We start from the raw sequence: 57,671 nt of genomic DNA on the forward strand, positions 1-57,671 counted from the left end.
TTGATGGGTGGGGCCGCATTTGAGCGCGAGAATCACAATCTAACCTTATTCGTTAGGCAAATACTTAAATAGAATCTTCATCTTTAGGCAGCGTAATACCCATTGCCTGTGCCCGTTTTTTCCACATGCGTCGAGCATATTGTTGCATGTCAGCTGTCTTATCACTTTCATCCATTATCTCCAGCCCGAGCAGGGTTTCCAGGATATCTTCCATAGTAATTATGCCCTCCATGCCGCCGTATTCATCGATGATTACCATTATGTGCGCTCTCTGGTGTAGCACTTCGTCAAATGCATCAGATAATGAGGTTTTATCTGACAATGTATGCAGATTACGTCGATAAGACTCAAGTTTATTGTCAGTATTGTTTCGCGCCTGCGCCAATAATAAATCATCCTTGAGCACAAAGCCGGTGAACATTTCATCGTTTTCTGCATAAACGGGAATGCGTGAAAAACGCGAATCGTAGTGATTATCGAAATATTCATAAACTGTTAGCGATTCGGGTAATGAAAACACCACGGGACGGGGCGTCATCACGTCGGTGACGATTGTTTCGTGAAGCCTAAACATGTTTTTCAGGATTCGTGATTCCCGCTCTTCTAGTTGCCCTTCCTGCTCACCAAGTTCTGCCATGGCAGCAAACTCTTCGCGGTTGAAGCCTTCGATTTTCTTATTGCGTGAAATTCCGCGTGTCAATAATTCAGATAAAACTACAAATGGGTACAGCATCTTTATAAGGAATCTAAGTCCTTGTGCTGTAACGCCTGCCAAAGCACGCCAGTATGTTGCACCCAGTGTTTTCGGGATAATCTCCGAAAACACCAGAATCATCAGCGTCAGAATTGCAGAAAACAACCCTACCCAAGCGTTGCCAAACACCAGGACTGCTTGTGCACCGGCACCGACAGCACCTACGGTATGGGCAATAGTGTTTAGTGTGAGAATTGCTGCCAACGGCTTGTTGATATCCCCCTTTAACTCACGTAACAGCGACCCTGAAATTCTCCCTTCCTGCTCAAGCCCCCTGATATGGGCCGTAGTTACACGGAGTAGTACCGCCTCTGCAATGGAGCATAAAAACGAAAAGAGCAAGGCGACTGCCACATAAAGGATGAGAATGGTCATGTTGATAAGAGATTATATAGTATAAACATGGCCGGTCTATATAATGGGGTTGATTGCCTAACAGTATATTAGACGGAATCTCTAAATATGGCACTATGCGGATTCCGTATATTATCGAGAGCATTGATCTCATAGAGGGAGCCCAAAGCCACCCGGTAACCTCTTGATTTATTTCAACCCAAACAGTAACAAATTATGGAATCCTTCTCAAATAACCGTCCCGAACAAGGAGCTAAAGATAGGTCTAAAGAAGATAACGCACCATAAAGAACAGAATTATGAGGAGACAATACTTAACTACCCCTGAATTAAGTATTGAAAATCACAAGAGATGGGGCAGTTTTTACATGATGGCCGTTTTTTACAGTGTTGCTTGGCATGCTCCACTATCAAGGCGTGAAATTCATTTAACTGTTTTACCAGGCCTCCACCACCTTCCGTCCGAAAATCCCTCTCTACCAGATGGCGGATCATCTCGTATGGTTCATCACCCGAGATTGCTCCAGTACGCTGAAAGATTCTCCTGGTGTAGGCATCGACCACAAAAACCGGGCGCTCAAATGCATACAGGAGAATATCATCAGCAGTCTCTGGCCCTACTCCATTGATCTGCAACAACTCCTCACGAAGCTGCTCGCTATCCATCTCCCATAGATATTTTTCATTCTCAATGTACCAGGCGCAGTAACCATGTAGGCGCTTGGCCTTTTGATTAAAGTAACCGGATGGCCGAATCAGCTCAGCAAGTTTTGGTTGGGCCGTAGAGAGAATAGCCTCAGCAGACAACAGATTATTCGTGCGCAGGTTATCAATTGCGGTCTCAACACGTTCCCATGCAGTGTTTTGGGTGAGGATTGCCCCAACCATCACCTCGAACGGGGTCTCTGCTGGCCACCAGTTTTGGGGGCCGTAGTGGTTATAAAGCTCCCTGAATAGTTGTCTGGGGCTACTCTTTTGCCTCATCAACTCTGGCCACATTTCTCAATTCTGCAATCTCTTCCTGGGTGAGTTCACGACTCTTGCCTGCACGAACCTGTTTGCCCAGAAAGATGGGGCCATAGCGAACTCTCATAAGGCGGCTCACTGTTAACCCTACCGCCTCCCACATTCTTCTAACCTCGCGGTTGCGCCCCTCCTGCAACACCACATGGTACCAATGGTTTACCCCCTGGCCACCGGAGTCCACAATATCGGAAAATTTGGCTACACCATCCTCAAGCTCAACCCCCTTGATGAGCTGGTCCAGTTGCTCATCTGTTGCCCCCCCCAGGGTGCGGACTGCATATTCACGCTCCACCTCGGCAGATGGATGCATCAAGCGGTTGGCAAGATCACCGTCTGTAGTAAAAAGCAAGAGTCCAGAGGTGTTGTAGTCCAGTCTTCCGACCGAGATCCAGCGCGCGCCCCGTATTTTTGGCAGATGTTTGAATACGGTGTCACGCCCCTCCGGATCACTACGGGTGGTCATCTGTCTTGCGGGCTTATTGTATAGAATTACCCTGCTTCTATTGCGCATCCCGCTTTTGGGGAATGGATTAATCAGCTCCCCATCAAAACGAATCTCATCGCTGGCGGTTACTCTTACCCCCAATTCGGCAGGCTGACGATTGACCTTGACCCGCCCCTCTTTCATCCACCTCTCAACCTGACGACGAGAGCCTATACCGGCCCGCGCCATTACCTTCTGCAGGCGCTCTCCTGCCGGCTCATCAGGTTTCTGCTCTGTCACTATGTACTACTCTCGTTCACGACCAGTCTGAGATCAGCTCTTGAGGAATCATCACCGTCATCATCAAGCTCAGGCTCCTCCTGCTCCAGCTCAAATTCGCCATTCATGGCACCAAGCTCTTTCAGCTCCATCAGGGTTGGCAGCTCTTCCAGTGTTCTCAGCCCAAAGTAGTCGAGGAATTTTTTTGTTGTGCCATACATTGCAGGACGCCCCGGCACATCCTTGTGACCGAGCAGGCGAATCCACTCTCTCTCTTGCAGGGTCTTCATGATGTTGGTGCTGACTGCTACTCCGCGGATCTCTTCAATCTCTCCTCTGGTAATTGGTTGGCGATATGCAATCAATGACATGGTCTCAAGCAGTGCGCGTGAATAACGGGCCGGTTTCTCTTCCCAAAGACGGTTAATCCAGGTGGATAGATCCTGTCTGACCTGCATTCTCCAGCCACTGGCAACCTCAATAACCTCATAACCATGCCCTTCACTCTCACTCTGCAACTGCCTCAATACCTCGACAATCTCTTGTCGCTCGGGCTCTGCCCCCTCTTCAAAGAGCGATCGCAATACCTTTATGTTTAGTGGCTTGCCTGAGGCCATCAATGCGGCCTCGATAATGTTTTTCAGACTCATCTCCATTATTGCTCCTCTCCACTTTCCATCGATCTTTCATTTGGTGAGCTGATGTAGATTGGCCCGTAAGGCTCATTCTGTACAATACCAATCAGTGAATCCTTGATCAGCTCGAGGATGGCCATCAGTGTAATCACTACACCCGCGCGCCCCTCTTCAACCTGAAACAGGGAGCCAAACTCAACAAATTCCGCCCCCTCTTCAAGCAACACCAGAACACTGCTCATGCGCTCCCTAATAGAGAGTGGCTCACGCTGCACATGGTGGCTATTAAACAGCTCTGCCCGCTGCAGAACATCACTAAATGCGGTTAGTAGTGCCTGTATCTGCACCTCTGGCTGAGGACGTGCGCCACGAACAGGTGCCGCAATCTCTACTGAATTTATGTCTCTCTCCATTCGCGGCAGTTCGTTCAGCTCCTCCGCCGCTCTCTTCAGCTGCTCATACTCCTGGAGACGACGAATCAGTTCAGCGCGAGGATCATCTTCATCCTCAATCTCTTCATGACGAGGCAACAACATCCTTGATTTGATCTCAGCCAGCATGGCAGCCATAACCAGATACTCTGCTGCCATCTCCAGATTCAGGGCCCGCATCATCTCGACATACTCCATGTACTGACGAGTCACCTCGGCAATTGGAATATTCAGAATGTCCAGATTTTGGCGCTTGATAAGGTACAGAAGAAGATCAACCGGACCCTCAAACGCCTCCAGCACCACCTTGAGTGCCTCAGGTGGAATATAGAGATCTTTTGGGAGCTCCTGTAGCGCCTCTCCAGAGACCCTAATTCCTCTCAGCATCTTCTCGTACTCTGGATCAACAACTGTTGAACTCTCCTCCAGTGGCAACTCTTGATTCACTTTAGTATCCCCAATTAACTGCTAATAGACCAGACCCATCGCCTGACGAACCTCAACCATGGTTCGTCTTGCCTCCTCACGAGCCAGCTCACCACCCTCTTCAATAATGTTTCTCACCAAATTTGGCTCCTCGGTAAATTTCTGCGCACGCTCACGCATGGGCACCAGCTCCTTTAGTACTCCATCAACCACAGACTGCTTACAATCCAGGCATCCGATAGATGCGGTACGACATCCTTCAGCCAGATCTTTACGGTCACTCTCGCTTGTGTAGATATGATGAAAATCCCAGACCGGGCATTTTGCAGGATCACCAGGATCGGTAAGCCGAACCCGCGCAGGATCTGTTGGCATGGTGCGGATTTTCTTCTCGGCCTCTGCCGGATCCTCTCTGAGAGAGATGGTGTTGTTATAGGATTTTGACATCTTCTGCCCATCCAGCCCTGGCATCTTTGATGCTTTGGTCAGCAGAGCCTGTGGTTCCGGGAGAATAATCTTGCCTCCCCCCTCGAGATAACCAAAGAGACGCTCCCGATCACCAATTGTAATATTCTGTTGCGACTCCAGTAGTGCGCGTGCCGTCTCCAGTGCCTCATGGTCACCCTCTTCCTGAAAACTTCTGCGTAGTCGACCATAGAGTTTGGCGTTCTTCTTCCCCATCTTTTTGGCGGCACTCTCTGCCTTCTCCTCAAAACCTGGCTCTTTGCCATATAGATGGTTAAAGCGGCGCGCCACCTCGCGGGTCAACTCAACGTGGGCCACCTGATCTTCTCCAACCGGAACCTGCCCTGCACGATAGGCAAGGATATCTGCGCTCTGCAGTAACGGATAACCAAGAAAACCATAGGTAGAGAGATCTTTCTCCTTCAACTTTTCCTGCTGATCCTTGTAGGTTGGAACCCGTTCAAGCCAGCTTAACGGGGTTATCATCGAGAGCAGGGTATGAAGCTCGGCATGTTCCGGCACCTGTGACTGCACAAAGATTTTGGCAGATGTCGGATTTACTCCGGCAGCCAGCCAGTCAATAACCATCTCCCAGACGCTTTTATCAATCACTGATGGATCTTCGTAATGGGTAGTCAGTGCATGCCAGTCTGCCACAAAGAAAAAACACTCATACTCGTGCTGCAGGTGAACCCAGTTTTTAAGCACCCCATGGTAATGGCCGAGGTGCAGATTGCCAGTTGGGCGCATCCCCGAGACCACACGCTGAAATTGTGCCGGTATGGTAGAGCTATTGTTGGTAATTGAGTTCATAAATTAATAACCGGCCATCAAAATCCGGCCAATGAGAAGAGAATTCCACTTATGCCGTTTATCAACGGCCCCATAATCTGTCCAAGAATACCTGTTGCCAATAGTCCAATAAGAATGAAAAAACCATAAGGTTCTATTCTGCTGAACTTCCATGAGAGCCTGCCCGGCAGAAGACCGGTAACTACCCTTCCCCCATCCAGTGGCGGTAGTGGCAACAGATTAAGAACCATCAAGACCACATTAATTAATATGCCTGCTTGTCCCATATAGATAAGTGGCTCGGACACCAGCGGCAGTGAGTTGTGTATCCCAACCCCCACAACAATCGCGATAAGCCATAACAGTGCCATTACTCCATTGGAGAGTGGTCCCGCAATGGCAACCCATACCATGTCTATCTTGGGGTTACGCAGATTTTCTGTTGTAACCGGAACCGGTTTTGCCCATCCAAAAACAAACCCCGTCTGCAATACAACGAGTAACAGGGGCACCAACACTGTCCCCATTGGGTCAATATGCTTTACCGGATTAAGGGTCAGTCTCCCCATCATCATTGCTGTCTTGTCACCAAACTGCTTGGCTACCCAGCCATGTGCAACCTCATGGACCGTAATCGCAAAGAGAACCGGGAGCGCCCAGATTGCTATTGTCTGGATCATGGAAAATGAATTCATTGCGGTTGATTATCGCTCAAATGGTGACGGATCACCACAACCTGCCCGCACAACTTCAGGGATTCCATCAACCATATTTACTACAGTTGTTGGCTCCACACCACAACGCCCCCCATCGATAATAAGATCCAGTGCATGCCCCATCTGCTCATCTATATCATGAGGATCATTCAGGGGAAATTCTTCACCCGGCGGGATCAGTGTGGAGCTCATCAGAGGCTCGCCAAGATCTTCCATCAACGCATGTGCAACCCTGTTGTCAGGAACACGAAGCCCGATGGTCTTGCGCTTTGGGTGTTGCAAGCGGCGCGGCACCTCACGACTGGCCTTTAGGATCAATGTATAGGGGCCAGGCATAACATGCTTCATCAAGCGAAAGGAGGTGTTGTCAACCTTTGCATAGAGACTCAGGTCAGAGAGGTTTGGGCAGACCAGGGTAAAATTATGGTCACTCCCAACCTTACGTATTTTTCGTATCCTCTCCATAGCCTGCTTGTCACCAAGATGACACCCCAGGGCATAACTGGAATCTGTTGGATAGGCGATAACTCCTCCTCTACGAATTACCTCTACTGCCTGCCGGATTAACCTCGGCTGCGGATTTATTGGATGAATCTCCAGGATAGGTGCCATAGTTGGTAGTGCGTTATCTGTTTGCAGTTTGCGGAACTCTGGGGTGCCGGCCAAGCTCCCAACGTTCCCATATTGGTTCACATTTTTTTGGCAGTGACGGCAGACGACCAAGCTCAACCCAGCGATTGCCGGGGTCATGGAAATCAGACCCCCTGGATGCCGCAAGCCCCAATTGAACCGCATGCTGCCCCATGGTCTGAATCTCATTTCCATTGTGGCTACTGGATACCACCTCCAACCCCTCACCCCCACACTCAATAAATTCCCCCAACATGCTTCTAAGTTTCGTACGGGTCATTCCATAACGTGCGGGATGGGCCACAACTGCAACCCCACCAGCGTCATGAATCCACTGCAGTGCCTCCTCCATCGATGCCCACTTCCCACTCACATAACCAGGCCGACCTCTAAGTAGATATTTTTTAAAGGCATCCTGCATTGTTTCCACTGCCCCAACACCAACCAGAAAACGACCATAATGGGTACGTGTCAGCAGATCTCCCTGCTGATACTCCAAAGCACCACTATAGGCATCAACAAAACCTGCATTCTCCAGGCGACGTCCAATCTCCTCTCCGCGCCATTTTCTATAATCACGCAGATGGCTTAAACCTTTTACCAGACCAGCGCTATCAGGATCAACATCAAGACCTACAATGTGAACTGTCTGTCGCCCCCAGGTTACGGAGATCTCTACTCCTGCCAACAACTGGATCCCAACTCTCCTGGACTCCACAACTGCCGCACCATAACCGGCCACCTCATCGTGATCAGTAAGTGCCAGCACATCAACCCCCTTATCCCGGGCACGGCGCACCAGATCACTGGGGGTAAGTGTTCCATCAGAGACTGTAGAGTGGCTATGGAGATCGTAATTAAACATGGATTGGTATGGTATGATTAGGAACTTTACTAAAGATGCTATTTTACTCCTCCTGCAATGAAATTTCTGTTTGATCTCTTCCCTGTTATCCTCTTTTTTGTCGCCTACAAGATGTATGGCATCTTTGTTGCCACCGCAGTTGCGATCGCAGCATCCGCCATTCAGGTGTCCATTTTCTGGCTCAAACACCGCCGCTTCGAGAAGATGCATCTTGTAACTCTTGGACTGATTACAGTACTGGGGGGGGCAACACTTATCTTTCAGGATGCGGCCTTTATAAAATGGAAGGTCTCCGTTGTAAACTGGGTCTTCGGGCTCGCGTTCATTGCAAGCAGTTACATTGGAGAGAAACCGCTTGCTGAACGGATGATGGGTAGCAGTGTCACCCTTGCAGACAATATATGGCACAGACTCAACTGGAGCTGGGGAATATTCTTCATAATTGTAGGCTTCATCAATGTATACGTTGCCTTCTATTATGGCCTGGAGATGGATGAAAAAACCCGAGAGGAGATCTGGGTTAACTTCAAGCTGTTTGGGGTTATGGGGTTAACTTTTACCTTTGTGGTTGCGCAGGCCTTCTATATGACCAGACACATCCAGGAAGAGCCCGAGGAGATTCAAGCAGAGATACCAGAACGACAAATAGAGGATAGATAAATGCTATACGCCATCATCAGCCAGGATCGTGACGACAGCCTTGAGGATAGAGTGGCAACTCGTCCAGACCATCTTGCACGGCTGGAGAGGCTGCGCAGCGAGGGTCGTCTTGTTCTTGCCGGCCCCCATCCCGCCATAGATAGTGAAGACCCTGGCCCTGCCGGATTTACCGGAAGCCTGGTGGTTGCAGAATTCCCATCTCTTGAGTCTGCCCAACAGTGGGCAGATAGTGACCCCTATATTGCAGCCAATGTCTATCAGAGTGTGACGGTAAAACCCTTCAAAAAGGTGCTGCCTTGACTGCTGAGGAACGGATAAAAGCTATTCATGCTCTCCTGAGTGACCACATCTCCCCGACTTTTCTGGAGATTGAGGATAATTCTGATGAACACGCCGGACACAAAAGTGCCGGTGGTGCCGGTCACTACACTGTACATATAGCATCACCACTGTTTGCCGGAAAAAACATGCTCCAGCAACACAGACTGGTCTACAGTGCTGTTGAGCCCCTAATGGATAGTGAGATTCATGCCCTGAGCATTAAAATCAAATAAAGGAAAAAGAGATGCTAAAAACCAACCAATATTTTGATGGAGACGTGGTATCAATCGCATTTCAGACCGAAACTCTGCCGGCAACAGTGGGGGTAGGTTGAGACAGAAACTGCATACCTCTGCACCTACGGATAAGCTTGAAATTTTATAGAAACAATTAGGCTATACTCTTACGCGCTGTTCTTTTAATCCAACAAAGGAGTTTTCAATGTCTAAAAATGTAGGTGGTATTGATCGAATTTTGCGTATTGTAATTGGTGTTGCTCTAATCGCAGCAACTGCAGCTGGGATGTTGCCTGTCTGGGGGTATATTGGTGTTGTTCCTCTGGCTACCGGACTCTTGTCCTGGTGTCCTGCCTATACAGTTCTGGGGATAAAAACCTGCAAGTGTTGAAGCAGGTCTGAAGGAGAAGTAGTGTTTACCAACCCCTCTCTTGATCAGATTCATACCAGGCTGAGGGAGATCCACACCATAGCTGTGGTGGGGATCTCCTCTCAGCCAAACAGACCCAGCCATCGTGTCTCTGCAGCCATGCAGACATATGGGTTTCGTATTATTCCTGTACGCCCGGGAGGTGGAGAGATTCTTGGTGAAACTGTTTATGGTTCACTTGATGAGATTCAAGGCCCGATTGATCTGGTAGATGTATTTCGTGCACCAGAACATGTGCCCGCCATTGTTGACGATACTATCTCTCTGGAGATTCCTGCAATCTGGCTACAGGAGGGGGTGATTCATGCAGAGTCAGCTCAACGCGCCAGTGATGCGAATATTTTTACCGTTATGGACAGATGCATCTACAGGGATTACGTAGAACTGTTCAGGTGATGCTACGACCGCAATAGACTCTGCAGCCCCTCTTCATCCAAAACCTGAATACCAAGTGTCTCTGCCTTTACTTTTTTTGACCCTGGATCCTCACCACAGATCAGTGCAGTTGTCTTCTTTGAGACTGAACCCGTAACCTTTGCACCCATGGCCTGCAGTCTCTCTTTGGCCTCTGACCGTTTCATATTGCGCAGAGTACCTGTGATTACGTAACTCTCTCCAAGTAGTGGTTGTGGCAGTCTCTCCTGGGGGATGATTGTCTCCCAGACCACCCCTGATCGTAGCAGACTCTCAATAACCTTACGATTATGATCCTGTCGAAAAAAGGTAAATATGTTATGCGCAACAACAGGGCCAACATCATCCACCACCTGCAGATCATCAATGGTTGCCTGCATGATTGGCTCCAGATCACCAAAATGGATAGCAATGGAACGGGCGGTTGCCTCTCCCACTTCAGGTATGCCGAGAGCGAATAGAAGCCGTGGTAACGTGGTTTTTCTGCTCTTGCTCAGCGACCCTACAAGATTGTCTGCTGATTTATCTCCCATCCTCTGCAAAGATGAGAGCTGTTCCGAATTAATGCTGAAAAGATCTGCTGCAGTTGCAATGATCTTCTCATCTACCAGCTGATCTATAAGCTTTCCACCCAACCCCTCTATATCCAGGCCTTTGCGAGAGGCGAAATGCCATATGGCCTCCTTGCGTTGTGCTGGACAGAAGAGCCCTCCACTACAGCGAGCCACACTTTTATCCTCTTCACGCAGAACCTCAGAACCACATACAGGACAGCTGTTTGGCATCTTCCATATCTCAGTATAGTGCGGTCGTTTATCCGGTATGGTTCTAACCACTTCTGGGATTACATCTCCTGCACGACGAACCACCACTGTATCTCCAACTCTTACATCCTTGCGCTGCACCTCATCCTCGTTATGGAGGGTCGCGTTGGAGACTGTAACACCGCCAACATCCACCGGCGCAAGACGTGCCACCGGCGTCAAAGCTCCGGTACGACCAACCTGTAGATCTATCGATAGCAACTCTGTGGTTGCCTCTTCGGCAGGAAATTTCCATGCAATAGCCCAGCGCGGAGCTCGTGAGGTAGAGCCCAACTTCTGCTGCAGCTGAAATGAGTTCACTTTAAATACAACCCCATCGATCTCATAGGGAAGCACCTCTCTTCGTGACAGGAGATCCGCATAAACCTCTGCACAGCCATCCAACCCGCTCACCACCTGTGACTCTGTTGATATTGGTATCCCCCATGATGAAAGTTGCTCAATCAGCTGTTGATAGCTCTCTGCTTTTTCCCCTCCCTGTTGAATACCGATGCCATAACTTATGAAAGAGAGTGGTCGCTTTGCGGTTATTGATGAGTCAAGTTGACGCAGACTGCCGGCCGCGGCATTTCTGGGGTTTGCAAACAGTTTCTCTCCAGCAACACTCTGGGACTGGTTCAGTCGCTTGAAGTCATCTATGGAGATGAATACCTCACCTCTAACCTCAAGGCGATCGGGGAGATTATCACCATGCAACCTAAATGGAATTGTGGGTATGGTACGTATATTAGAGGTTACATCCTCACCTGTTTGGCCATCTCCTCGTGTTGCGCCACGAACCAGAACACCATCTATATAAAGAAGATTAAGTGCCAGCCCATCCAGTTTTGGCTCAATTACATACTCTATATGCTCTATTTCACCACGCTCTCTCACTCTCCTCTCAAAACCTTCCATCTCGGAATAGCTAAAGGCATTATCCAGTGAGGCCATTGGGGTCTCATGATCTACTGACTCAAAGGCTGAAAGTATCTCCCCCCCCACTCGTCTTGTGGGAGAGTCATCTCTCTTTAGCTCAGGATAATTCTGCTCCAGCCCCTGTAGCTCCCTAAAAAGAGCATCATATTCTGAATCCAGAATCTCCGGGGAGTCCAGGGTGTAGTAGCGGTGGTTATGGTAGTTAAGCTGATCACGCAACTCTTGAGCACGAGCTGCGGGCAGAGGAGACTGTCCACTCATCTCTATTTTGGCTGCTCAATGGCTGCCCTGCGACTCTCCAGCTCCTGGTTGTACTCAAATTCGTAAACTTGATCCCGCAAATTTTGCAGCGAGTGTGGAGTTAATGCCTTTCTCTCACTATCACAGACCTGCCCACCCAGACCTACAGCAATTTTATGTGATGTCTCAGCCATCTTTTCAAATGCCTGTTTACCAGAATATTTACTCGGCAACCGGAAGAAGAGTGCTATCCCCGTAGTTCTAAGATTCATAATCTGTTGTTGATCAAACACCCCAGGTGCCAATACGTTGCTTACGGTAAACAGTGGCGGCTCCTGCTGTCCCTGTGATCGCCCACGCTGCGAATCTGCAGAATAGACATGATAGAAACCATCCTTCCCCATCTCCAGTCCTGTTGCAGTAAATTCACGCAACAGATCTCCACCCTCAAAGTGATCCCCTTCCCTGGCCATGACTGTTAAGGTCACTGCCAAACCAACAGCATCAGATGAGTTATCAGGATCACTATCATCTACAGATCTCGCTACACCGTCACCAACACCATCTTCCAGATCAATATCATCAAGTTCCAGATCATGTTCGTCATCAAAGCTCCACTCCCCAAGATCAATTGGTTCATCGTGATTTTGCCCAGATTGACGCCGGGTATCTCCCTTTTCCAATATGGTTTTTATTTTGGTTAGTAGACCCATTATCGATTAACTTGCTGCCAGCACCTGAGCCTCTTCCATATCCACTGAAACCATTCTGGATACGCCAGGCTCATGCATAGTGACGCCTGATAGATGATCAGATATCTCCATGGTAGTCTTGTTGTGGGTAATAAAGATGAACTGCACTCGCTTGGACATGTGCTTGACCATGTTACAGAAACGTCCAACATTGGCCTCGTCCAGTGGGGCATCAACCTCATCAAGCATACAGAAAGGTGCCGGATTAAGTTCAAAGATAGAGAACACCAACGCCACTGCAGTCAGCGCTTTCTCTCCACCTGAAAGCAGATGGATAGTGCTGTTTCTCTTGCCTGGCGGCTGCGCCATGACAGTTACACCAGTATCCAGCAGGTCATCTCCCGTCATCTCCAGATGGGCACGTCCACCACCAAACAATCTGGGGAAGTTATTTTTCAGACCATCGTTAATTTTGTCAAAAGTATCCTTGAAGCGACTACGGGTCTCACGGTCAATTTTTCCAATGGCACTCTCCAAAGTCTCCAGTGCTGCAATAAGATCATCATTCTGCTGGTCGAGATACTCCTTGCGCTCTGACTCTGTCTGATACTCCTCAATGGCGGCAAGATTAATAGGGCCAAGGCGCTGGATTTTGCGTGCCATCTCGTCCACATCATCCTGCCACCTTTCTGCTGTTGCCTCTTCCGGCATCTCGCGAAGTAGTGGCGCCCTTTCGTAGCCACTCTCTTGCAGTTGCTCATCCATGGTCTGACAACGGACTCTTACCTCTTCTCCCTCTAGCAAGAGTTTCTCATGAGCTGAACGGAGATCCTGTACATCTTGCTCAGCCTCCACCCTTGTGCCATCAAGTTCACGTAAATGGTGCTCAATCTCTTCCAGCTGACGACGCGCATCAGCCAACTCATTTTCCACCAACAGCTGTTTTGCCAGATACTCTTCCAGCTCCACCTTAAGCTCCTTGATCGGAGCCTTCATTTCCTCTCTGGAACGTGCAAGATCCTGTCGCCTCTCCTCTCCCGAGGCCAGCTGCTCTTCCATACGTGCTAATCCACTACGGGTGGATTCCAGGCGAGTTCTGGATGACTCAACCTGCACGGTCAAACGGTGAAGCTGATCTCTCTTTTCACGTGCTCGATCTCTGGATCTGTCCATGGTCTCGCGCAACGCTCCCTTCCTTGACTCCATCTGCTCGCGCTGAGCATCACTCTCTTCCATTTCTGACAGTGCAATATCGAGGCGTAGCCCTAACTCATGAACACCTGTTTCTGCCTGCTTAATCTCCTCACGAGCCTGTAACAGCTCCTCATCAATTCTCTTGCTACGATGGTTTGCCTGTTCCTGACTGGCAAGCCTGCCGCTCAACTCAGATTTGCGGGAGGATATATCTGCGGCCTGTTGGTCAATAACAACCTGATATTGTTGCTGCTCCTGCTCCAGCTCCTTCTGCTCACTACGCCCATTTTGCAGAATCTGCTCCAATCTCTTCAGATCTGACTCAAGCTGTTGTTGCTGCTGTTTGAGTTCACGAATAGTCTGCTCTCTCTGCAGTAGACCATCCTTGTGATCATCCTCTCTGACTACCTGTGACCAGCCACGGCCAATCCACAACCCATCCCTGGTAACCAGGGACATTCCAGTATCCAGCTGCGATCTGAGTTGCAGGGCCTGCTGAATGGTATCTACTCCATATACACCCTGTAGCAGCATCTCAATTTCAGGGTTTGCCTCAACACAGTCAACTAGTGGAGTTGCACCAATAAGCTCTATTGGCACTGAGGGTTCAGGTAAACCGTTTTTTGTAATAAAGCGAACCTCACCTTTCTTGAGATGTGCTGCACTTTCCAGCAGATGACTATCATCACCAACCGGGATTGCCTCCAGATAAGAGCCAAGCGCCACCTCTACAGCCTTCTCCCAACCTGTGGTCACCTTGAGCATCTCTGCAAGGCGGAGGGTATCTTCTGCAATATCACTCTGATTTAACCATGACTGGACACTACTCTTGTCACGACCCAATGCGTCTTGTTGCAATGCCTCCAGCGAGGTCAGACGCCCCTTGAGCCCTTGCAGTTCTCCACGCTTTATATCCAGCTGATCTGCCGCCCTATGGTTTTCATCACGCCGCCTGGTGATTGACTCACGCATATCATCATTTTTATTGCGTGCTTGCTCTATCTCGGCCTCACTCTGCTCTAGTTCACTCTGCAGATTTTCAAGCTCACGGGAATCAATGGATGGTAGCCGCTGCTGCTCCTCCTGCAGACGTTGCTGCTGGCGCTTACCATTTTTCAACTGACGCTCCAGTTGCTCAATCCTTGAACGGGTAATTTCTGCGTCACGTTTCGGGTCATTAGCCGAACGATTAAAATCCTCCAGCTCTGATTGCCACTCATGCCAGGCATTCTCCGCCTCTTCCCAGCGTGCCGACAGCGCGAGATCCTCTTGCTGAAGTTTCAGCAATTCAGGATCATCTCTCGATAGTGACTCCTCTAGCTCTACAATACGCTGACGGTCCGCCTTAATCATTGCATTGGCCTCGTGCCAGGCGCTCTCAGCCTTTTGTAGATCATCAGCCAGTTGATTACGTCGCTCTTTCAACCCCTTCAGATTTTGCTCAGTTCTGGCAATCTCTGCACCAGCAGCATAGAAACGACCCTGAACCTCATTAAATGACTCATTTGATTCTGTATGGCGTTGACGTCCTTTCTCAATCTCAGCCTCTATTGATCGTTGCTGCGCCAGCCGCTCCTGCACTGTCAACTCAGCCTGACGAGTTTTCTGGCCCTGCTCTGCCGCCTTCCGATCATACTCCTGCCAACGTAATGCAAGCAGCTGTGCCTGCATTAGTCGCTCCTCCTCCTTGAGCAGACGATAACGTTTTGCGACACGAGACTGTCGCTCCAGACGTCTCAGCTGTTTCCCCAACTCTTCACGAAGATCATTTATGCGGTCAAGGTTCTCGCGCGTATGGCGCATGCGGGTCTCGGTCTCTCGTCGTCTCTCTTTGTATTTTGAGATCCCAGCCGCCTCTTCAATTAGTACACGCAGATCATCCGGCTTGGCCTCCACAAACCTGGAGATCATCCCCTGCTCTATAATTGCATAGCTGCGCGGACCCAGCCCTGTTCCCAGGAAGATATCCATGATATCCCTGCGGCGACATTTGGTTCCGTTAAGGTAGTAGGTTGATTTTCCATCTCTTGAGGCCTTGCGCTTGACAGAGATCTCACTAAAGCTGGCATACTGCCCCTGCAATGTACCTGCAGCATTATCAAAAACAAGCTCCACAGATGCATGACCAACCGGCTTGCGTGCACTGGAGCCATTAAAGATAACGTCCGCCATGGAGTCACCACGCAACTGTTTGGCAGAGCTCTCCCCCATAACCCAGCGAACCGCATCAATGATGTTTGATTTTCCGCAACCGTTGGGGCCAATTACCCCAACCAGGTTGCTTGTGAAGGGTACTGATGTTGGATCTACAAAAGATTTAAATCCAGCAAGTTTCAGGGTTTTAAGTCGCATATCCTCGTTATATCCGACAGGTAGACAAACTACCTATATAGTGATAAAAAATGAGCATCTCAACTACTCATGATTGTGTCGTATAATAGCACCCAAATCAACAATAAACCATCAATGAAATTAGATTAGATTTATAACTTATCTAATTGTTTTATTGGGTATATAAACAGGGATAGATAGAGATGCCAAGCAAGCCAAGTGAAGAATTAGAGACCTTTGAAAGCCCCACCCCGGAACGTGACTATACGATTCGTATTCAGACCCCTGAATTCACCTGTCTATGTCCAAAAACAGGACAGCCAGACTTTGCAACGCTGGAGCTGGAGTACGTCCCTGATCAACTATGTGTAGAGCTAAAATCATTTAAAATGTATGTATGGTCATATCGCGACAAGGGCGCCTTCCATGAAGCTGTCACTAACCAGATCCTCTCTGATCTGGTAGCTGCAACCCATCCCAGATTTATGCGCCTGACCGCTATATTTAATGTCCGTGGTGGCGTGTACACCACGGTTGTAGCAGAACACAAAGCCCCTGACTGGACATCTGCTGCCGTTATTCAACTGCCCGGGGCTACGCCAACCACCTCCTGATCCACGCTTCCGGATGGCCATCCATATAGGAATAGACCTGGGAACATCTGGCTGCCGGGCCATCGCCGTCAACCATAAAAGAGAGGTTCTTGCACAAAACAGCGTATCCCTTCCTCCATCAGAGAGAGAACATGCTGGGTGGTCTGTGCAGGACCCTGATGATTGGTGGCTCGCAACAATAGAGGTTATGGGGCAACTGATCTCAAAACTTTCCACTGAAACAGTAGAGACAATCACTGTAGATGGAACCTCGTCCACCCTGCTCCTCTCCGACCGTTATGGAAACCCATTAACTGCGGCACTAATGTACGATGACCAGAGAGCAGTTGCCGCAGCTGACAGGATCTCGCAAAGGGCCCCTATAAGCAGTGGTGCACACGGACCATCATCTTCTCTTGCAAAGCTTCTCTGGCTACTGGAGAACAACAGTGATATCGACAAATCCAGTGGTCTACTAGCACTCCACCAGGCAGACTGGATCAGCAACAGACTGGGCGGAGTATTCGGTCAGAGCGATGAAAACAATGCACTTAAAATGGGCTACGACCCGATTAAACGCAACTGGCCACAGTGGATGGACAGCCTCGTCCTGCCATCCGACATACTACCTGCCGTCTCTCCTCCCGGAACTCGGTATGCTACCCTGAACAGTCAACTGGCTGTTGAGTGGGGTATACCAAAAAACCAGCGGGATAGTATTCATATCCATACAGGAACCACTGACAGCATCGCTGCCACTATTGCTGCCGGCATCAATAAAACTGGAGATGCCGTGACCTCACTGGGAACTACAACAGCTCTCAAAATCCTCTCCCCTATCCCGATTTTCTCGCCACAAGACGGGGTCTACAGTCATCGCCTGGGAGAATCATGGCTGGTAAGTGGTGCCTCCAGTGCCGGTTCCGGAATTTTGCTTGACTACTTCTCGCGTAAAAAGATAGACGAACTGAGTCAGCTAATTGAACCAGACATCCCGACCGGACTAGATTACTACCCACTATCCACTGCAGGCGAACGCTTCCCCATCTCTGATCCAAATCTACAACCGCGACTGACGCCACGACCAGATGACGATAAACTATTTTTTCAGGGGATTATCGAGGGGCTGACCGCAATAGAGAAACAGGGATATCTGAAGATGCACAAGCTGGGGGCACCTTTTCCAAACCGAATAGTTACCGCAGGGGGTGGCGCAGACAACCAGAAATGGCAAATTATTCGTCAACAACAGATAGGTGTTCCAGTCTCTACTGCCACACAGACCGAGGCCGCCTATGGTGCCGCCATCCTTCCTGCTCTTCGTTTGTAGACAGGATCTGATTGGATCACGAAGTATCTTCATCAGAGACTTCTTCATCAGAGCTTCCTAGCCAAAAAAGCACTCTCAGTAGAATAAAGAGTGCTGTGTAATATATTGCCGGCAGAATAAGAACCAGAGGAACCCCCAACAAAATTGCCTGCATCCCCAGATCATCTGATAGCAGCGTCTGCAGAAAGCCCTTTTCCACCAGTACCCACCAAAACCAGTAGCACACTCCGGCAACGCCAATAAACTGCCCAGCCCTGTGTAGCGCCACAGGTAGTCGCAGCATGCGAAACTGTTGCAATGTTATTTGATGCCTCATCGGCCCATCCCGCCTTGAGTAGAAAGAAAACTTCTGATCCGCTCCACACCAAGCTGTAGCTGATCCAATGAGGTGGTGTAGGCAAACCGTATCCAGCGCCTCGGATCTCTTACTGTAAAATCTTTTCCGGGAGTAACCGCAACCCCCGCCTGCTCCAGCAGATCAGCCGCAAACTGACTACTGTCAGATGACAGGTCACTACAGTCTGCATATAGATAAAAGGCACCATCCGGCACTCTATCTATCTTGAGCCCAAGCTCCAACAGAGCCGCATAGAGAAAGTCCCTGCGTCTTCTAAAACGGTCACAGCGCTCCTGCAGTACTCTTTCAGTCTCTGGCTCAAATGCCACGAGCGCCGCATACTGAGATGGTGTTGGTGGAGCCAGAAACAGATTCTGAGAGAGCCGATCCAACCCACTGACTGCCTCCATATTTAAGGAGACCAGCCAACCAAGACGCCACCCTGTCATCCCATAATATTTGGAGAAGCTGTTTACTACAAACACTGTTCCAGGAAGATCTATAGCCGTATCTCTAGACCCATCATAAATCAGCCCCTGATAGATCTCATCCACAATCAAGACCCCACCACGCTCCTCCACCAGCAGGGCAATTTTTTTCAGCTCATTGGCCGCAATAACACTACCTGTTGGATTTGATGGAGAGGAGATCATTACCACTCTGCTCTTTTCGCTCCAATACTTACCAACCAATTCTGCGGTCAATTGAAATCTGGTGGTAGCATCAACCGGAACTGAAACCGTCACTCCTTCAAATATACGAACAAAATGACGATTACATGGATAACCCGGATCTGCCATCAAGACCTCATCACCAGGATTAACCAGAAGAGCTATCAACAACTGAAGCGCACCTGATGAGCCGGGTGTTACTACAATCTGTTCTGCCAGAACTTTTTTGCCGTAGGTACTATTATAGTGATCTGCAATTTTTTCTCTAAGTTCTGTTAGTCCAAGTGCCGGGGTGTAATGATGGTGCCCCTTGTTTAACGCTTCAACTCCAGCCCTGACAATGGACTCCGGGGTATCGAAATCCGGCTCCCCAACCTCCATATGAACTATAGTTCTACCCTCTCTCTCCAGTTCGCGCGCACGAGCCAGCAACTCCATCACATAAAATGGCTCAATTTCTTCTACTCGATCACTTGGACGAAAACTCATCTACTCCACACCGACTTAACCCACTCGAGATCAAGCACTGTTTTTTTCTCTCTATCTCCCTGCAATACATGGCAATGGTCATTTGACTCACCCATCTGATCCAGAACCAACGCGGCCCCGGTAAAATCCTCCGCCTCAGTATAACCATTGACTGTCACAATGGTTGTTAACCCCGCCTCAAGTGAGGAGCTGAGCCCATTGTGAGAATCCTCAATGGCTATACATTCAGCAGCAGAGAGGCCCAGCTCTGCCAACACATAGTCATATATATCAGACGAAGGCTTCTTGTTGGGGACGATATCACCAGCACCAATAATCTTGAACCATGATTCTGCCCCAGGAAACATGGCATGCTCCAGTAGTGCAGAGACATTTTGAGGGGTTGTGGTGGTAGCAATCGCAAGAGTTACTCCAGCCTCATGTGCCTCAGTCAACAGTCTTCGTACACCACTACGCAGAGGGATCTCTCCAGCTTGTAGCAGAGAGACGAAATGTTCTGTTTTTGATGCGTGAAGAGACGCAATCCATGCACTCAGATCATCCACAGTTGGATACTCAGGCTCCTCCAACTCAATGTAATGTCTGATTCTCTCCTTTCCACCAGTAACAGCCAGAAGCCTGCCGTACATCTCTTCGCTCCATACCCAGTCAAGCCCGGCATCTGCAAACGCCAGATTAAATGCAACTCTATGTCCATCTCTCTCTGTATCCGCCAGGGTGCCGTCAACATCAAAAATTATCGCCTTCATTCTATCCCTTTTTTCCTGTTCATTTAAAAGATGAGAAACAACTGTTTTTCTCATCATCGTGATATCATACCCGACCATTATCTCATGGAGAGGAGATCTGAAAACCATCTTGCAAGATCTCTTCCTGTTTTTAGAATAGGCACATTTAGGTTGCCAGAATGAATTCAATCTGGTATCAATGCGCTCTTTTCTCATACTGTCAGGAGCAATAACGGCATGGCCGCAAAGAAGAAGAAGTCAACGCTATTAGTCGGTGGCATCAAACCATACAAGCCTAAAAAGGGCGAAGAGTACATGAACGATAACCAGAAGAGCCACTTCGAAGAGGTACTTCTAGCCTGGAAACATCAGTTAATGGAAGAGGTTGATCGTACTGTTCACCACATGCAGGATGAGACTGCCAACCTACCAGACCCTAGTGACAGGGCCACTCTGGAAGAGGAGTTTTCACTGGAGCTGAGAACCCGTGACCGTGAACGCAAGCTAATCAGAAAAATAGATAAAACCCTCCATGAGCTGGATGGTGATGAGTATGGTTATTGTGAATCCTGCGGAATAGAGATTGGCATTAAACGACTGGAAGCACGCCCAACCGCAACTCTCTGCATTGACTGCAAAGAACTTGAGGAGATCAAGGAAAAATCAAATTAAGTAACCCCTGAAAAATCTTATGGGTCACGAAGTGCCTTAATCAGAGCTTCCTTAAGAGATCACCCCTCCTTTGGGGCTGAACACTCCTCTCTGACCTTGAGGTTATTTGTATCCGCAAACTCTTTAACAAAAGCGTAGGCATCGGGATCCCTCACACTTAATCGCTGCTCAATCACCAGACATTTTTCGCCATTAATTATGCGTGGACGTGCGCAATCACGATAACCAAGACTCCTTCCTCTGCCATACTGTGCAATCTGCGATGAAATCCGTTCAATCCAGTCACTGGGACGAAATTTATCCCCATCCCTGTTGCGGCTCTCGATTATAGTTCTACAATCTTCTCTTTTTTCTCCGCTATTCTGCATAATATTTAGGCCTTTGGGTATAGATCACACATAATCATGTATTCTATTATTTTAACAAATATCAATAAAACTTGCAAGTGGTAGATATCAATCATACCAATTATCGAGGGCGTTTTGCCCCTTCTCCAAGTGGTGACCTCCACTTCGGTTCACTTGTTGCGGCTACCGGAAGTTATCTTGAAGCAAAAACCAATAGCGGTGAATGGCTGGTTCGTATCGAAGATCTTGATTTACCAAGAACAGCTCATGGGGCTACTGACTCTATTCTTGCTACTCTGGAGCGACACCAGATGCAGTGGGACCACTCTGTAATTTTTCAGAGCACACGTAACGAATATTACCAAGAGAGCCTGAAGCTGTTGCTTGAGTCGGACCTGCTGTTTGCATGCGAATGTAGTCGCAACCAACTAAAAGGGATCACTCCCTATCCAGGGAGTTGCCGAAATAAAAATCTACCACTAGAGAACCATGCAATACGGATCCGAGTTGATGATGAGGTTATTACACTCAATGACAAATGGCAGGGAAGACACCTATGGAACATGAAAAAAAATATAGGTGATTTTATAGTTCGACGCAGAGATGGGATCTATGCCTATCAACTTGCAGTAGTAGTTGATGACTATCTTCAGGGAATCACCCATATTGTACGCGGCAGTGATCTACTGGAATCAACCCCAAGGCAGATCTATCTACAACAGCAACTGGATTATACAACTCCCAATTATGCCCACCTGCCAATTGCAGTAGATAACCATGGAATCAAACTAAGCAAACAACACCAAACACAACCGATCAACCGGGATAAACCTGTAGAGAACATATTTAATGCTCTTGAATTTCTGGGGCAAAATCCGCCAAACGAACTTCTTACATACCCATTAAACAGTGTATGGGAGTGGGCACTAGAGAACTGGAGAAGCAACAAGAGTCTTGAAAAACCTGCCCGCAAGAGTCAAGTATAATTCAACAGATGAATCAAGCGCGATCAACCTACCGACAAACCTTTAATGGTTCATTCAGTAGCCTGCTACAGTGGGATGACTTAACCACTTTCTGGCAGCGCCTACTTGAGGAAGAGTTAAGTGGATGGTATATCTACGCTGTAGGTGAAAAACCGCCGGCAACCACCTCGTCACCAGATGATCTCCGACACTTCATCACCAAAATTGATGCGCTTCTGCGCAAGGATCACAATGAACGAGTCTGTGGGATTGTCTATACCGACCACCCTCATACCCCTTCAATGATCAAGATTTATGATCCCAACAACCTGGGGGTCTCATGTGGATCAAGTGAGACGCCACCTCTACCAGGATGGGTTCTCTCAAAAGAGCAACCTGAAGATCTGCAACCGGTGCGACACCTGCCTGGTAATCGCAAACGGTGGTGGAGAGATCTGTTTTCATGACAGATTCAGATAGCGACCATAAAATAGAGAGTGAAGATGCCGCACTATTTCGCGAGATAACTCGAGATGTACGCCCACTAAATAAAGATAATCGGGCAGATACATATTCTCAAAGAGCACGCTCAGAGCACATAAAAGATAGTTTTTCGGAGCTGAGCCTGTCCGAAGAGCACTCTTCAATTATTGCCACAGACAAAAATGACCCCCTTTTGGAGATGGTACAACCGGAGGAGAGGCTATTCTATCTGCGCGGAGAGCTTCCCGGTTCTACCTTGAAAAAATTTAAACGAGGTGATTTGTGCTCCAGAGACGAACTTGATCTGCACGGTCTGAACAGTGTGGAGGCAGCCAGGGAGTTGGCCTCATTCATCAGGTTTGCATTGCATAATGGGGTGCGCTGCTTTCGACTAATCCATGGCAAAGGAACTCGCTCTGCTGACAAGCTTCCAATACTCAAAAGCATGGTGAACATGTGGCTCAGACACCATGGTAGTGTTCTGGCTTTCTGTTCTGCTCGTCAACGAGATGGCGGTAGTGGAGCTCTCTATGTGCTACTGAAGAGGCCGGACATCTGATACGATCTCTCTCATTACAACAGTGGCATAACTACCGGACGGCAACCAAAAATCAAGCTCCAGATCTGTACCATCCAGCCAGCTCCAATTCATGTTATCAGGAACCACCCTAAGAGCTCGACGATCCTGTGACAGGCCTGCATATTCTAACCCGCCACACATCTCCTCCATCCCCACAATAGCTGACTCCTCAAAAGCTTTTGCCTCTGCTGTTGAATCAAGCCGGCCCCTCCCCCAAAGAGGTGCCGTTGGGTGGATATCATGTTCAGCAACCCTTCTGAGGATCTCTTCATCAACCTCATCCTCGTGAAACCAGGCACGACTTCTTGCCAATGCATAAACCTCCCCGCCCAACGGATGGTTCCAGATCCCTGCCTCTACCCGTTTTGCGCATATCCGATTAAAAATCTCTGAGCGCACCGATGAAAGCAGAAGTCCTCGCTCATGCTTTCCTCTTGGGCGATATCTCTTGTTGAACATCTGCAGGGCACGCTCCACATTGCCGCCACCCCTTCCAAAACGTTGTTCACCAAAATAATTTGGGATCCCTTCGTTCTTGACCATCTCCAGACGCAACTCCAGCTCCTCTCGATCTCCCTCAACATCACGCAAAATCAACTTAAAGCTATTCCCTTTAAGCGCCCCTCTGCGTATTTTTTTTGCATGGTCATGAACCTGAATAATTCTTAATGATTGGCCCTGCTCCAGATCCATCTGTTCAAGAGTGCGCCAATCAGGAATTTCTCTACCAGCAACATCCACAGAGAACCACTGTCTGGTAATAGCGAAACGATCTTTCAGGCCGGCCATACCTACATCCCTACGCTTCACTCCAATATACTTGGCCAGAATAGATGCGACCTGATCACTGTTCATCTCCCTCTTCTCAATCTCGATCATCTGATGCTGACCATGACCAGACGGGGCAAAACCGAGATCTTCAATTACCTGAAAATCCTCAGGAAAACTTCTTATTTTTGCGGTTGCAGAGGGGGCACCATATGCATATGGTAGTGGTTGTACCATTCTATTTTGCAGCCAAAAGAGCTACTGAGTGTGCAGCGATACCCTGTCTCTCTCCAACAAAACCAAGCTGTTCTGTTGTGGTTGCCTTCACATTGACTTGATCAACCCCGACTCCAAGATCCAGTGCCAACAACTGCCTCATCGATTGAATATATTCAGCCAGCCTTGGCTCCTGGGCAATAATTGTTAGATCTATATTCTCAATCTGATAGCCTTTCTCACCCACCATCACCATAATCTCCCTCAGAAAAAAACGGCTGTCCATCCCTCGGTATTGATCATCACTATCTGGAAACAGTTGTCCAATATCGCCCAGTGCAACCGCCCCAAGCAAGGCATCACAAAGCGCATGAATTGCCACATCTCCGTCAGAGTGGGCCTTGAACTGTCTGCTGTATGGCACCCTGATACCACAAAGCATCAGGTGGTCACCATCCTCAAATGCATGAACATCAAAACCATGACCAATTCTCATCAACTCTTGCCTCGCTCTCTTTGCATGATCTCTTCCGCAAGCAGAATGTCTCCGGGATGAGTGATCTTCATATTTCCCGCATCCCCCTCGATAATTTCAGGTTGAAAACCAAGATACTCTATTGCCTGTGAATCATCAGTAACAGAAACACCATCTTCCATGCTCTGTCTCAGCGCACTCCTCAACATCCCCAGACGAAACATCTGTGGCGTAAGTGCGCGCCACAGCCCTGAACGGTCCACCGTCTCCACAATCTCCCTGTTGGTGCCAGAACGTTTTATTGTATCTGCCAGTGGTGACGCAAGAATTCCTCCAACAGGATGATTCCACAATTTACCAACCATATCCTCAAGGTCATCGCCTCTAAGACATGGGCGTGCTGCATCGTGAACCAATACCCAATCATCATCAGATGCTTTATCAGCCAACAGATTCAGTGCATTCAATACTGAATCAGATCGTTCTTTTCCACCTTCGACAACCAAAATTTTCTCAGCTTTATGATCATCAAACTCAACCTCAGGCCACCATTGATCAGCTGCTGCAATGGATACCACCACCCCCTGGATCCTGTTTAGTGAAAACAGTGCATCAATACTGTGTTTGATTACCGGGGAGCCGGCAAGATCGAGATACTGTTTGGGGCGGTCTGCCATCATCCGTAACCCAATACCGGCAGCCGGAACAATTCCCCAGATTACTGGCTGGTCTGTATGCATGGGTCATTCTCAGATATATTGTGGCCTGAAACTTCTGTAGAATTTACCACTGAGACAAATAGTTCGCCAGGTTTTACCATTCCAAGATCACTTCGGGCATGCTCTTCCAGAGCCTCTCTTCCTGTTTTAAGGTCAACCACCTCAGCACGCAGCTCCTGATTACACTGTTCCAGCCTGACATTCATCTCATGCTGTCTGGCAATTAACTGCTCCATATCCCAGAGCCGCGGAATCCCTTTTTCAGAAACCCATAGCTTGTACTGCAACGAGCCAAGAAAAAAAATGAGCACTATGATCAACAGACGAATAGTCATCGCCCGACCATCACCTTATTATCAGGGAAGATTGTAAAATGCGCCCATCCCTGCATATTGTGCTTCTGCCCCCAACTGCTCTTCTATTCTGATCAACTGGTTGTATTTAGCAATACGGTCAGAGCGAGATAGAGAACCTGTCTTGATCTGACCAGCGCTGGTTGCTACTGCCAAATCTGCAATAGTCACGTCCTCAGTCTCTCCAGAGCGGTGTGAAATCACGGCTGTATAACCTGCATCTTTCGCCATCTGAATGGCCGCAAGAGTCTCGGTCAATGTACCAATTTGGTTAACCTTGATCAGAATAGAATTTCCAATACCCTTCTCAATTCCTTCACTCAGTATTGCGGTATTGGTTACAAACAGATCATCACCAACCAGCTGCACTTTCTTGCTCAAGCGCTCAGTCAACTGTTTCCAACCGTCCCAATCCCCCTCATCCAATCCATCTTCAATTGTAAGGATAGGATATTGATTGACCCAACTCTCCAGCACATCAATCATTCCGGTTGAATCCAGCACCTTACCCTCTGATGCCAGGTTATATTTTCCATCCTGGTAGAACTCTGAACTTGCCGCATCAATCCCGATAAATATTTCACTGCCTGCCTTGAAGCCCGCCTTTTCCACTGCCTCAAGAATCACCTCGATAGCTGACTCATTGGAAGAGAGGTTTGGAGCAAACCCACCCTCATCACCAACTGCTGTATTCATCCCCTGAGATGAGAGCACGCTCTTCAATGCATGAAATATCTCAGCCCCATAACGTACAGCCTCGGCAATTGAACCTGCTCCAACTGGCAGGATCATAAACTCCTGCAGATCAATACTATTATCTGCATGCTCTCCACCATTGATGATATTCATCATTGGCACCGGCATTTTATATGGTCCAGCTGGTGTCAGATATCGATATAGCGGAACCCCTTGCTCATTTGCTGCAGCGTGTGCAGATGCCATTGAGACTGCCAACAGCGCATTGGCACCAAGCCTCCCTTTATTATCTGTACCATCAAGATCAATCATGATCTGATCAATCTCACTCTGTGCCTCTACATCCTTGCCCGTCAATGCATCCCTGATCTCGCCATTGGCATGAGCTACGGCCTTGAGTACACCCTTGCCGCCATAACGGCTCTTGTCATTATCACGCAGCTCAACAGCTTCTCGTGATCCGGTTGATGCTCCTGACGGAACAGCTGCCCGCCCCATTGCACCAGAGGCAACTGTTACATCCACCTCGACGGTTGGGTTCCCTCGAGAATCGATAATTTGACGAGCAACAACATTGGTTATTTCTGACATATTAATTCCATTTTAATTTCACAATACTATTTCTATTTTAAGGAAGCTCCGGTTCAGTCACTACGTGACCCAATCATATCCCCCTCACAAGTACAGAACATTATCCCTGTTCTGCAAACCCCATACTCTTCACACTCAAATCAATCGCCTTCAGGGTCTCCAACAGGGGCTCCATCTTCCCCAAAGGCCATGCATTAGGCCCATCACTAAGGGCTTTATCAGGATCTGGATGAGTCTCCATAAACAGCCCGGATACTCCAACTGCCACTGCTGCCCGTGCCAACACAGGAACAAACTCGCGTTGCCCTCCTGAGGTACCACCCTGTCCACCAGGAAGCTGTACCGAATGGGTCCCGTCAAATACGACAGGACAACCTGTTTCACGCATAACTGCAAGTGAACGCATATCGGAGACCAGATTGTTGTAACCAAAACTGGCTCCCCTCTCACAGGCCATAATATTCTCATTCCCTGTAGCCTTGGCTTTCTCGGTGACATTTTTCATGTCCCATGGAGAGAGAAACTGTCCTTTTTTAATATTGACCGGCAACCCTTGACTGGCAACACTCTGAATAAAGTTGGTCTGGCGACAGAGAAATGCCGGGGTCTGCAACACATCAACAACCTCGCTTACCTCATCAAGCGGGGTATCCTCGTGTACATCAGTTAAAACCGGCACGCCTATCTGCTCCTTGACAGCGGAGAGAATACGCAACCCCTCCTCTATCCCAGGGCCACGATAACTTGATACCGAGGTACGGTTGGCCTTGTCAAAAGATGATTTATAGATAAACGGGATTCCCAGTCGATCGGTAATCTCCTTCATCTCACCCGCACTGTCCAGTGCCAACTGCTGACTCTCTATCACGCACGGTCCCGCAATAAGAAAGAGCGGCTGATCCAATCCCACCTCAAACCCACACAATTTCATATTCTATATTCCTCTGGATTTCCGGTTAACATCTATTTTGCTACTCCTAGCCTTTCAAACCACCATCCCATTAAGCTTTTTCAGAGGTTCTTTTATGATATTGCAGTGCTGCTGATACAAATCCACTAAATAGAGGATGACCATCTCGTGGAGTTGAGGTGAATTCAGGATGGAACTGACAAGCAACAAACCATGGATGATCCTTGAGCTCAACCATCTCTACCAACTCCCCATCTGCAGAACGACCAGAGAAGATCATCCCCGCATCTTCCAGCCTGGCAACCAACTGGCTATTGACCTCGTAACGGTGACGGTGGCGTTCAACAATCTTGTCCTCTCCATAGAGCTGACGTACCAGAGATCCCTCTGCCAATTGGCACTCCTGTCCACCAAGACGCATGGTGCCCCCCAAATCAGAATCCTCGTTACGCTGCTCAACCGAACCATCAGCCGATAGCCACTCAGTAACCAGGGCAACTACCGGATACGGGGTATTTGGCTCAAACTCTGTACTGTGTGCCCCATCCATACTTGCCATATGACGTGCATATTCGATTACGGCAACCTGCATTCCCAGACATATTCCAAGATATGGGATTTTGTTCTCTCGTGCAAACTGTACAGCTGCAATCTTCCCCTCAACACCCCTCTTGCCAAAACCACCCGGAACCAGAATTGCATCCAGGCCATCAAGACATGAGATGTCACACTTTTCCAGGTCCTCGGAATCCAGGTACTGTATCCTGACCTTGGTATCTGTATGAATACCAGCATGAATAAGTGATTCTGATAGCGACTTGTAGGCCTCGGTCAAATCCATATATTTACCCACCATACCTATGGTGACCTCATACTGCGGGTTCTGCTGATTATTAACTACATGTTCCCACTCACTCAGATCAGCCTCCGGCAGATCCAGACGGAATTTGCTGGCGACAATCTCATCCATCCCCTGCTGATGAAGCAACATTGGGATCTGATAGATACTCTCAACATCAACTGCCGAGAAAACAGCCTTCTCCTCCACATTGGTGAAGAGTGCTATTTTTTTACGCTCTCCCTGAGGAATCGGACGGTCAGAACGGCACACCAAGATATCGGGCTGTATTCCAATACTTCTCAACTCCTTTACAGAGTGCTGAGTTGGTTTTGTTTTTAGCTCTCCGGCAACTGATATCCATGGCAACAGGGTTAGATGAACGTAGAGGGCACGCTCGTGTCCAACCTCAAGACCGAGCTGCCTGATAGCCTCCATAAACGGAAGTGACTCAATATCACCAACTGTTCCGCCAATTTCTACCAACGCTATGTCAATATCCTCATCTGCAGATGCTGCACCAGCAATGATAGATTTTTTGATCTCATCAGTTACATGAGGAATGACCTGAACCGTTGCGCCCAAATAGTCTCCACGGCGCTCCTTCTTCAGCACAGAATCATAGATCTGACCTGCTGTAAAATTGTTGTTTTTGGTCATCTTGGTGCGGATGTAACGCTCATAGTGACCAAGATCCAGGTCTGTCTCTGCACCATCCTCGGTAACAAACACCTCACCATGCTGAAATGGGCTCATGGTGCCAGGATCCACATTAAGATATGGATCAAGCTTCATCATGGTCACCTTCAGACCACGAGCCTCAAGAATTGCGCCTAGTGAAGCTGCTGCAATTCCCTTTCCAAGAGAGGAGACCACACCACCAGTAATGAAGATGTATCGAGTCATAGAGTTACCCAAATAGATGCCATGAATATGTTTGGAGAGAGACTTCTCATGGAGAGTCATTGTACCTCAGGAGCCTGTTCGAGAATAGAAGCCTTAACCCCAAATCCTCATATAGAAACATGAATACTGCACGATCAGATAAGTAAACTTTTTCAGAGGTTCCATAACTATTCCGGAACACTCTCAATCAACAACCCCTCCCCTTCTAGATCTCTATTCTCCCCCATATCTGACTGATTATCTGCAGAATAAGGGGCGCAAATAAAGTGGCCAACCACCTGAACCAGCTCATTGCCAACAAAAACAAGGGGGATTTGCCCTCTCTCCCAAGGAGGAACACCTCTCTCCCTTAGTATGTTTTTTAGTGTTCTGCGCTGTTTTGCACCACCAAACTGGCAACGCTCACCACCAACTCTTGAACGGACAGTAACCTTTTTGCCTTGCAACAGATCCTTCCTGATACCGCCACTGGAGACTGTTCTGACAACCAGCTTGGCCCCAATCTCAGAGAGATGCAGTGGCTGCTGCAGATCCCACTCGATACAGAAGTCTGAAGCTCTACCGCCCCCCTTATCTATCTCCAGACCTTTGCCTATCTCTATATACAGGAGCCCTTGAAATCGTCTAACTGTCACCTCTCTACTGTGACGATTTTTCCAGCGCACCACTGGCACCGCATCATCCCTTGCCTTAATCACCTCATTGATTATTCTCTGCAGATGTACCGCATCAGGTAATCCTGCGCCATTCATCTCAAGCCAGTAACGTATTCTCGCTTTACTATTTTCTACTGACTCATCAACTATCAGGGGCATGGGGTCACCAACAGAGAGTTCCATCAACTGCTCCTCTGCCCATTTTTCAACCAATTGCGAGGCCTCTGCACAGTGTCTTGAACTACGAGATAGTGTCAATGCTGCTGCAGGCCATCGTCTCTCCAACCGCGGCAAGATTTCGTGACGAATAAAATTTCTGTCTGCAGATTGCTGGTGATTGGTGGGATCCTCAACCCACTCCAACTGCTCTCTAACTGCATACTCCTGCAGTGATTGTTGTGAAAATTGAAGCAGTGGACGCATCAACTTTCCTGCAGCAAATGAAACCACACCACCCATAGCAGAGAGTCCACGCGGACCAGCTCCACGCAATGCCTGCAACAGAAATGTTTCAGCCTGATCCTCTCGATGATGTGCTGTAAACAGTTGGTCACCCTTCTGTATCTGCCCTGCAAAAGCGCTGTAGCGTGCTCTCCTGGCAGACTCTTCCGGACTCTCTCCAGTTTTAGATATTGCATCAACCGCAACAACATGAAGAGGAATATTCCGGTGGTTACAGAATTTTATGCAGTGATTTTCCCACTGGCCTGCCTCACTCTGAAGTCCATGGTTAACATGAATGGCCTCCAGCGCAAAATTACCGCCATCTTTATCTCGCAACTGTGCGAGCGCATGAAGAAGAGAGGATGAATCAACACCACCACTAAAGGCGACAAACATAGTCCCGAACAGGGGATATCTGCTTAAAAATGGTACCAACTGTTGGGGAGAGAACTCTCCACGTACAAGGTCAGCTGGAGGTGAAATTTCCATAGCTCATAAGACGCTGATAACGATCTTCCAGCAATTTATCGGCATCAATATTCTTCAGTATTTCCAGCTGAGACAACAGCTCTTTCTTGAGTGCTGCTGCCGCATCAGAAGGCTCCCTGTGAGCGCCGCCCAACGGCTCTTCAATAATAGAATCCACCAACCCAAGCTCCTTGAGCCTGGGGGCAGTTAGACCCATTGCTTCGGCTGCATCAGATGCCTTATCTGCGCTTTTCCATAGAATAGATGCGCCCCCCTCAGGAGAGATAACCGAATAGGTGCTGTAGGACATCATATTGCCCCGATCCCCAATCCCAACCGCCAATGCGCCGCCTGATCCGCCTTCACCAATTACCGTACAGATAATTGGAGTGCGCAGACGTGCCATGACAAAAAGGTTTCTTGCAATGGCCTCACTCTGCCCACGCTCCTCTGCATCCATCCCGGGATAGGCCCCAGGGGTATCAATAAAGGTAAGTATCGGCAGCCCAAAACGTTCTGCCATTCGCATTACTCGCAACGCCTTTCTATACCCTTCAGGACGAGGCATCCCAAAATTACGCCTGACTTTTTCCTTGGTATCCCTGCCTTTCTGGTGACCAATTACCATAACTGACTGCCCTTCCAGACGGGCCATACCACAAACCAGGGCTGCATCATCAGCATAGGCACGATCACCATGCAACTCCTGAAAATCTGTCAATATGCTATCAATATAATCCAGTGTATATGGACGTTGCGGATGTCTTGCCAACTGAGATATTTGCCAAGAGCTCAGGGATGAAAAAATTGAGCGTGTAAGTTCCCTGCTTTTATCCTCGAGCTTGGAGATCTCATCACTTATATTTAGCTCACTATCATCACCCACATAGCGTAGCTCCTCAATTTTTGCCTCCAGCTCGGCAATGGGCTGTTCAAATTCCAGAAAATTCAGGTTCATAGTTTTAGCAGCTTTCTTCTATTGATCAGTTTGTTATCTTAAATCGTACTATACCGCAAAAAAAACAGATTCCCTAGAGAATAGAGATCCTCCTGGATGTGATGTAACTATTCAGATCAAGGATAATCCGGCTCAACACTCTCTTCTCCCAGATGCTCTCTGAGGCGGTGAAACAGATTCTCACTGGGCTGCACATTCCACTCGGCTCCAAGATCCATCTTTACAACAGCTTGTGGTTGCTGATAATGAATCTGTACCGGACAGCTTCCCTCACAAAATGGCTTCAGTATATTGGCCAGGTAACCAGCAGGATTACCAACCATTTGCCCCTTATCAAGATGAATTATCAATCTCCTCATATGGCTAGCCCTGGCACCATCAAGGTTCCATAGCTCCTCTACGTTCATCCTCAATCCACCACTATAGTCATCCTCTGTAACTGTTCCTCGAACAACAAGAATAGAATCTTTCTCCAGAAAATGGCGGTACTTTTCATAAGACTCATCAAAAAGCGTCATCTCCAATCTACCTGTTCTGTCATCCAGAACCAGAATTGCCAGCGGCTTTCCTGTTCTGGTTTTCACCACGCGCATTGATATCATAAGCCCTGCAATAGTAACCTGCTTATCACGATCCGAGATTAGCTCACTAATACGCTGAGTGATCATGTGGCCCAACTCTTCCTCATGCTGCTCAATGGGATGACCAGTAAGGTATAGTCCAAGAGTATCTCTCTCTCCGATCAACCTCTCATTCTCTGTCCAGGGAGAGGCCTGTTTATATGTGATATCTACTCCATTATCACTATCCTCCTGTTCGCCAAACAGATCCCACTGCCCGCGCTCCTGATCACGAACATGCTGCTCTGCTGCCTTCATTGCATCTGGTAGACTCTTCATCAGAGTGGAACGACCGTCCCACACCTCTCCATCCATAAACTGTTGAGCAATCTCATCAAGGGCACCAGCACGTATCAGGGATTCCAGCACTCGCTTGTTGGCCTTGCGAAGATCAACTCGACGACAAAAATCGAAGATATCGACATAACTACCACTGCTCTCACGCTCTTCAATAATACCCTCAATGGCTGCCTCACCAACTCCTTTGATCGCACCCAAACCATACACCACATCTCTATTGTCAAAGACTGTAAAGCGAAAGTGGCTGCGATTAATATCTGGCGGATGAACATCCAGCTTCATCACACGGCACTCCTCTATCAGCGTAACCACCTTATCTGTGTTATCCATGTCAGCAGAGAGTACTGCAGCCATGAATGGGGCTGGGTAGTGCGCCTTCAACCATGCTGTCTGATATGAGATCAATGCATACGCTGCGGAGTGTGACTTGTTGAATCCATATCCGGCAAACTTCTCAACCAGATCAAAAATCTTCATTGCCAGCTTGCTATCAACCCCATTGGCAACTGCACCTTGCTCAAAGATAGAGCGCTGCTTCGCCATCTCCTCCGGTTTCTTTTTGCCCATGGCTCTGCGCAGCATATCTGCCCCACCAAGAGAGTACCCTGCCAATACCTGAGCAATCTGCATTACCTGTTCCTGATAGAGAATTACCCCATAGGTTGGTTCCAGTATGATCTTCAAAGAGTCATGCTGATATTTGGCATCCGGATAAGAGATAACCTCCCGACCATGCTTTCTATCAATGAAGTTATCAACCATCCCCGACTCCAATGGACCCGGACGATAGAGTGCAACCAATGCGACAATATCCTCAAAACTGTCTGGTTGCAGTTTACCGATCAACTCCTTCATGCCGGAGGATTCCAGCTGGAATACCGCTGTGGTCTGACAAGATTGCAATAACTCAAAGGTTTTCCTGTCTGCCATATTGATCTCTTCAATCAAGAGCGGCTCCTCCCCTCCGCCCTTACGCTGCTGGTCTATCATCTCTACAGCCCAATCAATAATGGTCAGGGTTCGCAGCCCGAGAAAGTCAAACTTTACCAGCCCAACAGCCTCTACATCATCCTTGTCAAATTGGGTAACCAGACCTGTCCCACTCTCTTCACAGTAAATTGGAGTAAAGTCATTAATGTCAGAAGGTGAGATAACCACCCCACCAGCATGTTTTCCTGCATTTCTGGCAACACCTTCCAGAGATTTAGCCAGATCTATCAACTCCTTTACATCACTATCACTGTCATATCGCTCTCTCAAATCTTCTGATTCATTGAGGGCCTTCTCCAAAGTCATCTTGAGATCAAATGGAATTAATTTGGCTATGCGGTCAACCATGCCATAAGGGTGTCCCTGGACACGACCCACATCCCTGACCACAGCCTTGGCATTCATTCGTCCATAAGTGATAATCTGGGATACCCTGTCATGCCCATATGTATCTGCGACATAGCGAATCACCTCATCACGTCTGTCCATACAGAAATCCACATCAAAGTCTGGCATGGATACCCGTTCCGGATTGAGGAACCGCTCAAACAGCAACTCATATTTCAGTGGATCAAGATCAGTAATTTTTAGTGAATATGCCACCAGAGAACCGGCACCTGAACCACGTCCTGGCCCAACCGGGATATTATGTTCTTTGGTCCAGCGAATGAAGTCGGCGACAATCAGGAAATAACCAGGAAACCCCATTCCATTAATCACATCCAGCTCAATCTTTAGTCGTTCATCGTAAGGTGCTCTCTTCTCCTCAATAGTCGACGCATCACCAAAAAGTTGCTTCAACCTCCACTCCAGACCGCTTTCAGATTCTTGCTGGAAAAACTGCTCAATGGTCAATCCAACAGGGATTGGGAAGTCAGGGAGATAATTTTCACCCAGTGATAGTGATACATTACATCTACGGGTTATCTCCAGGCTATTCTCAATAGCTTCCGGGATATCCTTAAACAGCGACTCCATCTCCTCCGCTGAGCGGAGATACTGTTCAGGTGTGAAATTTTTTGGGCGACGTGGATCATCAAGAACACGGCCATCATGAATACAGACTCGTGCCTCATGAGCATCAAACTCATCTTTGTGCAGAAAGTGAACATCATTGGTTGCCACTACCGGTAGATCAAATTTTTCCGCTAATGCAACAGCCGCATGATTCCAGTTCTCATCTCCACCACGTGCTGTTCTCTGAAGTTCCAGATAGTACCGACCAGGAAACAGGGCCATCCATGACTTTATGTGTGAGATAGCCTCTCCCTCTTCATCCGCCAACAGCGCCTGCCCAACATCTCCACTGCGTCCACCAGAAATCGCGATTAACCCATCTGTATATCCATCAAACCACTCTCTCTCCAGTTGAGGAACACCTCTATGCTGACCCTCAAGATACGATCTGGAGATTAATGTCTTAAGGTTCTTGAAACCACTATTATCCTGTGCCAGTAGCACCAGACGTGATACTGCACTACCCTCGGAGAGAGTACGCACCCTGATCTCTGCCCCAATAACTGGTTTTATCCCGGCAGCTACCGCTGCCCGATAGAATTTTACAGTTGCAAACATATTCCCAATATCTGTTACTGCAACTGCGCTCATCCCCCCGCTCTGTAGTGCTTCCATCAATGGGGCGATACGAATCAGCCCATTCTCCATGGAGTACTCTGAATGTAAGCGCAGGTGAACAAATGACATTACAGCCCCAGAGCCTTTCTAACCGGCCTGAATGATCGACGGTGCTGATCCAGAGCCCCATGCTGCTGCAGGGCCGCAATATGTTGTCTTGTTGGATACCCCTTGTGGCTATCAAAGCCATATTGTGGATGATGTTGATGAAGCTCAACCATCATCTGGTCTCGTGCCACTTTGGCCAAAATAGATGCGGCACTTATCGACTCAATCTTGGCGTCACCTCCTACAACTGCCTCAGCTGCCATAGTCAGTCCAGGGGGAATACGATTCCCATCCACCAGCACCAGCGAGGGGGCACATTGTAGCGTCTCAACAGCTCTTCTCATCGCCAACAGTGATGCGTGAAGAATGTTTATCTCATCTATCTCTTTCCTGCTTGCCTCTGCAATAGCCCATCCTATAGCATGGTCCATGATCTCTTTAGAGAGCCTCTCTCTTTTTTTCGGTGTCAACTTTTTGGAATCTGCGAGCCCCTTAATCCCATGATCTTCAGGTAACACCACCGCAGCTGCAACAACCGGCCCTGCCAGTGGACCACGCCCCACCTCGTCCACCCCTGCAATCAACTTTTGCCCATTACTGTTCATGCAACATCTCTTCAACCAAATCTGCCAACCTGCTAGCCGAATCTCCACTACCCAAGCGACTCTTTACATCCCTTAACCCACCCACCACTCTTCTCCTCTCTTCTCCATCATCCAGAATAGAGAGAAGATATGGAGCAATCGATGACGCTGACGCATTCTCCTGTAGAAGTTCTGGAACCACCTCACGCTCTGCGACAATATTTACCAAGGAGATATATTCTGTCTTGATAAGATGGCTAAGCAACCAGTAGCTTATGGGGGAAACACGGTAAATCACCACCATTGGGGTCTCAAGTAGTGCCATCTCCAAGGTAACCGTACCTGATGCTGTTGCAATAGCATCACAACCACGAATCACCGTATGTACATCACCTTTGACTATAGTTAGAGGAACATCATCAAACAGCTCTACCCCAGAAAAAAGAGAGGATGAGAGATCTGGAGCCTGAGATATGACAAACTGAACTTTGCTGTCATGCACATAGATCTCCCGTGCGCTCTTCAACAGATCAGGCAACAGCTGCTGAACCTCTCCTCTACGACTACCAGGAAAAAGACCAATGGTTTTTTTGTCAGGATCAATTCCGATCTTCACCCGTGCCTCTTCAACACTGTTACTGGAACTTACCTCCCCAACCAATGGATGCCCAACGTAGGTTGCCGCCACTCCCACCCTCTCATAATAGGGAGCCTCAAATGGAAAAATCAGAGCCATGTGGTCCACTCTTTTTGCAATCTTATGAACTCTGCCTACTCTCCATACCCAGATCTTTGGGCTTACATAGTAGAGCACCTTTATTCCAAGTTTTTTAGCAGTCTTTGCCAACAACATATTAAAGCCGGGGTAATCAACCAGAATCAACAGGTCAGGAGGGTCAGTTTTCAACAGGGCACGCATCTTTCTGAGTACCCCAAAAAGATATGGAAAATGACGCACTATCTCTATCAATCCCATTACCGCCATCTGCTCAATCCCGACAACCGCATTAAACCCCTGTTGCCGCATACGTTTGCCACCAATACCATAACAGTGGAATTGGTGATCTCTTAGATTAAGTTGTTGCAGGAGACGTGATGCATGAAGATCTCCGGATGGCTCACCAGCAACCACCATAATACGGTATTCAGACATTAGCGAATCACGCCGTTTTTACTCTCGCTGTGCTCTTTAATGAAATCGTGAAAAATAGCTAATTCCTGGTGCTGATATGATAGCTCACCAATATCACTTATAACCTCTGAAAGAGAGTCATGGGAATGAAACATCATCTTGAATGCCTGCTTCATTGCCTTGCGTGCCTCACTATCAAACCCTTTTCTTTTCAACCCAATCAGATTCAGGCTAACAGGTCTGGCCAGGTTTCCAGAGACCAGAATATATGGCGGAATATTCTTGTTGATTGCGCTACCCATGGTAGAGAATGCGTATGAACCAATAGTAATAAACTGGCTCACCAGGGTAAATCCGCCAAGAATGACATGGTCATGAATGACCACATGGCCAGCGAGTGATGCATTATTTACCAGAATCACATGGTTATTGATAATACAGTCATGGGCAATATGTACGTATGCCATGATCAGGTTGTGATCTCCTATCCTGGTTACTCCTCCCCCACCAACAGTTCCACGATTTACTGTACAACATTCACGAAATGTATTGTTATCACCTATCTCCAGCAGAGTAGGCTCCCCATGATATTTCAGGTCTTGTGGATCCTCACCAATAGAGGAAAATTGAAAAAAGTGGTTGTTCTCACCTATGGTCGTAGGGCCCTTGATGACCACATGGGACTCCACTTTGGTTCCTGCACCAATAGCTACATCAGGACCTATAACTGAGTATGGGCCAACCTCAACTCTGTCAGCAATTATTGCTGATTCATCTATTATCGCTGTTGGGTGAATCACGACTCCAGTTCTTTCTCTGCACACATCAGGTTTGCACTGGCAACCACCTCACCATTTACGCTGGCAGTTCCCTTAAATTTCCAGATATCACGAATTCTACGCTCCAACTCAACCTCGAGAATCAATTGGTCGCCGGGCTCTACCGGTTTACGAAAACGTGCCTTGTCTATTCCCACAAAATAGTAGAGTGACTTGGCAGTAGGGAGGTTTCCTGTGGTCTTGAATGACAGTATTCCAGTTGCCTGTGCCAGTGCCTCCATAATCAAAACTCCGGGCATAACAGGCACATGGGGAAAGTGGCCCTGAAAAAATGGTTCATTGATAGTTACATTTTTTATTGCCCGCAGACTCTTGCCCACCTCAAACTCAAGCACCCTGTCAACCAACAGAAAAGGGTAGCGGTGCGGCAGATGCTTCATTACCTCATTAATATCCATTTGAGTCATTTCTCTTTTCCTTTTTCCATTAATTCAATTTTTTCTTCCATATCACTCAATCTGGGAGCCAGACCACGCAACTCTCTTATTGATTCATCCAGTTTTCTGAACTGCACAACATTTCTTCGCCACTTTCGATTTGGATCTGCAGGAGTTGCTGATGAATAGAGACCAGGTGTATTTATGGATTTGGTAATCAGCGTTCTTGCTGTACAGTGGGTGCCATCAACAATCTCAAGGTGACCCACCACTCCAGCCTGCCCTCCAAATGTGCAGCCAGCTCCTATCACCGTACTTCCGGCTATACCAACCATTGCAGCCATGGCACTATTCTCACCAACTCTGACATTATGGGCAATATGGACCAGATTATCGATCTTCACTCCACTCTCAATTACGGTATCTTCCAGAGCTCCTCGATCAATAGTGCTGTTGGCACCAATCTCCACACCATCTCCAACAATCACCCTGCCAAGTTGTGGAATTTTTACCCACCTTCCATCTTCATTGGCAAAACCAAAACCATCACTCCCAAGTACTGCGCCTGGGTGAATAATGCAATCCTCTCCAACCACAGTACCTGCCATCAAAGAGACATTGGCCATCAGCCTGCTTCCTCTGCCAATTGTGCATCCCTCCTCAATCACAGATCCTGCCCCCACAAAAACTGACTCTCCAACCTCAACCTGCTCCATTACCACACATTGAGGACCAATCCAGCCCCCTTCTGCGATTGATGCTGTTTCATGAATGGTGGCAGACGGTGACCTCCCCTGTTCCTTGAAAATATACGGATTAAGAATTGATGCAACCTTTGCATAACCAAGATATGGGTCATCCATCAATAGTCGATTTCCATCAAACTGATCCCGTCTATCTTGGTGAAGAATTACCGCTGCTGCCTCCGTTGATTGAAGCTGGGAGAGAAACTTGTCTGAGGAGAGAAATGAGATCTGATTACTGGTCGCACCCTCAAGGGCGGCAATCTCTTCAACAACACAAGCAGAGTCGCCCACAAGTTCGGCGTTTATAAGCTCTGCAATCTCACCCAGAGTTGTTCCCATAGAGCTCCTGCCCCCTACTGTGCTGTCTCTACAGATGCGCCGTTATCACCATTTCCTGACATTGATTTCAGGGCATTTAATACAGTACGAGATATATCTACACGAGGTGATGCGAAGATAACTGACTCATTTACTATAAGGTCAAACTGTTCATCTTTCGCCACTCTATCGACCATTTTGAACACAAGTTTCTGTAACTTTTGAAGCTCTTCAGCCTGTGCAATCCGCAGATCTGCCCCATACTCCTCATCCATCAACTTCAACTCACTACTACAAGAACGTATCTTCAGGAGCTTTCTCTGTTTCTGTTGCTTACTCAATGCAGCACCCTCTTTCTCCAGATCCTCCCCCATCTTTTTACACCTTTTCTGAAAATCAAGAACCTCTATCTTTCTATCACCAAATGCCTCTTCCAGACGACTGGTTGCAGCTTGTGCCTGAGGTGCCTTTTGTAGTAAAAGATTAATATTCACAAATCCAATTCTGCTCCCCTCTGCGTACACATTGACTGTACTGCAAAGCATCATTACAAAAATAGTTACTGTTTTCTTTATATTCATCCCCATCCCCTGAAATAATTACTAAAACATCTGCCCCAATCTGAACTGGAATGATTCCAGATCATCCCCAGACTTTTTTCTTAACGGTTTTGCCCAACTAAATGTCATTGGACCAACCGGGGAGAGCCACTTCGCAGTCACACCTGCAGAGGCACGCAACTCACCACTCAAATCACTGGCCTTCTTCGCAACGGTTCCCAAATCCACGAAACCACTTACTCTGGTTGATTTTACCTCCTCAAGAAAAGGAACTAGAAGAATAATCTCAGCATTCACAACTCCTTTCAGATTTCCACCAACAGCATTTCCTGCATCATCGGTCGGGCCTACGGAGTTACCTTTAAAGCCACGAATTGAGCCCTCACCACCTGCATAGTAACGGGTGAAAAATGGTAGTGTATTCTGGTCTCCATAGCCATCACCAATACCAATGTCTCCTTTCAGTAACATGGTGTAATCCTCAGATATAGGGTAGAAGAAGCTGTGTCTGTAGTCAGCCTTGTAGTACTCAACGCCGCCTGGAGTACCTAACTCCGCCTTGAAACGCTGATAACTGCCCTGGTCGGGAAAAATTGATCTGTTACGACTATCTCTACTCCAGCTTGCGGTGAACTCAAACACATTAAAAGAGCTCCCCTCAGCCGCCAGGAAAGTATCACATTCGCTGCTTGTTGATGATGTTCCGCAAGTGGCATCACTCATATGTTGTGGTTCAAACCCGACAAAAAGTTTATCGTATTCGCTGGTTGGAAGACCCAAATCAAAATTCATGCTCATTGAGTCATAGCTATATGTACTCTGTTCGTCTGATGAGTCTCTCTGTTTATAGTGAATTCCACCACCAAGACTAACTCCATCCTCTGTAAAATAGGGATCCCTGTATCCTAGCCCATAGGCACTCTCGGTACTGCTGTTATTGAACTCAACATCCACACTCTTGCCAGAACCCATGAAATTGTTCTGCTGAAGATTCAGACTCATGACCATACCATCAGTTTGAGAGTAACCGGCACCAATCATCATACTTCCTGTTGGATTCTCCGTAACCTGGTAATTCAGCTCCACCTGATCTGTGGTTCCAGCCACTGGAACTGTCTCTACCGCAACATCCTCAAAATAGCCAAGCTTGCGAATTCTGGTCTGGGAGCGCTCCACCTCTTTGTTGGAGAACCTGCTCCCCTCATACTGGCGCATCTCTCGTCGAATAACCATATCCTGAGTTTTAGTATTGCCAACAATATTGATTCGATCAACATATACACGATTACCGGGGTCGACAAAGAAAACCAGATCAACCAGATGCTTCTCTTTATCCAGCTCAGGAATCACATTGATATTGGCAAAGGCATAGCCATCCTCGCCAAGACGGTTGGTAAGTGCCTCATTCACAGAAGCAATCCCCTTTCTGGAGAACACCTCACCCTCATTAAGAGACACCAATTCCAACAACTCATCTCTTGGTACCACCATATTACCGGCCAACTCGACCTTGCCCAGGGTAAACCTGTCACCCTCGCTCATATTGATAGTGATGTATATCTGCTGTTTATCAGGGGTAATAGAGACCTGGGCAGAGTCGATCTCAAAATTGATGTATCCACGATCCATATACCAGGAACGTAGTGCCTCCAGATCACCTGTAAGCTTCTGCCTCGAGTAACGGTCACTTTTGGTAAAGAAAGAGAGCCAGTTTCCAGTATTCAACTGAAATAGATCCCTCAAATCGTCGGTCTCAAATGCCCTGTTTCCAATCAGCGTTATCTGCCGGATTCGTGCACTCTCACCCTCTTTTACCTTAATCCTGACTGCAGAACGGTTGCGTTCCAGTGGGGTAATTGTGGTTTTAATCTCAACCCCGTAACGCCCCATCCCAAGGTATTGGCGACGAAGTTCTGCCTCAATTTTATCCAGCAGAGCACGATCCAGCACTCTCCCCTCGGCCAGCCCAATCCCCTTCAAACCCTCTTCAAGATCCTCTGTCTTGATAACTTTATTGCCATCAATCGTAATATCAGCAATTGCGGGGCGCTCAATGACCGAAACCAGCAGAACATTTCCATCCTGCTCAAGACGAACATCCTTGAAAAAGCCTGTCTTGAACAGTGATCTTACCGCATCTGCTGATCCACGAGATGTAAGCTCATCTCCAACACTCAATGGAAGATAATTAAATACTGTACCTGCAGAGATACGCTGTAACCCCTCCACTCTGATATCCTCTATCACAAATGGAGAAAAGGCCCATGAGGAGAGCGAGGAAAACAGAATAAATAGTGAAAAAACAATACGTTGCATAATTGCCTGACTTTATTACCTAACTGTTGAACATATCACATTAAACGCAGCAGATCATTGTATAGTGCCAACGACATCAATCCAACCAGAAATAAAATTCCCACCCGTTGTCCCAATGCCATTACCCGCTCTGAAAGAGGTTCTCCTCGCACCCACTCTACAAGGTAGTACAACAGGTGACCGCCATCCAGCATCGGAATTGGCAACAAATTCAGCACCCCAAGACTGAGACTAATCAACCCCAAAAATGAGATGAACGGAGTTACTCCAGCCTCCATAGAGGCTCCAGCATAACCGGCAATACTGATAGGGCCGCTCAGTCCGTCAGTAGAGGTAGTACCAGCAACCATGCGTCCCATCACCTGAATGGTCATTGACGCCATCTCCCAACACTTTTCTGCCCCACGCACCAGTGCATCCAGTGGCCCATACCTAACCTCTCGGTAATATTCCTGACGATATTTGGTTAGATCAACAGATGCCCCGATTCGGCCTATAATTTTTTGCTCCAACTCAACTGCAGCTGGCACCAATTCCAATGGAAACACCACCTCATCACGCTCAATAGTCAATGTGAGTGGGCGCCCAGGGCTATCCTGTATCCACTTAACCCAATCTTGCCATGACAGCACATCCTCACCATCAACGGTCAGCACCAGATCTCCAGACTCAAACCCTGCCAGCTCTGCAGCACCGCCAGATACCAACTCGCCAATCCTTGGAGGAACATGTGGGCGATTAATTGAAAATCCTAGCTGTTCCAGCATCTCCGGACCCTCCGGAATATTCTCACCAAATGGGTTCTCTAATACCATCTGCTGGTGCAGACCAGACGAACTGACGACCTCCAATGCAATCGGAGTTCCCAGTACCGCAGACCCAAGAACCCCCTCTAGTGCCTCTTGCCAGATTCGTACCGGATTTCCATTTACTGAAACAATCTCATCACCCTGTTCCAGGCCGGCTGATGAAGATATGGAGCTTTCAGCCACCTCTCCAATAATCGGTTTCATCCCACTGACACCAATCATCTGTACTGCGGCAAATGCAATAACTGCAAACACGAAGTTAAATAGTGGCCCCGCCACTACAATTGCCGCCCGTGCCCCCAGTGATTGATTATCAAAAGAGCGCTCTTTTTCCGACTCCGTAACCTCTTCATCCCCCCCCTCTCCAAGCATCTTCACGTAACCACCGAGTGGCAGGGCAGCAATTACATATTCAGTCCCATCCCTCTGCCCTGTTCGCTTCCATAACGGGCGTCCAAACCCCACTGAAAAACGTAGCACCTTTACCCCTACGCGACGTGCCACCCAAAAGTGGCCAAATTCATGTACGGTTACCAAGATTCCAATGGCGACGATAAAAGCCAACAGTGCATACAGTCCTGATCCCATCTTTATTGCATCCTGGAACCTGGCAATGAACGCCGTTTATCAATCTGCGCAGTGGCCACTGTACGTGACTCACTATCCTTGGCAAGCACCAGATCAAGATCAGTCACCTCCTCCACAGCCACCATACTTAGAGTCTCCTCAATCACATCTGCAATCTCCATATAACCAATTTGCCCATTCAGAAATGCCTCAACTGCAATCTCATTTGATGCATTCAGTACCGTGGTTGCACTGCCTCCTCGCCTCATTGCATCAATTGAAAGTCGAAGACATGGATAACGGCCGAAATCAGGTTTTTCAAAATTCAACTCTGCAACCTCAAACAGATCCAGATGCTCCACCCCCGACCCAACTCTTTGCGGCCATCCCAACGCATGCGCAATTGGGGTTCTCATATCCGGATTCCCCATCTGAGCCAGAACAGAACCGTCACTATACTGAACCATAGAGTGGATTATGCTTTCTGGATGAATGACCACCTGAATTTGATCCGGAGTAGCCCCGAACAGCCAGCAAGCCTCAATAAACTCAAGCCCCTTGTTCATCATTGTTGCAGAATCGACAGAGATCTTTTTTCCCATACTCCAGTTTGGGTGGGCAATCGCCTCCTCCGGTGTAACTGTAGACAGTGTATCTGTTGCACGATTACGGAATGGGCCACCAGAACCAGTCAACAATATTTTCTCCACCCCATGCGAAAACTTCCCCAGCGCCGCATCCTGGGGCAGGCATTGAAAAATAGCATTGTGTTCACTATCAATGGGAAGAAGTTGGGCGCCACAAGCCTCAACCTCATCCATAAAAAGGTGACCCGTCATCACCATAGACTCTTTGTTGGCCAGTAAAACACGCTTGCCTGCACGTACCGCAGCCATTGTCGGGTGTAGACCCGCTGCTCCGACAATTGCAGCCATCACCTGATCAACCGAGGATTCGGATGCAACTCTCTCCATCCCTTCGATACCAGAAAGAACCTCTGTCTCTGGACTAATCTCAGACAACAATCCTGACAATTTCTCTGCACTATCAGCCTCGGTTACCACCGCAAATTCAGGATGAAACTCTCCACACTGCTCTGCAAGCAGATTAATCTGCTTATGTGCAGTAAGCGCAACAACCCGATATTTGTCTGGGTGCCGAGATATAACATCAAGGGTGCTCCTGCCAATAGATCCAGTTGCACCCAGCACAGTTACCCCCTGCTGACATCCATCCCCCATCATAGCCCTCCAACAACAGTCAGCAGGAATAGAAAAATCGGTGCTGCTGCAGTCAGGCTGTCTACTCGATCCAGCATACCTCCATGCCCAGGAATCAAGCTACCACTATCCTTTATTCCTGCGTTACGTTTATACGCACTCTCTACCAGATCACCAACCACCGAAAATATAACCACTCCTACTGCTATCAACAGGAAAAGAGGTAATCCCATATCTATTTTTACCAGATAACTATAGGCAATAATTGCTGTAATTAATGCGAAACCAACTCCGCCCAACAACCCTTCAACGCTCTTTTTTGGACTCACATTAGGGGCCAATTTTCTGTTGCCGAATTTGCGTCCGACCAGATACGCGCCCGTATCTGCGCTCCAGACTAACAATAACAATGACAGTAAAAACTCGACTCCATATTGATGAATCTCACCCAGTGCATGCCACGCAGGAATCAACACGATTATTCCTGCAACATGCCCCATGTTGCGACTAAAAACCCACTTCGTTCTTTCAGGAAAATATCGCAACCAAAAGAGTGCGGAAACCCACCAGATAAGTGCAATGCTGAGTAGCACCCCCAATGGGATAAAACTGCCAAAATAGAAGAGAACAATCAATATTGTAGTGTAGACAATGCGAGGTAAAATCAGAGTCTGTCCAGATAGGCGTCCCCACTCCCATGCTGCAGGAACAAGCAACAGCATAAGCAGAACAAAAAACTCATCTCCCTGCAGATAGAAGATAGACCATAACAGCAATGGCCCCAATACCAATGCACTAATTGTACGTTGAGCAAAGGGCGACAGAATCAATCCTCTTCCTCCAACAACTGATCCCCGGTTCTACCAAACCTGCGTTGTCTGCCCTCAAAAGAGCTGACAGCCAAATCCAGAGCCTGGCGATCAAACTCTGGCCAGAACAGATCTGAAAAATAGAATTCACAATAGGCCATCTGCCAGAGTAGAAAATTACTTACCCGCTTCTCTCCCCCGGTACGAATAAACAGCTCTGGATCAGGTAGGTCACTCAGAGTAACTTGCTCATGCAATATCTCTTCAGTGATCTGCTCCGGAGCTAACGTTCCATTTGCCACCTGATGACACAGTGTACGAGTTGCCTCTGTAATATCCCAACGTCCGCCATAATTGGCTGCAATATTCAGAGACAACCTGGAATTATCTTTGGTTAACTCCTCTGCCTCTGCAATGGTAGCCTGAAGCTTTTCCGAGAAACCACTCTTGTCTCCAATAACACGGAGACGAATACCATTTTTGTGTAGACGCTTAACCTCTCTCTTTAGTGAAGACATAAAGAGATCCATCAAAAACGAAACCTCCTCCTCAGGTCGTCTCCAGTTTTCTGTACTAAAGGCAAACAGGGTAAGGGCCTCAACCCCCAAATCAATACAGCCTTCTACAGTGGAACGAACTCGCTCCACCCCACGCTTATGCCCCCAGAAACGTGGCCGTTTCTGCCTGCGCGCCCAGCGTCCATTACCATCCATAACGATGGCAATATGGCGCGGAATTCGGTTTTTCGGTGGCACGTGTGGATTATAGATTGAGGCTTGAGATACGCCTATATCTCCATCAGGTCATCTTCCTTAGCCTGAACTATTTTGCCCACCTCGGCGACATGCTGATCAGTCAACTTCTGCACATCATCAATGGCATCATGCTCTTCATCTTCAGAAATCTCCTTCTCCTTAAGCAGGTCCCTGAAATCACTATTGGCATCACGACGAATATTGCGGATAGCCACTTTGGCAGATTCACCCTCATGCTTGACCACACGAACCAGATCACGGCGCCTCTCTTCTGTCAACGGTGGCAGTGGAATACGTATAATAGTACCTGCAGTTGCAGGATTAAGGCCGAGATCAGCCTCCATAATCGCCTTCTCAATTGGCTGAACCATGGTTTTCTCCCATGGAACTATTGTCAATGTGCGTGAATCTGTGGCTGTAACATTGGCGACCTGATTCAAGGGGGTACTACTACCGTAGTAATCCACACTTATCTGTTCTAACAGGCTGGGGTGGGCACGACCAGCTCTAAGCTTGGAGAGCTCCCCCTTAAGCGATTCAACACTCTTCCCCATGCGCCCCTTCGCATCCTGTTTGATCTCATTAATCATTCTCAGAATTCCTTTCTAAACATCTTTAACCATCAAGACGCGGAAACCACCAATGTTCCCTCATCTTCACTCATCAACGCGCCACGCAAACCACCATGGCGCACCATATTAAATACCCTAAGCGGCATATTATGCTCCCGACAGAGAACAATTGCAGTCAAATCCATCACTCCAAGCTGCCTCTCGAGCACCTCATCATAACTTATACGCTTGATCAGTGTTGCATCTGGCTCCTTGACTGGATCTGCACTATACACTCCATCAACTTTGGTCGCTTTCATCACTACATCTGCCTTTATCTCAATACCTCTCAGGCATGCCGCAGTATCGGTTGTGAAAAAAGGATTGCCTGTACCAGCCGCAAACAGTACCACCTCTCCATTATCAAGTGCCGCAATCGCATCACGAGTTGTATATTCATCACAAACCTTGGAAATTTTGAATGCAGACATGGCTCTGGCAGCAATTCCAGCCTGATCCAATGCATCCCTCATTGCAATTGCATTCATGACAGTAGCCAGCATCCCTATCTGGTCACCAGTAACCCTGTCTACCCCGGCCTCTGCCAGACTGGCTCCACGACAGTAGTTACCCCCACCAATTACGATCGCTACCTGAACACCAAGTTTTGTAATTGCAGATATCTCCTCAACCATCTGTGCAAGAATTGTCGGATCTATACCCTGACAACCCTCTCCCATAAGAGCCTCCCCGCTCAGCTTAAGTAAAATGCGTCGATAGATTGGTCGATCTGACATCACAATTTCCTCTTCAAGTACAAAACATTAACCCATAAGGAGTCTGTTACTCCTACATATTAAAGTCAAAAAAAAGCCTTCCATAATAGAAGGCTTTCTCAAAACTCTAACAGCTAAAAAAGATCTCTCTAACCATTAATCTGAGCCATAACCTCATCCGCGAAGTTCTCTTCTCTCTTTTCGATTCCTTCACCCACCTCAAGACGTGCAAACTCCACGATGGTAGCCCCATTGGATTCCATCAATTGTGCGATAGTCTGATCTGCATCTTTTACAAAAGGCTGTCCAAGCAGAGTAACCTCATTGACAAATTTCTTCATTTTTCCAACCACCATCTTCTCAATGATGTTTTCAGGCTTGCCGCTCTCTACTGCCTGGGAAGAGAATATCTCTTTCTCCCTGGCCAAAACATCTGCCGGAATATCATCTTCAGAAAGTGCTATTGGACGGATTGCTGCCACATGCATGGAGACATCCTTGGCCAACAGAGCATCACCACCCTGCAGGGCAGTCATCACACCAATACGACCACCATGAGAATAGAATCCTATTACTCCACCTCTGGAATCAATTACAGAGAAACGACGCACTGTCATGTTCTCTCCCAGTTTCGCAATCAACTCCTGACGACGAACCTCAACGGTAGTAGACCCACCAGCCAGATCCATATCGGAAAGTACCGCCACATCCGCTGGTGATCCAGCCAGAACTGTTGACGCAATCTGATTGGCAAACTCAACGAACTCATCACCCTTGGCAACAAAGTCAGTCTCACAGTTCACCTCAACCATTACCCCACGTGAACCATCATCACTTACACTAATTGCCACAACACCTTCGGCTGCAACTCTTGATGCCTTCTTGTCAGCCTTGGCCAAACCAGATTTTCTCAGGTTCTCAATAGCTACATCTATATCACCATCAGTCTCAACAAGTGCTTTTTTGCACTCCATCATGCCGGCACCAGTGCGTTCTCGCAGCTCTTTTACCTGACTTGCTGTAATTGCCATCCCTTATCTCCTTATCCTTGCTCAGACTCTTCTTCAGTGGCAGCAACTGCTGTCTCTGCAGGCGCATCTGCTGCTGCTTCAACCTTCTCTTTCACTGGCGCCTTCTCTGTTGCTGGCGCCTTCTCTTCAGCAGGTGCTGCTGTAGTTGTTGCCGCCTTGGCATCTAAAATCGCATCTGCAGCCGCACGAACATAGAGTTGAATTGCACGAATTGCATCATCATTTCCAGGAATCACATAATCCACATCCTCAGGATTATTATTGGTGTCTACAACCCCAATAACCGGAATTTTCAACTTTCTGGCCTCATTGATCGCAATACCTTCATGACCTGTATCAACCACGATAATTGCTGATGGCAGACCACCCATATCCTGGATTCCACCCAATGTATGCTCAAGCTTATCCAGCTCACGAGACATCATCAGCCCCTCTTTTTTGGTCAATCTTTCCAGACGACCATCATCACGCATCGCCTGAATATCTTTCAAACGACGAATAGACTGCTTAACAGTCTTGAAATTTGTAAGCATTCCACCAAGCCAGCGGTGGTTAACGTATGGCATACCCGCACGCTCTGCCTCTTCGCGCACAGTCTTTTGAGCAGCACGCTTGGTTCCAACAAACAGGACCTTGCCATTCTTGGCTGCAACACCACCAATGAAGTTCATTGCATCCTGAAACATTGGCAATGTCTTCTCAAGGTTGATGATATGGATTTTGTTACGATCCCCAAAAATATATGGGGCCATCTTTGGATCCCAAAAACGGGTCTGGTGGCCAAAATGGACACCGGCTTCAAGCATTTGTCTCATAGAAACGGACATATTTTTTCTCTCTCTATATTTTCGCAACTGTTTGACTTGATAGTTAAATAACAGTTACTTTGGGTTTAGCCTCCGCATACCTGATGACCCCAATCACCTGTTAAAGCGACACCCGGGCTCATAATGACAGCATGCGTGTGAATTAAATTTACACTTTCTCTCACAGAAAATGCGCGCGAAGTATACTACGCACTACCTTTTTAGACAAACATACTTTCTGTAATTACCTCATTATGAGCATCATCATCAAAACTGACAAAGAGATTGAGAAAATGCGTGTCGCTGGACGGCTGGCCGCTGATGTATTGGTCATGATCGAACCACATGTTGTCACAGGTATTACTACAGAAGCGCTTGACCAGATATGCCATGACTATATCGTCAATGTGCAGAAGGCAACTCCTGCCCCTCTCAACTACCATGGCTTCCCCAAATCAATCTGCACCTCAGTCAACCACGTTATCTGCCATGGAATTCCCGGCAAGAAGAGGTTAAAAAAGGGAGATATCATCAATATTGATATCACTGTAATAAAGGATGGGTATCATGGTGACACCAGCAAGATGTTTACCATTGGCAAGGTCCCAATTCGGGCACAGCGTCTTGTTCAGGTATCGAGAGAGTGTCTACTCAAGGGAATTGCACTTGTAAAGCCAGGAGTCCACCTGGGAGATATCGGCCACATCATTCAGAAACACGCAGAGAAATATAATTTCTCGGTAGTTCACGAGTACTGTGGTCATGGTATCGGTAAAGAGTTCCATGAGGAGCCACAAGTTTTACACTATGGTGAACAGGGAACCGGCCCGATATTGGAAGCGGGGATGATTTTCACCATAGAACCCATGATAAATGCCGGAAAACGTCACAGCAGACTTAATCCAACTGACAACTGGACTGTCACCACCAAGGATCGTAGCCTATCTGCACAGTGGGAACATACCCTACTGGTGACCGAGGATGGTGTTGAAGTCCTGACACGCAGAGAGGAAGAGGATGACCTCTAACCCACTGAGTGATTCGCTGAATCAAGCACTCACTGAGGCGGTTGGTGGCAAGATTGTTGACTCACTCAAAATTCGGGAAATCCTCAAAGCTAGCCAACAAAACATAGCCCGACAGTTTCACGATGGCCATTCCGCCCGTAACCTTATCAGGGCTCGTAGTGATGTAATTGATCTTATATTAAGGAAGATTTGGGGAAATTTAGCCTCCAATAAATCTGCCGCATCTCTCATTGCAGTTGGAGGATATGGTCGTCGTGAACTTCACCCCTTTTCTGACATTGACCTGCTGATTATTCCCCAAGAGGGGGAAGATAGTAAACCAATTGAGTCTTTCATCACCCTGCTTTGGGATCTGGGTCTGCAAATCGGCCATAGTGTACGCTCTCTCCATGAATGCATTGAGGAGGGACGTGCGGACATTACCGTGGCTACCAACCTGCTGGAATCACGCCTGCTATCAGGGTCGGAAGAGGTATTTACCAAACTACAGCAACTCATCACTGACGACTCCATCTGGCCCAGTGGCCCTTTTTTTATAGCCAAGCGAAATGAACAGAGGGCACGACTGGAGAAACAGAATGACACCGCCTACAACCTGGAACCAAACATCAAAGAGGGGCCTGGCGGACTACGAGATATCCAGAATATCATCTGGGTAACACGTCGCCACTTTGGATCCAGCGGAAAAGAGCACCATCCAGATAGCACAGCTGTCAGGTCTCAATATCTTGATGAACTGATTGACCACAATTTCCTGACCGAAGAGGAGTCTGCTGATCTTAATGCCGGACAAGAGAGGCTATGGGAGATCCGTTTTGCACTGCACCTGATTGCAGAACGTGCGGAAGAGCGTCTTCTATTTGAGCATCAGCCAGAGCTGGCAAAATATTTTGGGCATCTCGATAGCGAACGAGGCATTGGGGTGGAATCTTTCATGCACAGCTATTTCAGGATAATCAGAGAACTCTCTCTGCTTAATGAGATGCTGTTACAACTATTTGAAGAAAAGCTGTTGACCCCATCCGAGGATAAGGCCCCTGTCACTATTGATAAACACTTTGGAATCAGTGGGGGCTATCTCACCATCTTGCACAAAGACTCCCTCAAGAGAGACCCGTCCCTGATTCTTTTGCTCTTCACAACCCTTCGTGACCATCCAGAGATCAAAGGGGTAACTGCAGAAACCATTCGTCATATACGTACGGCTCGCCATACTATTGATTCAGACTTCAGACAGAACAACAAAAACCAGCAACTATTTCTGCAACTATTCTATCAACCAGAGGGGTTAACCCACACTCTACGTCACATGAATAGGTACGGAATACTTGGAGCCTACCTTCCAGCTTTTGAGCGCATAGTTGGTCTAATGCAGTATGATCTTTTCCATGCCTACACAGTTGACGAACACACGCTGTTTGTAATTCGTAATCTTAGAAGATTGACAATTCCCGAGTTTCACCACGAGTCTCCCAAGCTAAGTGAGCTTATTCTCAAAATCAGCCACCCCGAACGTCTCTATCTAGCCGCACTATTTCATGATATTGCCAAGGGACGTAACGGAGACCACTCACAACTTGGTGTCCAGGTAGTTCAGGAGTTCTGCCAACAACACCAGATCGACAAAAAGAGCACTGATGAGATTTCATGGTTAGTTCAAAACCATCTCACCATGTCCACAGTTGCACAGAGAAAAGATATTGATGACCCTGCAGAGATTCACGCCTTTGCAAAAAAAGTTGTCCAACAGTCGCGTCTTGAGAAGCTCTACCTTCTTACAGTTGCAGATATACGTGCCACCAACAGCACGCTATGGAACCACTTCAAAGACTCCCTGCTATCACGCCTCTATCAACAAACATGCAATGTCCTGAAACAAGATACAAGCCCCGATGTTATTGCCGAAAGAGATATGGTGGAGCATCGCAAGGTGGAGGTAATGGGCATCCTGACACAGAAGGGAGTACTAACCAGAGATATAGAACAACTTTGGAAGAACTTTGAGGAAGAGTATTTTCAAAAGCATGACTCCAGAGAAATATACTGGCATACCCGCTCCATACTAAACACCAAACAGCTTCCACTGATCCAGTTCAATAGAGAGAGCCACCATGGAGGAAGCGAGATTCTTATATATGACAGAGATCGTCAGTTCCTGTTCTCAATTCTGGTCCACACTATGGAGTCTTTAGGTCTCAATATCCATGCTGCAAAAATCAACACCACACTTGATAGCCATGCACTGGATCTGTTTACCGTACTTGATCAACACGGAGAAACCATCCAGGACAGAGAGTGGATGGACAAAATCAGGGCGACTATTCGTAGTGAGATCAACCATCCAACCCTGCTGTCTCAACCTGTAAGCTTCCGTCACTCTCGTCATCAGAAACACTTTCGCGGAAACAGTAGCGTCACATTCCGTCAAGACAGAAGAAAACAGCAAACCATTCTCGAGATCAATACAACTGACCGTCCAGGCCTCCTCTCCACTATCTGTCGCTCCCTGATGAATTGCAATATTCGAGTACATGCCGCAAAAATTGCAACCCTGGGGGAACGGGTAGAAGATCTATTCTGGGTTACCAACCAGAACAACTCACCACTTGATAACAACGAACAGAACCTCTCAATCAGCAACCAAATCAGAGAGGCTCTGGACTGCAACAACCAATAATGGACAACAACACAGACAACCCATTTATGGCAGAGTGGTCAGAACAGGGACACACAGTCTGTCTTGGACACTGGCAGATTAGCTATAAAGGAAAACCAATCCAGCTTCCATTGGCAAAAAGAGATGAGGAGATGGGAACCTTTGGAATCTATAGCTATCTCTATCCAGATGATCCGGAATTTGCTGAAGGGCTGGAAGAGGACGAATGGATTCTGGAGAACATGGAGTGGATCACCAACTTTTTTGAGACAAACAATATCCCCCTTGATGAGCAACATCTGAGCTGGTTCTACCAGGCGATAAACCAAAATGACTGGAGCTGCGGGAGCTGCGGTGGGTGCATATAACCCGAGTAATCGTTACAATCCCGCAACAATTTTCAACGTACAGATAATTTTCAGTAAACAAGGATAGAAAAAACATGGAAAGCTATATCCAGCAACTATTCGCCGACCGCATCGGTGGCAATCAGTTTGGCAAAGACACCAACATCTACAAGTTCGAAAAGATCAAACGGGCAAAGCGTGCAGCCATGGAGGCCAACCCAGAGACAGAGATGATCGATATGGGTGTTGGGGAGCCAGACTGGATGGCAGAACCTGAGGTTATCGAGGTGCTATACCAAGAGGCCAAAAACTGGGAGAACCGTGGCTATACCGACAATGGAGTACAGCCCTTCAAGGATGCAGCTGCCGTTTACATGGATAGTGTGTTCGGGGTCAAAGGGCTGGATCCAAACAGTGAGATCAACCATGGAATTGGCAGCAAGCCTGTTCTTGCACTACTCCCTATGGCCTTTATCAACCCCGGAGACATCACCATCATGACTACCCCGGGATACCCACTGCTGGGAACAACCACCCAGGGAGTTGGAGGTGAAGTAGTCAACCTTCCGCTGCTAGAGGAGAATGACTTTCTTCCCGATCTGGACGCGCTCACTGACGACCAGAAGAAGAGAGCGAAACTGCTCTACCTCAACTACCCAAACAACCCCACCGGTGCAGTTGCTACCGAGACCTTCTACAAGAAGGCGATCCAGTTTGCCAAGGAGAACGGCGTCATGATCGTCTCCGACGAGGCCTATGCTGCACTCACCTTTGATGGCGAGAAACCATACTCCTTCCTCAATGTGGAGGGGGCAAAAGAGGTTGGTGTTGCCATTCAATCACTATCCAAGGCCTACAACATGACCGGATGGCGTCTGGCATTTATTGCCGGTAACGAGCTAATGGTAAAGGCGTTCGCAGCCATCAAGGACAATAACGACTCTGGCCAGTTTGCCGCCATTCAGCAGGCTGGAGTCTACTGCCTGCAACACCCCGAGATCACCGAAAAGACCAGTGCCAAATACTCCAGAAGGCATAATCTACTGGTTGATGCACTCACCAGTGCAGGATTTGAGATCAAGAAACCCAAAGCCACATTCTACCTCTACGTAAAGGCCCCAACTGGAACCAGAGATGGAATCACATTTGACAGTGGTGAGGCATTCTCCCAATACCTGATCAAAGAGAAGATGATCTCCACCGTACCCTGGGATGATGCAGGTAACTTTATCCGCTTCTCCGTCACCTTTGTTGCCAAGGATGAGGCCGATGAGGAGAGGGTAATTGGAGAGATCAAAAAGAGACTTGGAGGTGGGGAGTTTATTTTTGACTAAAATCCTCAACCGATAAAAAGGAAAAAGCCCCATGAATAAACATCATGGGGCTTTTTTTGTAATGTCTATTATCGACCCTTTTCTGCCTTTCATAAAAAACAACATGGCTTTCGAACGCCTACAATCACCCGACGCGTAAGGAACGCAGCGACTGTGGTGGTAGCAGTCGGGGCATTGTATTGTTAGCTGCTTTTATATACTTTACTACGATGTGCGACCTTGACTACAAATACTACAAGCTCTGCATCCTGGATCTCATACAGAATTCGATACACACCATGCCTTATTCTATATTTTTCCTGCCCTGAAAGTTTAATGGAACCTTTTGCTCTTGGGTTTTTGCACAATGATTCAATCCGTTTCAGGATTTGTTTTACATCATGATTAGGGATGCTACGTAAATCTTTAGCTACAGATTTTTTGAAAGCAAGGCTATAGCTTGCCATGGGACGATAAATCTTTCAAAAGCTCTTCATAGCTTAGGATTGGCTCATCTGCTCTTTTTTCAAAAACACTCAAATCTTCCTGATCCTCTTGTAAAGCAATACGTACAGCCTCATTAACCACCTCAGATACTGAGATATGGGCTGTTGCTGCTTTCATTCGCAAAGCGAGGTGAATGCTGGGGTCAAAATAAACTGTAGATCTTTTTGATAACTCACTCATAATTATAGTCCTCTTCAGCGAAGAATAGCGTTATGACGTCATAACGTCAATCTTTATTTTATAGCTAACGAATAAGGATAGATCGTGCGCAGCCACGATCTATCCTTATTCGTTAGGGCCCGCCGCTGTTGAAGGTCAGGTCGAACACCGTGTCGGTCATCCAGCGTTTAAAGCCCGCGTTGTCCATGTGGTGAGGTTATCGAGTTTGACTACAGAAACTTTGGAGGAATGATCGATAGGAGTCGTGAGCTGATCAATTCTGGTGCGCAGACCATCTATGAGGCCACGTTCAGCGAAAACAGTGTGCTGGTGATGGTCGACATCCTCCATCTCGGGGATGATAGCTGGGAGCTCTATGAGGTAAAGTCATCCACCGGGGTGAGGCCGTACCATCTGGATGATGCTGCAATTCAGTGGCATGTTCTTAAACATGCAGGACTCAAACTCTCAATGGCTGCAATTGTGGTGCTCAACAACCAGTACAGGCGCAAAGATGAGCTTTTCACTAGACGGGGGCGAAACCGGTATTAGCGCAAGGTTTAAATTGTTGGTTGCACTGTAAACTTAAATCCCAACGCCTTTGCTACTTTAGCTACTGTTGAAAATGTGGGATTACCTTCTGGAGACAACGCCTTATAAAGCCCTTCACGAGTAATGCCTGTTTCTCTGGCAAGCTGGCTCATATTTTTAGCACGTGCAATAACTCCCAAAGCATGAACAATAAATGCTGGATCATCTCCTGCTTCTTCTAGGCAGGCTTCTAAGTACAACTGGATCTCTTCTTCGGTTTTAAGATGTTCAGCTGAATCCCAACGAGTAGTAGTAATGGTCATAATTCAATCCTCAATCTGCTTAGCAATTTCTTTGGCTCTTGTAATATCTGATGTTTGTGTGCTTTTATCACCGCCGGATAGAAGTATGACTACAACAGGGCCTTGTTGTATGAAATACACTCTGTAGCCTGGGCCATAAAAGATGCGTAATTCACTGACACCTTCTCCTACCGGAGCAACATCACCGAAATTACCCATTTCCACCCTATCAATACGGGCTTGGATACGCGCTTTAGCTCTTCGGTCTCTTAAACCATCAAACCATTTGCTAAATATCTCTGTTTTTCGGATTTCCATTACATGTTAACTGTAGTTAACATGTCTTCATTTGTCAACTATAGTTCACTATTGTGGTGAACCACCTGGTTCCTTAAATAGACGGGTTGTGCCTCTTCTGGGCTTAACACCCTTCCACATTCAAACTCATGAAGAGCCAACCGGGCAATCTCTTTTGCATGGGGGAGTGCATCACCATCCATCTGAACCAGGTTCTCCCCAAGGTGTTCCTTAAGCTCTTCTCTGTAGCTCTCAAACCCACTGCCTACTCCAACCCATGGGCCTTGCAGTTTTTTAATCTTGTTTGGTGGAAGCACAGATTCTTCGCCTATTAATTCGGGAAGGGATTGATTGTTGATCTGATAGTAACCACAGTAGACCTCTCCCATTCTGGCATCAATGGCCGCCAAGATATTCCTGTTTTGATTTTCCCTGTATGAGGCAAAGGCAAGGGCTGCCAGTGATGAGACCGGGATTACCGGAAGACTAGCC

At 47.7% G+C, this 57,671-nt stretch carries 62 protein-coding genes and 1 pseudogene (1 of these 63 running past the window's edge); 17 read left to right on the plus strand and 46 right to left on the minus strand.

All coding sequences use genetic code 11. The features are described 5' to 3' along the window. Nucleotides 1–64: 64 nt before the first annotated feature. The 9 genes from H8D24_06550 to H8D24_06590 form a co-directional block, all read right to left on the minus strand. Entirely contained in the window at nt 65–1,129 is a 1,065-nt protein-coding gene (locus H8D24_06550) for an HlyC/CorC family transporter (protein ID MBC8520047.1), read from the minus strand. A 297-nt stretch (nt 1,130–1,426) separates the two neighbouring features. Next, a complete protein-coding gene (locus H8D24_06555) occupies nt 1,427–2,092 on the minus strand; it encodes an endonuclease III domain-containing protein (protein MBC8520048.1) in 666 nt (221 codons plus the stop codon). Further along, a complete protein-coding gene (locus H8D24_06560) occupies nt 2,076–2,807 on the minus strand; it encodes a pseudouridine synthase (protein ID MBC8520049.1) in 732 nt (243 codons plus the stop codon). Before H8D24_06560 ends, H8D24_06555 begins: the two co-directional genes overlap by 17 nt. A gap of 50 nt (nt 2,808–2,857) precedes the next feature. Next, nucleotides 2,858–3,493 (minus strand): SMC-Scp complex subunit ScpB, encoded by a 636-nt coding sequence (gene scpB / locus H8D24_06565; GenBank protein MBC8520050.1) that lies wholly within the window; start codon nt 3,491–3,493, stop codon nt 2,858–2,860. Next, complete coding sequence (locus H8D24_06570) at nt 3,493–4,290, minus strand: segregation/condensation protein A (GenBank protein ID MBC8520051.1); 798 nt, start codon at nt 4,288–4,290, stop codon at nt 3,493–3,495. Before H8D24_06570 ends, scpB begins: the two co-directional genes overlap by 1 nt. An 81-nt stretch (nt 4,291–4,371) precedes the next feature. Further along, nucleotides 4,372–5,607 carry a tryptophan--tRNA ligase gene (locus tag H8D24_06575; GenBank protein ID MBC8520052.1) on the minus strand — a complete coding sequence of 412 codons (1,236 nt, stop codon included), beginning with the start codon at nt 5,605–5,607 and terminating at the stop codon, nt 4,372–4,374. A gap of 17 nt (nt 5,608–5,624) precedes the next feature. Beyond that, nucleotides 5,625–6,281, minus strand: a complete 657-nt coding sequence (locus tag H8D24_06580; GenBank protein ID MBC8520053.1) for a site-2 protease family protein — start codon at nt 6,279–6,281, stop codon at nt 5,625–5,627. A 9-nt stretch (nt 6,282–6,290) separates the two neighbouring features. After that, nucleotides 6,291–6,914, minus strand: a complete 624-nt coding sequence (locus H8D24_06585) for a threonylcarbamoyl-AMP synthase (GenBank protein ID MBC8520054.1) — start codon at nt 6,912–6,914, stop codon at nt 6,291–6,293. A gap of 13 nt (nt 6,915–6,927) precedes the next feature. Beyond that, the gene (locus tag H8D24_06590) at nt 6,928–7,797 is read right to left on the minus strand and encodes a PHP domain-containing protein (protein ID MBC8520055.1); all 870 of its coding nucleotides are present in this window, start codon (nt 7,795–7,797) and stop codon (nt 6,928–6,930) included. Nucleotides 7,798–7,854: 57 nt separating this feature from the next. Here H8D24_06590 and H8D24_06595 point away from each other — a divergent pair, with 57 nt between their 5' ends. The 6 genes and pseudogenes from H8D24_06595 to H8D24_06620 all read left to right on the plus strand — a co-directional run bounded on the left by H8D24_06595 (nt 7,855) and on the right by H8D24_06620 (nt 9,840). Next, nucleotides 7,855–8,457, plus strand: coding sequence for a septation protein A (locus H8D24_06595; GenBank protein ID MBC8520056.1), 603 nt, complete (start codon nt 7,855–7,857; stop codon nt 8,455–8,457). Next, a complete protein-coding gene (locus H8D24_06600; GenBank protein MBC8520057.1) occupies nt 8,458–8,757 on the plus strand; it encodes a YciI family protein in 300 nt (99 codons plus the stop codon). Beyond that, on the plus strand, nt 8,754–9,011 hold the full coding sequence (locus H8D24_06605; protein ID MBC8520058.1) for a BolA family transcriptional regulator: 258 nt from the start codon (nt 8,754–8,756) through the stop codon (nt 9,009–9,011). Before H8D24_06600 ends, H8D24_06605 begins: the two co-directional genes overlap by 4 nt. Before the next feature lie 11 nt (nt 9,012–9,022). Beyond that, nucleotides 9,023–9,106: pseudogene (locus H8D24_06610) on the plus strand (pyrimidine/purine nucleoside phosphorylase). A 113-nt stretch (nt 9,107–9,219) separates the two neighbouring features. Further along, nucleotides 9,220–9,405: a DUF2892 domain-containing protein gene (locus H8D24_06615; GenBank protein ID MBC8520059.1), complete on the plus strand. Its 186-nt coding sequence runs from the start codon at nt 9,220–9,222 to the stop codon at nt 9,403–9,405. Between the two features lie 21 nt (nt 9,406–9,426). Further along, nucleotides 9,427–9,840 (plus strand): CoA-binding protein, encoded by a 414-nt coding sequence (locus H8D24_06620; GenBank protein ID MBC8520060.1) that lies wholly within the window; start codon nt 9,427–9,429, stop codon nt 9,838–9,840. Between the two features lie 2 nt (nt 9,841–9,842). Here the strand turns inward: H8D24_06620 and ligA are convergent, their stop codons facing one another. Genes ligA through smc form a run of 3 tightly spaced genes read right to left on the minus strand, consistent with a single transcriptional unit; the run spans nt 9,843 to nt 16,078 of the window. Then, the gene (ligA, locus tag H8D24_06625; GenBank protein MBC8520061.1) at nt 9,843–11,861 is read right to left on the minus strand and encodes an NAD-dependent DNA ligase LigA; all 2,019 of its coding nucleotides are present in this window, start codon (nt 11,859–11,861) and stop codon (nt 9,843–9,845) included. A 2-nt stretch (nt 11,862–11,863) separates the two neighbouring features. After that, nucleotides 11,864–12,553, minus strand: a complete 690-nt coding sequence (locus H8D24_06630) for a cell division protein ZipA C-terminal FtsZ-binding domain-containing protein (protein MBC8520062.1) — start codon at nt 12,551–12,553, stop codon at nt 11,864–11,866. A gap of 6 nt (nt 12,554–12,559) precedes the next feature. Further along, entirely contained in the window at nt 12,560–16,078 is a 3,519-nt protein-coding gene (smc, locus tag H8D24_06635; GenBank protein ID MBC8520063.1) for a chromosome segregation protein SMC, read from the minus strand. Nucleotides 16,079–16,260: 182 nt separating this feature from the next. Between smc and queF the strand changes: the two genes are divergently transcribed. Then, entirely contained in the window at nt 16,261–16,671 is a 411-nt protein-coding gene (gene queF, locus H8D24_06640) for an NADPH-dependent 7-cyano-7-deazaguanine reductase QueF (GenBank protein ID MBC8520064.1), read from the plus strand. 13 nt (nt 16,672–16,684) lie between these two features. Continuing rightward, complete coding sequence (locus H8D24_06645) at nt 16,685–17,980, plus strand: FGGY-family carbohydrate kinase (protein ID MBC8520065.1); 1,296 nt, start codon at nt 16,685–16,687, stop codon at nt 17,978–17,980. A 16-nt stretch (nt 17,981–17,996) separates the two neighbouring features. Here H8D24_06645 and H8D24_06650 read toward each other — a convergent pair whose 3' ends face one another. From H8D24_06650 to H8D24_06660, 3 genes are read right to left on the minus strand one after another with little or no spacing between them, the layout of a single operon-like run. Further along, nucleotides 17,997–18,296, minus strand: coding sequence for a hypothetical protein (locus H8D24_06650; GenBank protein MBC8520066.1), 300 nt, complete (start codon nt 18,294–18,296; stop codon nt 17,997–17,999). Next, complete coding sequence (locus H8D24_06655; GenBank protein MBC8520067.1) at nt 18,293–19,477, minus strand: aminotransferase class I/II-fold pyridoxal phosphate-dependent enzyme; 1,185 nt, start codon at nt 19,475–19,477, stop codon at nt 18,293–18,295. Before H8D24_06655 ends, H8D24_06650 begins: the two co-directional genes overlap by 4 nt. Next, a complete protein-coding gene (locus H8D24_06660) occupies nt 19,474–20,226 on the minus strand; it encodes an HAD family hydrolase (GenBank protein MBC8520068.1) in 753 nt (250 codons plus the stop codon). The genes H8D24_06655 and H8D24_06660 overlap by 4 nt, the downstream gene beginning before the upstream one ends. A 216-nt stretch (nt 20,227–20,442) precedes the next feature. On the opposite strand from H8D24_06660, the gene dksA reads away from it, so the two are divergent. Continuing rightward, on the plus strand, nt 20,443–20,877 hold the full coding sequence (gene dksA, locus H8D24_06665; GenBank protein ID MBC8520069.1) for an RNA polymerase-binding protein DksA: 435 nt from the start codon (nt 20,443–20,445) through the stop codon (nt 20,875–20,877). Between the two features lie 59 nt (nt 20,878–20,936). Here dksA and H8D24_06670 read toward each other — a convergent pair whose 3' ends face one another. After that, nucleotides 20,937–21,245, minus strand: a complete 309-nt coding sequence (locus tag H8D24_06670; GenBank protein ID MBC8520070.1) for a DUF3579 domain-containing protein — start codon at nt 21,243–21,245, stop codon at nt 20,937–20,939. A gap of 86 nt (nt 21,246–21,331) precedes the next feature. Here H8D24_06670 and gluQRS point away from each other — a divergent pair, with 86 nt between their 5' ends. Genes gluQRS through H8D24_06685 form a run of 3 tightly spaced genes read left to right on the plus strand, consistent with a single transcriptional unit; the run spans nt 21,332 to nt 23,231 of the window. Further along, nucleotides 21,332–22,210 carry a tRNA glutamyl-Q(34) synthetase GluQRS gene (gene gluQRS, locus H8D24_06675; GenBank protein MBC8520071.1) on the plus strand — a complete coding sequence of 293 codons (879 nt, stop codon included), beginning with the start codon at nt 21,332–21,334 and terminating at the stop codon, nt 22,208–22,210. An 8-nt stretch (nt 22,211–22,218) separates the two neighbouring features. Further along, nucleotides 22,219–22,656: a hypothetical protein gene (locus tag H8D24_06680; GenBank protein MBC8520072.1), complete on the plus strand. Its 438-nt coding sequence runs from the start codon at nt 22,219–22,221 to the stop codon at nt 22,654–22,656. After that, nucleotides 22,653–23,231 (plus strand): Smr/MutS family protein, encoded by a 579-nt coding sequence (locus tag H8D24_06685; protein ID MBC8520073.1) that lies wholly within the window; start codon nt 22,653–22,655, stop codon nt 23,229–23,231. Before H8D24_06680 ends, H8D24_06685 begins: the two co-directional genes overlap by 4 nt. Here the strand turns inward: H8D24_06685 and truD are convergent. From truD to rpsB, 25 genes are all read right to left on the minus strand, one after another. After that, on the minus strand, nt 23,208–24,257 hold the full coding sequence (truD, locus tag H8D24_06690; protein MBC8520074.1) for a tRNA pseudouridine(13) synthase TruD: 1,050 nt from the start codon (nt 24,255–24,257) through the stop codon (nt 23,208–23,210). The two genes, H8D24_06685 and truD, sit on opposite strands and share 24 nt — an antisense overlap. A gap of 1 nt (nt 24,258) precedes the next feature. Further along, nucleotides 24,259–24,732, minus strand: a complete 474-nt coding sequence (gene ispF, locus H8D24_06695; GenBank protein MBC8520075.1) for a 2-C-methyl-D-erythritol 2,4-cyclodiphosphate synthase — start codon at nt 24,730–24,732, stop codon at nt 24,259–24,261. Then, complete coding sequence (gene ispD, locus H8D24_06700; protein MBC8520076.1) at nt 24,732–25,451, minus strand: 2-C-methyl-D-erythritol 4-phosphate cytidylyltransferase; 720 nt, start codon at nt 25,449–25,451, stop codon at nt 24,732–24,734. Before ispD ends, ispF begins: the two co-directional genes overlap by 1 nt. Then, complete coding sequence (gene ftsB, locus H8D24_06705; GenBank protein ID MBC8520077.1) at nt 25,430–25,759, minus strand: cell division protein FtsB; 330 nt, start codon at nt 25,757–25,759, stop codon at nt 25,430–25,432. Before ftsB ends, ispD begins: the two co-directional genes overlap by 22 nt. Before the next feature lie 27 nt (nt 25,760–25,786). Continuing rightward, nucleotides 25,787–27,070 carry a phosphopyruvate hydratase gene (gene eno / locus H8D24_06710; protein MBC8520078.1) on the minus strand — a complete coding sequence of 428 codons (1,284 nt, stop codon included), beginning with the start codon at nt 27,068–27,070 and terminating at the stop codon, nt 25,787–25,789. 100 nt (nt 27,071–27,170) lie between these two features. Beyond that, nucleotides 27,171–28,001 (minus strand): 3-deoxy-8-phosphooctulonate synthase, encoded by an 831-nt coding sequence (gene kdsA, locus H8D24_06715; protein ID MBC8520079.1) that lies wholly within the window; start codon nt 27,999–28,001, stop codon nt 27,171–27,173. A gap of 70 nt (nt 28,002–28,071) precedes the next feature. Continuing rightward, a complete protein-coding gene (locus H8D24_06720) occupies nt 28,072–29,724 on the minus strand; it encodes a CTP synthase (GenBank protein ID MBC8520080.1) in 1,653 nt (550 codons plus the stop codon). 167 nt (nt 29,725–29,891) lie between these two features. After that, nucleotides 29,892–31,313: a tRNA lysidine(34) synthetase TilS gene (tilS, locus tag H8D24_06725; GenBank protein MBC8520081.1), complete on the minus strand. Its 1,422-nt coding sequence runs from the start codon at nt 31,311–31,313 to the stop codon at nt 29,892–29,894. Continuing rightward, nucleotides 31,291–32,250 carry an acetyl-CoA carboxylase carboxyl transferase subunit alpha gene (accA, locus tag H8D24_06730; protein MBC8520082.1) on the minus strand — a complete coding sequence of 320 codons (960 nt, stop codon included), beginning with the start codon at nt 32,248–32,250 and terminating at the stop codon, nt 31,291–31,293. Before accA ends, tilS begins: the two co-directional genes overlap by 23 nt. Before the next feature lie 116 nt (nt 32,251–32,366). Beyond that, nucleotides 32,367–35,864, minus strand: coding sequence for a DNA polymerase III subunit alpha (dnaE, locus tag H8D24_06735; GenBank protein MBC8520083.1), 3,498 nt, complete (start codon nt 35,862–35,864; stop codon nt 32,367–32,369). Further along, on the minus strand, nt 35,864–36,448 hold the full coding sequence (rnhB, locus tag H8D24_06740; GenBank protein MBC8520084.1) for a ribonuclease HII: 585 nt from the start codon (nt 36,446–36,448) through the stop codon (nt 35,864–35,866). Before rnhB ends, dnaE begins: the two co-directional genes overlap by 1 nt. Next, nucleotides 36,438–37,580, minus strand: coding sequence for a lipid-A-disaccharide synthase (gene lpxB / locus H8D24_06745; protein MBC8520085.1), 1,143 nt, complete (start codon nt 37,578–37,580; stop codon nt 36,438–36,440). Before lpxB ends, rnhB begins: the two co-directional genes overlap by 11 nt. Further along, a complete protein-coding gene (lpxA, locus tag H8D24_06750; GenBank protein ID MBC8520086.1) occupies nt 37,580–38,359 on the minus strand; it encodes an acyl-ACP--UDP-N-acetylglucosamine O-acyltransferase in 780 nt (259 codons plus the stop codon). The genes lpxB and lpxA overlap by 1 nt, the downstream gene beginning before the upstream one ends. Beyond that, nucleotides 38,356–38,805 carry a 3-hydroxyacyl-ACP dehydratase FabZ gene (gene fabZ / locus H8D24_06755; protein ID MBC8520087.1) on the minus strand — a complete coding sequence of 150 codons (450 nt, stop codon included), beginning with the start codon at nt 38,803–38,805 and terminating at the stop codon, nt 38,356–38,358. The genes lpxA and fabZ overlap by 4 nt, the downstream gene beginning before the upstream one ends. After that, nucleotides 38,802–39,860, minus strand: coding sequence for a UDP-3-O-(3-hydroxymyristoyl)glucosamine N-acyltransferase (gene lpxD / locus H8D24_06760; protein MBC8520088.1), 1,059 nt, complete (start codon nt 39,858–39,860; stop codon nt 38,802–38,804). Before lpxD ends, fabZ begins: the two co-directional genes overlap by 4 nt. Before the next feature lie 14 nt (nt 39,861–39,874). Next, nucleotides 39,875–40,420 carry an OmpH family outer membrane protein gene (locus tag H8D24_06765; protein MBC8520089.1) on the minus strand — a complete coding sequence of 182 codons (546 nt, stop codon included), beginning with the start codon at nt 40,418–40,420 and terminating at the stop codon, nt 39,875–39,877. A 21-nt stretch (nt 40,421–40,441) separates the two neighbouring features. Continuing rightward, nucleotides 40,442–42,715 (minus strand): outer membrane protein assembly factor BamA, encoded by a 2,274-nt coding sequence (gene bamA / locus H8D24_06770; GenBank protein MBC8520090.1) that lies wholly within the window; start codon nt 42,713–42,715, stop codon nt 40,442–40,444. Nucleotides 42,716–42,750: 35 nt separating this feature from the next. After that, the gene (rseP, locus tag H8D24_06775; GenBank protein ID MBC8520091.1) at nt 42,751–44,112 is read right to left on the minus strand and encodes an RIP metalloprotease RseP; all 1,362 of its coding nucleotides are present in this window, start codon (nt 44,110–44,112) and stop codon (nt 42,751–42,753) included. Nucleotides 44,113–44,114: 2 nt separating this feature from the next. Next, on the minus strand, nt 44,115–45,332 hold the full coding sequence (locus H8D24_06780; GenBank protein ID MBC8520092.1) for a 1-deoxy-D-xylulose-5-phosphate reductoisomerase: 1,218 nt from the start codon (nt 45,330–45,332) through the stop codon (nt 44,115–44,117). Further along, entirely contained in the window at nt 45,332–46,141 is an 810-nt protein-coding gene (locus H8D24_06785; protein ID MBC8520093.1) for a phosphatidate cytidylyltransferase, read from the minus strand. Before H8D24_06785 ends, H8D24_06780 begins: the two co-directional genes overlap by 1 nt. Then, nucleotides 46,138–46,875, minus strand: a complete 738-nt coding sequence (locus tag H8D24_06790) for an isoprenyl transferase (protein MBC8520094.1) — start codon at nt 46,873–46,875, stop codon at nt 46,138–46,140. The genes H8D24_06785 and H8D24_06790 overlap by 4 nt, the downstream gene beginning before the upstream one ends. Nucleotides 46,876–46,907: 32 nt before the next feature. Then, nucleotides 46,908–47,465, minus strand: a complete 558-nt coding sequence (gene frr, locus H8D24_06795) for a ribosome recycling factor (GenBank protein MBC8520095.1) — start codon at nt 47,463–47,465, stop codon at nt 46,908–46,910. Between the two features lie 32 nt (nt 47,466–47,497). Then, the gene (pyrH, locus tag H8D24_06800; GenBank protein MBC8520096.1) at nt 47,498–48,229 is read right to left on the minus strand and encodes a UMP kinase; all 732 of its coding nucleotides are present in this window, start codon (nt 48,227–48,229) and stop codon (nt 47,498–47,500) included. A 122-nt stretch (nt 48,230–48,351) separates the two neighbouring features. Continuing rightward, a complete protein-coding gene (locus H8D24_06805; GenBank protein MBC8520097.1) occupies nt 48,352–49,233 on the minus strand; it encodes an elongation factor Ts in 882 nt (293 codons plus the stop codon). 11 nt (nt 49,234–49,244) lie between these two features. After that, the gene (rpsB, locus tag H8D24_06810; protein ID MBC8520098.1) at nt 49,245–50,060 is read right to left on the minus strand and encodes a 30S ribosomal protein S2; all 816 of its coding nucleotides are present in this window, start codon (nt 50,058–50,060) and stop codon (nt 49,245–49,247) included. Nucleotides 50,061–50,293: 233 nt separating this feature from the next. On the opposite strand from rpsB, the gene map reads away from it, so the two are divergent. The 4 genes from map to H8D24_06830 all read left to right on the plus strand — a co-directional run bounded on the left by map (nt 50,294) and on the right by H8D24_06830 (nt 55,404). Further along, on the plus strand, nt 50,294–51,067 hold the full coding sequence (gene map, locus H8D24_06815) for a type I methionyl aminopeptidase (protein ID MBC8520099.1): 774 nt from the start codon (nt 50,294–50,296) through the stop codon (nt 51,065–51,067). Then, the gene (gene glnD, locus H8D24_06820; protein MBC8520100.1) at nt 51,057–53,744 is read left to right on the plus strand and encodes a [protein-PII] uridylyltransferase; all 2,688 of its coding nucleotides are present in this window, start codon (nt 51,057–51,059) and stop codon (nt 53,742–53,744) included. The genes map and glnD overlap by 11 nt, the downstream gene beginning before the upstream one ends. Continuing rightward, nucleotides 53,744–54,091 carry a hypothetical protein gene (locus tag H8D24_06825; GenBank protein MBC8520101.1) on the plus strand — a complete coding sequence of 116 codons (348 nt, stop codon included), beginning with the start codon at nt 53,744–53,746 and terminating at the stop codon, nt 54,089–54,091. The genes glnD and H8D24_06825 overlap by 1 nt, the downstream gene beginning before the upstream one ends. A 74-nt stretch (nt 54,092–54,165) precedes the next feature. Further along, nucleotides 54,166–55,404, plus strand: a complete 1,239-nt coding sequence (locus H8D24_06830) for an LL-diaminopimelate aminotransferase (protein ID MBC8520102.1) — start codon at nt 54,166–54,168, stop codon at nt 55,402–55,404. Between the two features lie 182 nt (nt 55,405–55,586). Here H8D24_06830 and H8D24_06835 read toward each other — a convergent pair whose 3' ends face one another. Both H8D24_06835 and H8D24_06840 read right to left on the minus strand, forming a co-directional pair. Beyond that, nucleotides 55,587–55,850, minus strand: a complete 264-nt coding sequence (locus tag H8D24_06835) for a type II toxin-antitoxin system RelE/ParE family toxin (protein MBC8520103.1) — start codon at nt 55,848–55,850, stop codon at nt 55,587–55,589. Beyond that, nucleotides 55,837–56,070: a CopG family transcriptional regulator gene (locus tag H8D24_06840; protein MBC8520104.1), complete on the minus strand. Its 234-nt coding sequence runs from the start codon at nt 56,068–56,070 to the stop codon at nt 55,837–55,839. The genes H8D24_06835 and H8D24_06840 overlap by 14 nt, the downstream gene beginning before the upstream one ends. 228 nt (nt 56,071–56,298) lie before the next feature. Between H8D24_06840 and H8D24_06845 the strand changes: the two genes are divergently transcribed. Beyond that, entirely contained in the window at nt 56,299–56,601 is a 303-nt protein-coding gene (locus H8D24_06845) for a hypothetical protein (GenBank protein ID MBC8520105.1), read from the plus strand. Nucleotides 56,602–56,609: 8 nt separating this feature from the next. Here H8D24_06845 and H8D24_06850 read toward each other — a convergent pair whose 3' ends face one another. The 3 genes in view from H8D24_06850 to tsaB are tightly spaced (at most 38 nt apart) and all read right to left on the minus strand, a layout consistent with a single transcriptional unit that may run on beyond the window. Then, nucleotides 56,610–56,903, minus strand: coding sequence for a putative addiction module antidote protein (locus tag H8D24_06850; protein MBC8520106.1), 294 nt, complete (start codon nt 56,901–56,903; stop codon nt 56,610–56,612). Nucleotides 56,904–56,906: 3 nt separating this feature from the next. Further along, complete coding sequence (locus tag H8D24_06855) at nt 56,907–57,200, minus strand: type II toxin-antitoxin system RelE/ParE family toxin (GenBank protein ID MBC8520107.1); 294 nt, start codon at nt 57,198–57,200, stop codon at nt 56,907–56,909. A 38-nt stretch (nt 57,201–57,238) separates the two neighbouring features. Then, on the minus strand, nt 57,239–57,671 hold the 3' portion of the coding sequence (gene tsaB / locus H8D24_06860) for a tRNA (adenosine(37)-N6)-threonylcarbamoyltransferase complex dimerization subunit type 1 TsaB (protein ID MBC8520108.1). Its footprint extends 257 nt past the window's final position; the window shows 433 of its 690 coding nt (coding positions 258–690); its start codon lies beyond the right edge, outside the window — the gene reads right to left on this strand; the stop codon is at nt 57,239–57,241.

Origin of the sequence: Candidatus Thiopontia autotrophica (assembly GCA_014384675.1) — a bacterium.
In the GTDB taxonomy this organism is placed as follows: Bacteria; Pseudomonadota; Gammaproteobacteria.

Coding starts and splice junctions, on each gene's coding strand:
- H8D24_06595 (MBC8520056.1), top strand. CDS start 7,855: ATGAAATTTCTGTTTGATCTCTTCCCTGTTATCCTCTTTTTTGTCGCC.
- H8D24_06585 (MBC8520054.1), bottom strand. CDS start 6,914: ATGGCACCTATCCTGGAGATTCATCCAATAAATCCGCAGCCGAGGTTA.
- H8D24_06835 (MBC8520103.1), bottom strand. CDS start 55,850: ATGGCAAGCTATAGCCTTGCTTTCAAAAAATCTGTAGCTAAAGATTTA.
- rpsB (MBC8520098.1), bottom strand. CDS start 50,060: ATGTCCGTTTCTATGAGACAAATGCTTGAAGCCGGTGTCCATTTTGGC.
- dnaE (MBC8520083.1), bottom strand. CDS start 35,864: ATGTCATTTGTTCACCTGCGCTTACATTCAGAGTACTCCATGGAGAAT.
- truD (MBC8520074.1), bottom strand. CDS start 24,257: ATGGTACAACCACTACCATATGCATATGGTGCCCCCTCTGCAACCGCA.
- eno (MBC8520078.1), bottom strand. CDS start 27,070: ATGTCAGAAATAACCAATGTTGTTGCTCGTCAAATTATCGATTCTCGA.
- fabZ (MBC8520087.1), bottom strand. CDS start 38,805: ATGACTCAAATGGATATTAATGAGGTAATGAAGCATCTGCCGCACCGC.
- H8D24_06630 (MBC8520062.1), bottom strand. CDS start 12,553: ATGGGTCTACTAACCAAAATAAAAACCATATTGGAAAAGGGAGATACC.
- H8D24_06670 (MBC8520070.1), bottom strand. CDS start 21,245: ATGCAGAATAGCGGAGAAAAAAGAGAAGATTGTAGAACTATAATCGAG.
- lpxB (MBC8520085.1), bottom strand. CDS start 37,580: ATGTCTGAATACCGTATTATGGTGGTTGCTGGTGAGCCATCCGGAGAT.
- H8D24_06555 (MBC8520048.1), bottom strand. CDS start 2,092: ATGAGGCAAAAGAGTAGCCCCAGACAACTATTCAGGGAGCTTTATAAC.
- smc (MBC8520063.1), bottom strand. CDS start 16,078: ATGCGACTTAAAACCCTGAAACTTGCTGGATTTAAATCTTTTGTAGAT.
- H8D24_06560 (MBC8520049.1), bottom strand. CDS start 2,807: ATGGCGCGGGCCGGTATAGGCTCTCGTCGTCAGGTTGAGAGGTGGATG.
- H8D24_06550 (MBC8520047.1), bottom strand. CDS start 1,129: ATGACCATTCTCATCCTTTATGTGGCAGTCGCCTTGCTCTTTTCGTTT.
- bamA (MBC8520090.1), bottom strand. CDS start 42,715: ATGCAACGTATTGTTTTTTCACTATTTATTCTGTTTTCCTCGCTCTCC.
- rseP (MBC8520091.1), bottom strand. CDS start 44,112: ATGGGATCAGGACTGTATGCACTGTTGGCTTTTATCGTCGCCATTGGA.
- ispF (MBC8520075.1), bottom strand. CDS start 24,732: ATGAGAATTGGTCATGGTTTTGATGTTCATGCATTTGAGGATGGTGAC.
- kdsA (MBC8520079.1), bottom strand. CDS start 28,001: ATGAAATTGTGTGGGTTTGAGGTGGGATTGGATCAGCCGCTCTTTCTT.
- H8D24_06655 (MBC8520067.1), bottom strand. CDS start 19,477: ATGAGTTTTCGTCCAAGTGATCGAGTAGAAGAAATTGAGCCATTTTAT.
- map (MBC8520099.1), top strand. CDS start 50,294: ATGAGCATCATCATCAAAACTGACAAAGAGATTGAGAAAATGCGTGTC.
- H8D24_06830 (MBC8520102.1), top strand. CDS start 54,166: ATGGAAAGCTATATCCAGCAACTATTCGCCGACCGCATCGGTGGCAAT.
- H8D24_06660 (MBC8520068.1), bottom strand. CDS start 20,226: ATGAAGGCGATAATTTTTGATGTTGACGGCACCCTGGCGGATACAGAG.
- H8D24_06840 (MBC8520104.1), bottom strand. CDS start 56,070: ATGAGTGAGTTATCAAAAAGATCTACAGTTTATTTTGACCCCAGCATT.
- accA (MBC8520082.1), bottom strand. CDS start 32,250: ATGAACCTGAATTTTCTGGAATTTGAACAGCCCATTGCCGAGCTGGAG.
- H8D24_06650 (MBC8520066.1), bottom strand. CDS start 18,296: ATGAGGCATCAAATAACATTGCAACAGTTTCGCATGCTGCGACTACCT.
- H8D24_06645 (MBC8520065.1), top strand. CDS start 16,685: ATGGCCATCCATATAGGAATAGACCTGGGAACATCTGGCTGCCGGGCC.
- H8D24_06780 (MBC8520092.1), bottom strand. CDS start 45,332: ATGGGGGATGGATGTCAGCAGGGGGTAACTGTGCTGGGTGCAACTGGA.
- frr (MBC8520095.1), bottom strand. CDS start 47,465: ATGATTAATGAGATCAAACAGGATGCGAAGGGGCGCATGGGGAAGAGT.
- dksA (MBC8520069.1), top strand. CDS start 20,443: ATGGCCGCAAAGAAGAAGAAGTCAACGCTATTAGTCGGTGGCATCAAA.
- H8D24_06580 (MBC8520053.1), bottom strand. CDS start 6,281: ATGAATTCATTTTCCATGATCCAGACAATAGCAATCTGGGCGCTCCCG.
- H8D24_06855 (MBC8520107.1), bottom strand. CDS start 57,200: ATGGAAATCCGAAAAACAGAGATATTTAGCAAATGGTTTGATGGTTTA.
- ispD (MBC8520076.1), bottom strand. CDS start 25,451: ATGCATACAGACCAGCCAGTAATCTGGGGAATTGTTCCGGCTGCCGGT.
- H8D24_06825 (MBC8520101.1), top strand. CDS start 53,744: ATGGACAACAACACAGACAACCCATTTATGGCAGAGTGGTCAGAACAG.
- ligA (MBC8520061.1), bottom strand. CDS start 11,861: ATGAGTGGACAGTCTCCTCTGCCCGCAGCTCGTGCTCAAGAGTTGCGT.
- H8D24_06575 (MBC8520052.1), bottom strand. CDS start 5,607: ATGAACTCAATTACCAACAATAGCTCTACCATACCGGCACAATTTCAG.
- H8D24_06685 (MBC8520073.1), top strand. CDS start 22,653: ATGACAGATTCAGATAGCGACCATAAAATAGAGAGTGAAGATGCCGCA.
- H8D24_06845 (MBC8520105.1), top strand. CDS start 56,299: ATGATCGATAGGAGTCGTGAGCTGATCAATTCTGGTGCGCAGACCATC.
- H8D24_06680 (MBC8520072.1), top strand. CDS start 22,219: ATGAATCAAGCGCGATCAACCTACCGACAAACCTTTAATGGTTCATTC.
- tilS (MBC8520081.1), bottom strand. CDS start 31,313: ATGGAAATTTCACCTCCAGCTGACCTTGTACGTGGAGAGTTCTCTCCC.
- H8D24_06805 (MBC8520097.1), bottom strand. CDS start 49,233: ATGGCAATTACAGCAAGTCAGGTAAAAGAGCTGCGAGAACGCACTGGT.
- H8D24_06590 (MBC8520055.1), bottom strand. CDS start 7,797: ATGTTTAATTACGATCTCCATAGCCACTCTACAGTCTCTGATGGAACA.
- rnhB (MBC8520084.1), bottom strand. CDS start 36,448: ATGAACAGTAATGGGCAAAAGTTGATTGCAGGGGTGGACGAGGTGGGG.
- H8D24_06600 (MBC8520057.1), top strand. CDS start 8,458: ATGCTATACGCCATCATCAGCCAGGATCGTGACGACAGCCTTGAGGAT.
- H8D24_06570 (MBC8520051.1), bottom strand. CDS start 4,290: ATGCTGAGAGGAATTAGGGTCTCTGGAGAGGCGCTACAGGAGCTCCCA.
- glnD (MBC8520100.1), top strand. CDS start 51,057: ATGACCTCTAACCCACTGAGTGATTCGCTGAATCAAGCACTCACTGAG.
- queF (MBC8520064.1), top strand. CDS start 16,261: ATGCCAAGCAAGCCAAGTGAAGAATTAGAGACCTTTGAAAGCCCCACC.
- H8D24_06765 (MBC8520089.1), bottom strand. CDS start 40,420: ATGAATATAAAGAAAACAGTAACTATTTTTGTAATGATGCTTTGCAGT.
- lpxD (MBC8520088.1), bottom strand. CDS start 39,860: ATGGGAACAACTCTGGGTGAGATTGCAGAGCTTATAAACGCCGAACTT.
- H8D24_06720 (MBC8520080.1), bottom strand. CDS start 29,724: ATGACTCGATACATCTTCATTACTGGTGGTGTGGTCTCCTCTCTTGGA.
- scpB (MBC8520050.1), bottom strand. CDS start 3,493: ATGGAGATGAGTCTGAAAAACATTATCGAGGCCGCATTGATGGCCTCA.
- H8D24_06615 (MBC8520059.1), top strand. CDS start 9,220: ATGTCTAAAAATGTAGGTGGTATTGATCGAATTTTGCGTATTGTAATT.
- H8D24_06850 (MBC8520106.1), bottom strand. CDS start 56,903: ATGACCATTACTACTACTCGTTGGGATTCAGCTGAACATCTTAAAACC.